The sequence below is a fragment of the Agrobacterium sp. S7/73 genome (assembly GCF_019355535.1).
Classification (GTDB): domain Bacteria; phylum Pseudomonadota; class Alphaproteobacteria; order Rhizobiales; family Rhizobiaceae; genus Agrobacterium; species Agrobacterium tumefaciens.
This window is the reverse complement of sequence record NZ_CP072138.1, coordinates 339,233-396,903: the sequence shown is the minus strand read 5'-3', so window position 1 is coordinate 396,903 and position 57,671 is coordinate 339,233. Positions and strand designations below refer to the sequence as shown.

Below are 57,671 nucleotides of genomic sequence, written 5' to 3'. Positions count from 1 at the left end.
GGACGTTATCCCCATCGCAGGCTGTTCGAGCGCTGGTCCGGCCGTGACGAGGATGCGTGCACCCATGCTCTCGATCTGACCGACATGACATCGCTTTCCGGCCGTCCGGTAGAGGCTCTCTCCGGCGGCCAGCGGCAGCGCGCTTGGATAGCGATGACGCTCGCCCAGGAAACGGACATTCTTCTTTTGGATGAACCGACGACTTTCCTCGATCTCGCTCACCAGATCGAAATACTTGAACTGATCAGGCAGCTTGTTCGTGATAGAGGTCGCACGATCGTGGCGGTTCTCCACGATCTCAACCAGGCTGCCCGTTACGCCGATGAAATCGTTCTCATCAGGGATGGCAAGGTATTTGACTCGGGAAGCCCAAGCGCCGTCATTACGGACAGGAATGTTCTTGATGTCTTCGGAGTGAATGCCGTCATCATGCCGGATCCGCTTTCGGGAACGCCGATGTGTGTCCCGGTGCCGTCACGCAGTTGAGCGGGCCGCAAGATGTGGCGGCCCCGCAACATTCGTTAGGTTTTTCGTAATTTGCAATGCTGCTTCTCTCATCGCTACGCATTCGCACGCAAGCAAAAAGATGTAATGAATCCAGACATAAACATGATAAAAACTGTCTTCTTTTTAACAGGAAAGGGTTTCTTGTCGCCATAGACCGTAAATCATTGCACTTGCATCGCTTTTTCCTCGCCATTAGAAATTCCTCAGCGGCAACGATGGGAAAAAACTCCATTGCCGGATGATGACAAGGTTCGGACGAACGCCAAGGAGCTCCGGTTTGCGCTCCGTATCCGCCCTTTAGTTGTCGCATATTGCAACTTGCGGAGGATCAGGAAAGCGATGCGGATGTCGACGGCCAGCCTCAATGAGAGTAGCGGAACCGACCTGCTGAACAGGGCGATCGTTGAGCACTACAGCGACATCATCAAGGCGGTGGGTGGACGCAACCGTTCAGACGGAGCTGCGCGGGAAATTGTTCACGATCTCTACGTAAAGCTTGCACTGCAGCCGGATGCGCTCTCTGGCAAGCGATCGATAAAAGCCTTTCTGTGCCGCGCCGCTTCCAACATGCGGATCGACCGGATCAGACGCGAGCAATTCGAGTCCCGGCTTTTCTCCGGTTCGGACGAGGATGCAAGAGGGATGATCGCGACGGACAGCGCTCCCGATCAGGGGCTGGACGTCGAGGCGCGACTGGCGATACTGAAACAGGCCATTGCCGACCTGCCGGAAAAACGGAGGACGGCATTCGTGCTGCACAGGCTGCATCATTTCACGCCAGACCAGATCGCCTCCAAGTTGAAAATTTCGCGCAATATGGTCGACCGGCATCTCAGACGTGCGCTCAGCCATTGCCTCGACCGCCTTTTCGAAATGGAGTAAACATCCTAATCTAGGCAGTTCATTCGTCTACACATTGGAGAGCATAATTGGAGCGTTCCGTGCAACGTAGACGTCTGACGCGCGATCAGCGCAAGCGAAACAGAGATGCAGCCGACTGGGTCTTTCGCAACCGCGACCCCGAGCAGCCCGAGACGGAGCGGGCGGAGTTCCATCGCTGGATGGAGCTGGATCAGGAGAACTGTCGGGCCTACACAGCTGCAAAGCGCATTCTTGGCGAAGCGAGAACTGCGATCCGCTCCGATGCCGGGCTTAGTGATATGCCGGTTGAGACCTCACCGCGTGGGCGCAACGCGATCATCTCTTCAATCGTGGCAATCATTTCGGCCGGTGCACTCTTCATTGCCCTGGATGGCCCCATGCGCCTGAGCGCGGATGTCATGTCCAGCGCCGACGAAATGCCGGAAGTCACGCTGGAAGATGGCTCCCGGGTCCAATTGAACGCGCAGTCGGCAATCGCACTCGATTTCACCAGCGAACGAAGAACGGTTCGGCTCCTGCGCGGGCAGGCCTTCTTCCAGGTAGCCCCGGATGCCAACCGTCCGTTCTCCGTCAGCACCGAGGATACGCTGGTCACAGCTCTTGGCACGGCTTTCGATGTTCGCCAAAGCGCGACAGACACGCGCGTTGCCGTAACGGAACATTCCGTCATGGTAGAGTTCAAGACTGAGGGAGGCATCCCGGTGAAACTCGGGGAAGGTGAAGAAATGCTTCACCTGAACGAGACAGGCGAAAGCACGATCCGGAAAACGGATGCAGCTACGGCTCTCGCCTGGCGTCGGGGCCGGCTCACCGTAGACAACGTGCCGCTCTCCTACGTTATCGAGGAAATACAGCGGCATTTTCGAGGGCGCATCGTCATCGGGAACGAAGCGACCGCTCGACGTATCGTCAGCGGCACGCTCTCCGTTAGCGATACAGAGAGTGCACTAAACTTCCTGCGCACCGCCCTTAATATCCAAACATACGAGATTGGCCCCGTCATTGTAGTAACGTCCTGATCGTTAAATGTCTTGGGTAAAAGAACGCTAGGGCCGCGCCCTCCGCTGGCGCGCGCCATCCTTGCGGCGGCAGAGAAGAAGGGAATTCTCGTTCCGCCTGGGACTAGCTCCGCCCCGCCAACGGGCAAGGGTGCGCTCGGCGTCGTCGAAGGAAAGCGGATTGTGCTCGGCAATGCGCCCTTCCTGAAGGAGAACGGCGTCGATGCGTCCTCTCTTTCCGAGACGGCAGACGCGCTGCGTCATGACGGAGCGACGGTGATCTACATTGCTATTGACGGCCAGGTCGGCGGCATCTTCGCGATCCCCGATCCGATCAAGGCGACCACGGCCGAGGCGCTGAAGGCGCTGCATGAAGACGGCACCGGCATCGTCATACTGACCGGCGACAATAAGACGACGGCCGAGGCGGTCGCACGAAAGCTTGGTATCGACGAGATCGAGGCGGACGTGTTGCCAGACCAGAAGAGCGCCGTAGTCAATGGGCTTAAAGCGGAGGGCCGCGTGGTGGCAATGGCAGGAGACGGCGTCAACGACGCCCCGGCGCTTGCCGCCGCCGATGTCGGGATCGCATGGGTTCGGGTACGGACGTTGCGATCGAAACCGCAGGTGTCACACTGCTCAAGGGCGATCTGATGGGGATCGTGAAGGCGCGACGACTTTCTGAAGCGACAATGGCCAATATCCGTCAGAACCTGGTTTTTGCCTTCATCTACAATGCGGCCGGCATTCCGATCGCCGCCGGTGTACTGTATCCGACGTTCGGGTTGCTGCTGTCGCCGAGCGCCACGATGCAGAACAGCTGGCAGCGCTCGGCCAGATGCCCGCCTTCGATCGTCCAGTCGCTGGTTTTCGAGCGGCCGAGGCCCGGAAACGGGAAGCCGAACATCGGAGAGACATATTTGCACACGATCGCGACCGCCCACAGCACTATCCTCGCTTCATGCTCCACGAATGCGCCGGCGATCCAGAACAGGGCGGAGATCGAGTCCCAGCCGAGCATCCGCCGGTAGTTGGCTGCAAGCGGATGATCTGAACCCAGTTCCTGGACGATATAGGCCGTGCGATCGACCTGGATCGCGACATAGGCGAGAGCGAAAGCCAGCCCGCGCTCGCCGAAAGCGCCGGGGATGGCCGAGGCCATGAGAAGGCCCGCCAGCATGACGGTGAAGATCATGCCGCGAATGCGCGGCGTCTCCGGGTCGAACCAATTGGTGACCCAGCAGGTATATTGCCAGCCAAGCCATACCGCGAACCACAGGATCATTGTCTCGAAGACGCCCGTCAGATGGCATTGCCAAGTTGTTTGAGCGGCCGGTTGCAGTTATCATTCGGCATGAAGATGGCTTGCTCACTACCCCGGCTGAAGGGGTTTCGCTTTCCGCGTGAGATCGTCGCCTATGCGGTCTGGGCCTACCACCGCTTTGCCCTGAGCACGGCCGACGTGGAGGATCTGCTCGTCGAGCGCGGGGTGATCGTCAGCCGGGAAACTGTTCGGCTCTGGGTCAACCGCTTTGGTCGTCATTATGCCAATTGCATTCGTAGGGATCGACCAAAGGCTGGTGACAAGTGGCACATGGATGAGGCCGTCATTACGATTGGCGGCAGGAAGTTCTGGCTCTGGCGCGCCATCGATGCCAATGGCGATGTTCTCGATATCCTGGTTCAGGCTCGCCGCAACAGCAGGGCCGCCAGACGCTTCTTCTCCAGGCTGGTCAGGCAGTTTGGTCAGCCGCGCGTGGTCGTGACGGACAAACTGGGCAGCTACGTGGTTCCGATCCAGGTCATCGCTCCGGATGCCGATCACCGGGCGCACAAGGGGCTGAACAACCGAATTGAAAATTCCCACCGGCAGACCCGAAAACGCGAGAAGATCATGGGTCGGTTCAAGTCGACACGACAGGCACAGCGCTTCCTGTCGGCCCACGATCAAATCAACACGATCTTTCGTCCCCGCCGCTACACTCTGACCGCCATTTCATACCGCCATGCGCGGGCTGATGCATTCAGCCTGTGGGCGCAGTATGCCGCTGAAATGACAATCTGAAACTGGCGACACGGCGTCGATCGCACCCAACGCTAAACAACTTGGCAATGCCATCTCGCCTCCGCCCGAACGTCATTCTTCCAGACGATCCACCAAACGCTTCATCAGATCCATTCGTTCGTGAAAAATCGCTACGATGAGGGCGGGCGCATCCTCTCGAGGCAGACAAAAGACGTAGTGATGCTGGCATCGCGCCATCCTTAACGCCGGATAAAGCGCACTCATATCCTTGAACGAACCTGTGCCCTCGGCAAGGGTTGCGATACCTCGCTCCAAATCCGAGACGTAGCGGCGTACCTGCGCAGCACCCCATTGCGTACGTGTGTAGCGTATTACCGAACGTAGATCTGATTCCGCTTCCGCGGTAAGAATATAGGCAGTCAAGCACGACCCTCGGAAATCTCCTCGTCAAGGATCTCACCTACGGTTTTAGTCGACAGTCTTCCGGCAAGCCCCTCATTGACGCGCATGTTCATCAAAGTCTTCAACTCCTCCCAGGCTCGCTCTGCGTCTGCGTCACCGGGGAAGAGGCGCTCAAGCGCATACTGCTTGATTGTCTTGCCTTGCAATGCTGCCAGCGCCTTCAGGCTTTGATGTTGTTGATCCGTTATGTCGATCGTCAATCGGCTCATCTAACGCACTCCTAAACTGAGAAAACCCACATTAACACATATGTAGTTTTGTAGCCACCGCTGATGCTTGCCTGATGTCGCTTGGAGGGCTTTGCTATTTCGGAGACTCTGATCCCCCTACCTTCCTCCGCTTGAGCACAATCCCTACCGATCAATGGACGTGTGCGTTTTAAGCTCTTGAAGGGATGCGAACCTTCGACCATTGAGACATATCAGCTAGGTGCCTGAAAACATGGGAAATTGCGCTGCGCGCTGAGTGAGGCAGTCAGGCGGGTCGCGACGATGAAAAGTTTGCGCATTATCTCGCGGTCGCAAGTCGACCTACAACAGCCAAGCGGAAACGCCATCTCGTTGACCGCAATATTGCGTCCCCGGAAGATGCGGGGGGGCAGTGATCTGTATACTGCACCGAGACACGCAAGAACTACGCGATCGCATTTTTGCGATGGTCTAACCAGCCGCTATCGGATCATCGATATCTTGGCTCTGGAAATGGTCGATCAAAAAGCGGGCGGCCGGTCCTGGAGGTGTGTCCGTTCTATAAACAGCCTGAAGGCGGTAAGGACCGCCCTTGCAGTCAGGAAGATCAAGCTGCACCAGACGCCCTGCCTCAATATCGTCTCTTACCATAGGTTCGGGCATGTTGCCCCAACCAATGCCTTCTTTTAGCAGCATGTGCTTGGCGCCGAGGTCAGCGAGCCGCCAGGTATGGTTCCCGACAACAGCGAACTCGTGTCCTTGGGTAAGAGGCGATCTGTCGGTCAGGACCAACTGGATATGTCCTCGGGCCGCGCCCGGTGGATGAGATCCCCCAGCTAAGGGATGATCCGGTGAAGCGACGGGGATGAGTTTGACAAAGCCCACACCGATGCGCTCGAGGCCCGCAATCTCAACATCAAGGGGGCCACTGATGCCGATCGCTGCCGTACGGTTGAGAACAATCTGGGTGACGGCACCCAAAGCTTCGACATAAAGCCGAAGGGAAACGCTCGGGAATTCCTTCCGAAACGCCTTCAGCGCATCCATCACGCGTGCCGCCGGTAGCATGACGTCAAGTGCCAGGTGCACCTCCGGCTCTACACCACGAAGCATACTTTTTACCTTGGCCCGAAGATTGTCTATGCCATGGGCCACGCTCTTGGCCTCGGCAAGGACCGTTCTTCCTTCCAAAGTTAGCTGCGGCTTCTTCGTCGAAAGCCGATCGAAGAGCGTGACCCCCAACTGCGCTTCTAGGTTGGCGATTGTGTAGCTGATCACAGAAGTAGCACGGTTGAGCTTCCTGGAAGCAGCCGCGAAGCTGCCTGTCTCTACAACTGTAATGAACACTTTGAGCTGATCCAGGGTCGGTTGGCCGGGGTCTGACATTTCTAATTCCTCGAACGTTTTCGCCGAAATTATCTGAGTTTTCCGAAACGTCCAGTGGGCCTACCTTCAATCCATCGAATTCAACCGCCGGAGCTGACAATGTCCTATTTGTCGAACGCTGACATCGAGCAGGTTATCCTGCCCTCGACCCGTGATCTCGGAGGCTTCTCCGTTCGCCGGGCGCTGCCTGCGGCCATGCGCCAAATGGTCGGGCCATTCATATTCCTCGACAGTTTCGGACCCGTGCGGTTCGGTGCTGGTGAGGGAATTGATACCCGCCCTCACCCACATATCGGCCTTTCAACACTCACTTACCTTCTCGAAGGTGAGCTGCTGCATCGGGACAGCGAAAGCTACGTCCAGTCGATCAGCCCCGGGGAAGTCAATCTGATGGTCGCCGGTTCCGGCATTGTCCACTCGGAGAGGACGCCGGACCATATTCGCAAGGACGGGGGAAAACTCACGGGCCTGCAGAGCTGGATCGCTCTTCCCAAACAATCGGAAGAGACTGCACCGCTCTTTCAGCACCTCGGCGCCCATGAACTGCCGACGATCAATGGTGAGGGCATCGATATGAAGCTTCTCGCCGGCACGCTGCACGGACGGCGCTCACCTGCCAGCACCTTCTCTGACCTCTTTTCTGCAGAAATCCAGCTTCAGGCTGGAGCACGCTACAGGATCGACGGTGAGCATATCGAGCGAGCGATCTTCGTCGTCAGCGGTACGATCGAGATCATCGGGCAGGACGGAACCTACGGCCCGGATCGTCTTATCGTGTTCAAGCCCGGCGCGGAGATCGTGGTGAAGGCGAACGAGCCAGCCCGGTTTCTCGCCTTCGGAGGCGAGCCGCTTCCTGAAAAGCGGTTCATCCGCTGGAATTTCGTGGCCACGGACCAGGAGCGCATTCGCCATGCGGCAAACCTGTGGCGCGAACGGCAATTTCCCGGCGTGCCGGGTGACGACGAATTTACTCCCCTACCAGACAACTTCAACTGAAACCCAATCAAGGAGAAATACTATGACGACCTATGCAATCATCGGTTCTGGTGCGATCGGCTCGGCACTTGCTGAGCGCTTCCACGCTGCAGGAGTTGAAGCCGTTATCGCCAACACACGCGGTCCGGGCTCGCTTCAATCTTTTACCGACAAGTTCGGCAGCACGGTGAAGGCTGTCGAACTCGATCAGGCTCTTCAATCCGACGTTGTTATTCTGGCCGTGCCTTATGACGCTGTACCGGAAGTCGCCAGCAAAAATGCAGCCTGGGATGGCCGTACCATCGTCGACGCGACGAACGCTATTGACTTTCCTGCTTTCAAACCACGTGACCTTGGTGACCGGCTGTCTTCGGAAATCGTCTCCGATCTCTTCCCTGGCGCTCAGCTCGTGAAAGCGTTCAACACTCTCCCGGCCGCCGTATTGGCTGCCAATCCGGTAAAAGCGGGCGGAAAGCGCGTTCTCTTTCTGTCGGGTAATTTTCCAGAGGCCAGCAAGAAGGTAGCAGACCTGATCGCTCGTCTGGGCTTTGCGCCGTCTGACCTTGGCACCTTCAAAACCTCCGGTTCAATTCAACATTTTGGGCAGGCGCTGGTCGCGCTCAACCTGCTGAAGGACTGAGACGCCAAATCGATCGATAAAATCGAACGTAATGCGCCAAATTATACAGGTTCTATTGAATGATGAAAAAGCAGATGTTGTCTCCATCGAATTCAGCCATCCCAACGGAGCAAAGCAAATGACCAAGGTACTCGTCCTCTACTACTCGTCGTACGGCCACATCGAGACGATGGCAGGCTCGATCGCAGAAGGCGCGCGAAGCGCCGGCGCCGAAGTGACAATCAAGCGTGTCCCGGAAACTGTTCCGCTCGAAATCGCCGAAAAGGCTCACTTCAAGATCAACCAGGAAGCCCCCATCGCGACAGTGGCCGAACTGGCGGATTATGATGCAATCATCGTCGGCACCGGCACCCGCTTCGGCCGGATGTCGTCGCAGATCGCGGCGTTCCTCGATCAGGCCGGTGGCCTGTGGGCTCGTGGCGCTCTGAACGGCAAGGTGGGCGCAGCGTTCGCATCGACCGGCACCCAGCACGGCGGGCAGGAGACCACCCTGTTCTCGATCATCACCAACCTCATGCACTTTGGCATGATCATCGTCGGCCTCCCCTACAGCCATCAGGGACAGATGAGCAGTGAAGAAATTGTCGGCGGCGCCCCTTATGGGGCAACGACAGTTGCCGGTGGCGACGGGTCGCGCCAGCCTTCGCAGATCGATCTCGCCGGTGCCTTTCATCAGGGCGAGATCGTCGCCCGCACTGCAGCTGCTCTTGTCGCTGCGCGCAACTAAACCCGCCTGAATCAATCTTAAAATTCAGCTCCAACCAGACCAGCCGATTGCGATCGGCTGGCAAGGAGAAGTCATGTCCTCGCTTTTCTCAAACAAGGTCGTCGCGGTTACCGGTGCAGGCTCTGGGATCGGTCGGGCGATAGCACTTGAGCTCGCTCGCGACGGCGCGACAGTGCATCTGGCTGATCGCGATGCCGAGGGTCTCACCCAAACGGCAGAGCTCATCCGCGCCGAAGATGGCCGGGCGTTCACAACCGAGCTCGATGTCGCGAGCGAGCTTCAAGTTGTCGGATGGATCGAACAGATCGATGCCGCATCCGGTCGGCTCGACGCGGCCTTCAACAATGCCGGGATAACCGGCCCTGCAAAGCGGATTGAAGATTACCCATTGGAAGACTTTCAGCGGGTCATCGCAGTCAATCTCCAGAGTGTCTTTCTCGGGATGAAGTACCAGATCCCGCTGATCAGGCGCAGTGGTGGTGGATCTATCGTGAACACGGCTTCCGTCGCCGCTTTGACGGGACCGGGAGGCATGAGTGCCTATGCTGCTTCCAAGCACGGGGTGCAGGGCCTGACCCGGGTCGTCGCGATGGAGAATGCAGCGCACGGCATCCGCGTCAACGCGATCGCGCCTGGCTGGACTGAAACGCCCATGGTCGCAGCAAACAGCCGGCAGAACCCGGCTTTTGCGGCACTCGCCCAGAACGCCATTCCTGCCAAACGCGGCGGCAAGCCGGAGGAAATCGCGGCCGCGGCAATCTGGCTTGCCTCCGACGCCGCCTCCTATGTCACCGGACACATGCTGACCGTCGACGGCGGCATGACCATCGGTGGTTTTGAACTCTGACAGCGAACCTCGAAAGGAAAATCCCATGTCAGACCAACCTGAAGCATTGAAAGCAATCGTCCGCCGCAACGCGCTCGAGGTGCAGTCCGGCGGCAACTTCGAGCTTTTCGACGAGCTTTTCGCCGACGATTTTCTGGACCACACACCGCAGCCAGGCGGCACGCCAGATAAGCAAGGAGCCCGTCGTCTTTACCACGCGTTGCGCGAAGCCTTCCCGGACTTCCACGCCGAAATTCACTGGCAAGCGGTCGACGGCGACATCGTGACGACTTTCAAGACCTATCACGGCACGCATCAGGGCATCGTCCTTGGGATCGCGCCAACGGGCCGCCAGATCAAATTCGAAACCGTCGACGCCATGCGCATTCGCGACGGCAAGATCGCCGAACATTGGGGTGTTGCCAATCTCTACTTCCTTCTGCAGCAGCTAGACGCCCTGCCTCCTTCGGCGCCGAAAATCCCTGAAGTTTAAGGACGAATGTCATGACCAAAACTAACATCCTCGATGGCAAAGTCGTCATCGTAACCGGTGCATCAAGCGGCATTGGCCGTGCGATCGCCATCCGTGCTGCCGAACACGGCGCCAAAGCAGTTATCGTCTCTGACGTTGTCGAGGCACCCCGGGAAGGCGGCGAACCCACTGCTTTGGAGATCCGAAAGCTCGGAGCCCAGTCGATGTTCGTCAAAGCAGACGTCAGCCGCAAGGCTGACAACGACGCCTTGGTGGCAGCTGCTGAAGAATTCGGCGGCGTCGATGTCATGGTCGCAAATGCAGGTATTACAATGAAGACAGACGGCGCAGAGGTTCCCGAAGACGATTATCGGCGGCTGATGTCTGTCAATCTCGATGGGCCGCTGTTCGGCGCTCAGGCTGCTGCCCGCCAGATGAAGGCGCTGAACAAGCAGGGCAGCATTGTCCTCATGGCAAGTATGGGTGGCATCTCCGGGGCCGGCATCACGGTTGCTTATTCGACGAGCAAAGGCGGTGTTGTGCTGATGGCCAAATCATTGGCCGATGCTCTTGGCCCCGACGGTATCCGCGTCAATGCAGTCGCACCCGGCACCATCGACACAGAACTTCTTCGCACCAGCCCCGGCATCGCACAGGCCTCCGAGGGCTTTCGCCAGAGGACGCCGCTTCGCCGGCTTGGCAAACCGGCAGAAGTCGGAGATGCTGTCGCCTTCCTTGGCTCGGACCTGTCGAGCTATGTGTCAGGCACTGCGCTCCTGGTGGACGGCGGACTGCTCTCCGTTATCTGATTTCTCGACCCTCCAGTCGGACCCGCGCCCTCAAAAAGCGCGGGTTTTTCTTTACCTTCATCGTTCGATTTTTTCGACGATAATCGGCGACATTATCCAGCTTTTTCGTTCGATCGGATGATGGCAATTTCTCCTCAAGACGCAACCACGGTGGCTACGCCCCAAACTTAAGGAGAACGTCCATGTCTTATTCCGAAGCAATCGCCCAGCGCGTTGAAACTCTCTCCCATTCGGCCCTCATCAACGGCGTCACGCCTCTCACCGGCCGTGTCCTGCTGGCGGCAATCTTCCTTCTGTCCGGTATCAGTAAGATCTCTGATCCAGCTGGGACGATCGGCTATATCAATATGGTCGGCCTGCCCTTCCCGCCGCTGTCCTACGGTGCAGCGGTCGTGACTGAGCTCCTGGGCAGCATTGCCCTGATCCTCGGTTTCCAGACCCGCATCGTCGCTCTGATCCTTGCCCTGTTTAGCGTTGCCACGGCACTGACGTTCCACAACAACCTCAGCGACCTGAACCAGTTTATCCACTTCTTCAAGAACATCGCGATGGCCGGCGGCCTGCTCCAGGTCGTGGCGTTCGGCGCAGGCCGTTTCAGCCTCGACGCCCGCCGCTAAGCGAAGCATCCGATCAAAAGAAAAGCCCGGACGATGGTCCGGGCTTCTCGTGTTTTTACTTGCCCCATTCCGGGCCGCCATCGGTGCAGGTCTGGCCCCCATCGACAGGCAAGACAATTCCCGTGATCCAGGCCGCTTCATCACTGGCAAGAAAAGCAACCGCCGAGGCAATCTCTTCAGGTTGGCCTGCCCGTCGCAACGGGATCCGGTCCCACGCCTTTTCGAGAAGCGCGTCATCATCCATGATGGCATCCACCATCCCCGTAACAGTAAGTCCGGGCGCCACTGTATTGGCTCTGACACCGAACTTGCCGAGGTCACAGGCGGCTGAGCGGGTTAGGTTCGCAACCCCACCCTTTGCAGCATTATAGGCCGCATGGCTCCAGCCGCCACCAAGGGATGAGACGGAGCCGATGTTGACGATCGAACCCTTGGTCTCCTTCAGATGCGGGACCGCTGCACGGCTCATGTAGAAGACACCGGAGAGGTCAGAGGCAATGCACTCGTCCCAATCCTGATCGCTCGTCTCTTCGATGGTGCCGACGAGATTCATGCCGGCGGCATTGACGACAGTGTCGATCCGGCCGAAGCGCTCCACGGTCGCGGCAACAAGGGCGTCGCAGTCCGGCCGTGAAGAAACATTCGCGACAAAGGTGCCACCGCGGCCGGCCGGCATCTTGGAGGCACGTTCCGACAACCGCTTCTCCGTCCTGCCGGAGATCATCACGGACGCTCCTTCTTCAAGAAGCCGGTTGGCAATGGCGGCGCCGATACCGGAACCACCGCCCGTGACGATAGCTACCTTTCCATCAAATCGCTTTGACATGACACACTCCTTCATTCTCCGTGGCGAAGGCCGCGGCAGTGTTGGTTTCGTGTTTGGGTCTGACTGGATTGGTTCAGTTTGTCGGGAAGTCGGCGGAACGAGACAAAGCTTCCCAGGCGAAGACGTTTGCCTTGAGATCGTCAGCCTTCTTCAGTGCTGCGTCCACGGCATCATTGCCGAGCGGAAGATGGTGCGGAGGCTGGTCAGCCAGCACGGCTTCCCGGATCGCCTTTGCTGCGCGCGCGGGGTCACCGGCCTGCTTTCCGACCGATGCGTGGTAAGCACGACGTGCCTCGCCCGCTGTCGCCTCATAATCTTCAATGGACGCGGAGACCTCGTTCGACGATCCTGCCCACTCCGTCCGGAACGCGCTTGGCTCGACGGTCAAGACGTTGATCCCGAGTGGGGCGACTTCTTGTCGGAGCGTATCCGACAGGCCTTCCACGGCAAATTTGGTGGCGCAGTAGTAGCCCACGCCTGTGTAGCCGACCAGGCCGCCGATTGATGTCAGATTGACGATTGTACCACCGCGGCGGGCTCGCATATGCGGAAGCACAGAATGGATCGTATTGGCGACACCAAAGAAATTGACATCAAACAGGCGGCGGGCGTCGGCTTCGGCGGTTTCTTCAATAGCACCGAAGAAACCGATCCCGGCGTTATTGATCAGAACGTCGATGCGTCCGAAGTGCGCTTCTGCAGCGTCAACAACCTTTTGGCACTGATCCCGATCGATGACGTCGAGCGGGAGGATCAGGGCATCGCCCTTCTGCTCAAGATCCGCGATTTTGTCAGTCTTGCGAGCCGTCACCACGACCTTTTCACCGGCTTCCAGCAGGTGTTCTGCGATGTAGCGACCGAAGCCTGTAGAGCATCCGGTTACGAGCCAGACTTCAGGGTTTTGCGTGCTCATTTCATATACTCCTTTCTGTTTCAGGCCTGCGGGGACCGTTGCTGGTAGCCGCAGATTTCCACGTCTTCGACGCACAGGTCCGGGACCTTCGCCATGAAGGCCTCGACGTAAGGTGTGCTCATATGCAGTTTGAAGTCGGAGGCGTGCCGCCAGTCTTCGAGCACCATCCACACGTCGGGAACGTCACTGGACTGGTGGATCTCGTAACGGAGGCAGCCTTCCTCGTTTCGGGACGGAGCGACGAGCCGAAGCAGTTCGTCACCCAGATCTCCTGAGCGGCCCGGCTTAGCAGTGAAGTAGGCCACATTGGTGAGGTCAGCCATTTCAGGTCTCCTTGTTCAGTAAAGCCGATGCGGTTTATCAGACGCCGTTGATCGCAATGATCCGCGATCCGGCCGCCGCCTGACGTTGAGCCGCAAGCGGTGCATATTCCGGCGATGCGAAGAGCTCACGGATCGCGTGCCTGTCCGGAAATTCGATGATGAGCATATTGGTGGCCGTCCAGCCTTCCAGCTCTAGAGGGCTTTCATCGATGGCTATGAGCTTGCCGCCGGCTCTGGCGACGAGCGGCAATGCCTTAGACCTGTAATCTTCGATAGACTTCATGTCGTGGATGTCGAGATCGACGACGAGATAAGCAGTCATGGTTTTCTTCCTTTCGTAATGGGTTGCTGGTGTATTTTGGGCCCGGCGCCTCTCACGGGAGATGGCGCCATTTGACCATCCGATCTCGAAGATCGAGTGTGCCGCCGTCGACGGTGAACGTGCCGTCGCCGCGGTGATGCATCATTCGACGCTCTTTTCGGGTCTCATTGATCCATATCCTCGTCGCCTCGAGGATGAAGAGGTTGTAAGGATCCGAGAGCCTGGTATCGACGACCCGGCATTCTATGTTGGCCAGGCAGTCTGAGAGGAGCGGGGCTGATACGTCCTTGGCAGGTCGCGTTTTGAGACCATACCTCTGGAATTTATCCACCCGATCGCCTGAACAGTTGCCGACGTCGACAAGGGTTTCAGCAAGATCGAGACCGGGCACAGCGATGACACATTCTCCGGTTTTTCGGATAGCCTGATAGCTGTGATCCCAGGGCCCGATGACACAACCGATCAGCGGCGGGTCATGCTGGATCATCATATGGAAGCCCATTGTCATCACATTGGGCTTGCCGTTATCGCTCGTTGAGACCATGACGATCGGGCCAGGTTCCAGAACGCGATATGCTTGAGATGCGGGTAATTCCTTCATGACAATCTCCCTTGAGAGGTCCCTGCATCTAGGCAGGGACCCTTCAGGGCCGGTCTGTTACCAACCCTGTTCTACTGGCAGAACGAACAGCTCGGCGACGTCCACATGAGCCGGGGCTTGGGCGGCGAAGACGATGGTGTCGCCGATATCCTCGCCCTGGAGGAAGGTCATCTGGCTCGCCAGCTCGTCCATCTGCTTGCGGTAGCCCGGATCGGTGATGTGGTCGTAGAGCTCGGTGGCAACGGCGCCCGGCTGGATGCAGGTCACGCGGATGCCGTGTTTCTGGCCGACTTCCATACGCAGGCCATCCGAGAAAGCCGTTACCGCATGTTTCGTGGCGCAGTAGACCGACAGACCCTTGAAGACCTTGCGACCAGCGATTGAGGACATGTTGAAGACATGGCCCGAATGCTGCTTGATCATCTGTGGCAAAACGGCGGCCGTCGTGTTGAGCAGGCCCTTGACGTTCACGTCCACCATCCGTTGCCACTCGTCAACCTTGAACTGATCGATATCGGAAAGCGGCATAAGACCGGCATTGTTGACGAGGATGTCGATCGAACCATAGGCATCGATCAGCTTCTTCACGCCCGCATCGATCGAGGTCGTGTCAACCACGTCCATCTTGATGACAAGGGCTTCGCCACCCTTGGCTTCGATCTGTTTCTTGAGATCTTCGAGCTTGTCGGTGCGCCGTGCAGCGATACCGACCTTGGCACCGGCTTCAGCAAGCTTTGCAGCGGTCGCAGCGCCAATTCCACTCGATGCGCCGGTGACCAGTGCGATCTTTCCGTTGAGGTTGGTCATTGTCTTCACTCCTTGTCTGAAGCCCACCACCGCGGTGGGCGTTTCGTTTTGACAAGGAGGAATTTAAGCCGATCGTCGGCGCCCTTCTCACGGGCTCTTGCTCGACCTGTCGCGATCTTGCTCGAAACTGTGAGAGGTTAAAAACCAGCCTCGGCGATAGTGACTGGGGCGGCAGGCCATTTTCGCAACGGGCTAGCTGGACCAACTGAAAGTCTTCGTCGATTTCGACGTAAACAAGAATGTGGCCGCAGCCACGCGCGCTATTGCGTTTGCTGAGCCGATCAAAATATCTGGAAGGAGCCCCATCATCCGTTTCCCGAAATTTAGGCATGTTTAGGGAGACGAGACACACTACAGGTGAGGCCACGCGTCCGGAGCTGATAATGCTGATGCGAGCGTGCCAACGGCGCTCAATGGAGCGGAAACTCTCTTTCAGCCGACGGCGTGATGGGGATTATCAAGCGTGTAAAGCATTTGCGCGCCTTCTACGCCCTTGAGTGCGAACCGGCCTACGCATGAGAGACGCTGACGATCACGCCCCTCTATACAGTCTGCAAAGTTGGAAGAAGTAAGCAGGTTTACATCCAATGACCGACACATCGAGACGATGCGGCTTACCTCGTTTACGGCGGGACCTATCACGGTGAAATCGAGTCGATCCTCGCTTCCGATATTCCCGTAAAAAACATCACCGATGTGTAGTCCGAGACAGACTTCCGTAGTGGGGCGGCCTTCCGATGTTCTCCTGCTATTAAGGGTTTCAAGCCGCAGGCGAAGAAGCTTTTCGGCTTTCAACGCGGCGTCACAGGCATCGATTTGTCGATCCCCTCTGAAAATTGCCAGGACGCCATCACCGATTAATTTCAGCACCGTCCCGCCAGCCTCATGGACGGCCGAGATCACCGCGTCGCTGTAATCATTCAGGAGAGGAATGATCTCTTCAGGCGCTACTGTAGCAGAAATTCTTGTATAATTTGCTAGGTCCGAGAACCACAGGGCTGCGGATATACGTTCTGCCGAACCACGGTTGATTTTACCTTCAAAGACTTTCCGTGCCGCGTCGTGCCCGAGATAGACCTCGGCAATCGTCCTCGCAATCCGCGCAAGCGCAGTGCTTTTGATTGCCAAAGCCAGAACCGGCAGAAGCTTGCGAAGGTTCTGAAGATCGAGATCAGAAAAGCCGGCGGAATCACGTGTGGCGAAGTGCGAGAAAAAGCAGTCCATCTCGCCGATGGTTCCCTGTTTTTCAAACCTATGGATAAAGGCAACGAAGTCAGTGTGACCAGAACGACGCATATCATCCAGCGTTGCGAAGTCGGCCGGATCGCCTAGTCCGATACGACGTCGGATTTCAGAATCCTCTCCTGCCCACAGATCATAGAAAGCTGAGCGTTTCCAATTTTCCAACGCGTCTCCGGAACTACTGGGACCGTACTCGAATTCTGTTTCCACCACTTGCTGACTATCCCATCGAAAGGCGCGCCCCTCGTGGACCGGGTGAAGCGTGTCAATAAGAGCAAGACTGCGGTCAAGTGGTAAACCGGCGTCGCGACATGCTGCACAAAAGCCACCGAGCAACACGGACTCGCTTGCTCCTCGAAGCCCTTGGTGAGCTACCCAGGCGGAAATCCTCTCTATGTCTTCGTCAGTCATGCCTCTGGAAACTTTCGCGAGCCGTTGTGCCTCACTGTGCGCACTAAAGTTAACGAAAACAAGGCGCTTTGGCTTTCGGCCGCCCCAATCGACCAAAGCCGTCGTTCATCCCGTATTTTGCTTTTCCGGATCCGATCATTCGAACCGCGAACGCTATTGCGATTTTGCTCGGGCTGGCCGAACTTTATCCTCGCCGGTAGTGACTTGGCGGCAGGCCGGTTTCTCGACGGAACACCTGAGCGAAATGGCTAGGGCTGGAATAGCCGACGGACATGCCGATTTCGATAATGCTGGTATCCGTCTCCTGCAGAAGCAGCCGGGCCTTTTCCACGCGCTGGCGAATGAAGTAGCGCGACGGTGAAAGGCCGGTGGCTTTCTTGAACAGGCGGCTGAAATGAAATTCGCTCATCCCCACTGTCTCGGCGAGTTGGGCCAGATGGAACGGTTCGGCCAGATGCTCTTCCAGATGCGCGACCGCACGTCGAAGCTTGAACCCGGGAAGCGCGTTCTGCCTGTCCTCGGCAACTTCACCAGATGCATAGTTCCGGATCAGATGAACAGCGAGGCTTTGCGTAAGGCCCTGGATGAACAGCTGGCTTCCCATTCCTTCTGCCGTCAGTTCCTGATGAACCAGCGCGAGGAGGTGAGACAGTTGCTTGTCCTTGCCGCCGGAAACGTCGCTTAGTACCGGTGGAGCCACGCAACCCAGCACATCGTAGGCAACAAGCTCGAACAGCGGTACGGAAAGATAAAGATGCATTACCTGGAAAGGTGCATCACCGATCGCGCGCCAGCGCATTTCATAGGGTGTGGGAGAGCGGGTCAGGAAAAAATCACCGACCGTAACCGTATTGGCGACCCAGTCCCCGTCAAGATCACGTTCCTCAACCACCGCTTCTCCTGAAATCACCCAGACGATCAGGGGTTCGGCAACAGCGGGAACAAGAAAGGGCTCCTGCTTGTTGAGACGAGAATAGACCTGCACGAACATGTCGCTCCACGCGGGACTATCGCCACTAACGAGCGTGCGACCGGCTATATACTGCTCAAGCCCGAGCGGGGACGTCCGCTCGGGCCTAGCAATAACCTTTCCCATTTCGGGCATGAATGCCCCTCGATAAGTGGGTTTTCCAGTCACGGCCGGGGCAGAGCGTATATCGTTTTGACGGGATTGTTCTACGGTTTCCAATGCGGTCCCTCCCTAAAAACGGGGCTAGCTGTTTAAGGTTGCCAAAGACTTCAACGGGACTTTTGTCGGCTCACATGTCGCACACAACCATCCCCTCCAATGATACAATGCAGCATTTGGTTTCGTCAGACAGGAATATAAAGATGGTCTCATCCGACACTTTGAGGCAAAAAAACCCCCGTTAACGACGAACGTGACTGCTTCACCGTCGAACATGTTTCGCTTGAGCAAACATCGCGGACTACGATCGCGGCGATGATGTAACGGAGCGAAAAACGCATCACGCCGGCAATGGACATGTGCCGTCGTGATCGCGTCTCGTTTACGTCCTGCGATAGAGAACCATGCCGGCATGGTACAGGACATCATCGACAAAGTCGCCGTCGGCCGTAAAACCGGTATCGTCCCAGTACTCGATGTGATCCCAGGACACCTCGTATCGTCCTTGATATGCACTTTCGCGTCGGCCACGCGCCTCGTCGTAGCGGCCATTCGGGAGCAACTGGTGGCGGATGCGGCGGTCTGCGGTCTCCCACATGCCAACATAAGGGTGCAAAGGCGTTGCGGTCGTCATTGTGCCGCCTCCGTCTTGCCCAGGAAAGACTGAATGGTTTCGGGCTCAACGACCCAAGCGTAGTTCAGTTCATGGCGGATTTTCCATTTGCCAGCGGTGCATTCCCACCCTAGCTGCGAGCGCCCATCAAAAGCGATCACCTTGCCGTCGAGACGATCGATGCGGCCGACGAAACCAAGCGTCGTCGAAGCGACCGTGTCGCCGACGATCGCATCATGACCGCCGGTCAGGCCGTGGCGAACAGATCGGGCAGCGTTCTGCAACTCCTCCCAGTTGGCGCCATAGCGAGCCGAGTTGTCAAAGAGCTGTGTGCTGCCTGGGGCGAAATTGTCGTAGAAAACCCCTTTGGTGTCTTCCAGGTTGTAATACCGGTTCAGCTTCTCTGCGAATACGAATTTGCCGTCGCCTTCATGGCGTTCCCAACCCTTCATGATCCAATCGGCATGAAGCGCAAGCGGAGCGTCGGCGCCTTCCCGAGGGCAGGAGCTGTCCTGTGCAGCGACGGGTCCGGCGCAGATCCCAAGTGCCAGAGCTGCTGCGAGTGTGATCTTGTTGTTTGTCATTGGAATCTCTCCTTCGATGATCGGTTGTGCTTGTTTGTCAGCTGCCGGTTTGACCGGTCGGCTATGGGCAAAAGGTAGACAAATTCGATTGTCGCTTGTATACCCTCGTCGCTAACTGTTTTGGTTAGCAGGATGCGACAATGACAATCGATCTAAACTTGGTGCCGATGTTTCTGGCCGTCGCCGAGGAGGGGAATTTCAGGGCGGCCGCAGATCGCCTTGGCGTGACACGCTCGGCGGTTAGCCAGGCGATCAGACGGCTCGAGGATATTTGCGGCATCGCGCTTGTCAGCCGCACGACGCGCAGTGTGCGGCTGACAGAGGCGGGCAATCGCTTCCGTGAAAAGCTGTCTCAGCCAATGGCCGATGTGAAATCGGCATTCGAGGATGTCGCAGGCGACGCAAGGCCTAGCGGCTTGCTGCGGATCGCGGTTACGTCGATTGCGGAACAATTTCTGTCAGGGCCGCTGATCGCGTCCTTCGCGCAAGCACATCCGGGCGTCACGATCGATGTCACGGTGACCGACGACGTCTTCGACATCGTAGCAGCCGGCTACGATGCGGGGGTTCGGTTAGGTGATGTGATAGAGCAGGATATGGTTGCAGTGCCACTCACAAAAGAAGAGAGAGAAGTGGTAGTCGCGACTCCGGGATATTTCGATGTTCATGGAACGCCCCGCCACCCCCGGGACCTCGTACATCATCGCTGTATCGGCTGGCGTCCGTCTCCAAGTGCTGCGCCGTATCGATGGGAGTTCGAGGAAGATGGCATACCTTTCGACGTTGGGGTCGAGCCGCAAATCACCACCAACGATCTGCATCTGATGGTTCGTACCGCGCTCGCAGGCGGCGGTATTACGTTCGCATTGGAGGAGACGTTCCGCCGATACATCGATCGCGGCGAGTTGATCACGGCGTTGAACGCCTATTTGCCCCCCTTTCCCGGGTTCTTCCTTTATTTTCCCAATCGCCGCAATATGGCGCCCAAGCTGCGTGCGCTCATAGAGCATGTCCGCGCACATAGATCGACACAGCCCTAGCTTTCCGCGGCGAAAACTGGCTGGGTGCGCCGTGTCTCGCACCCATAGATGGTTCTGCTTTCCCGTCCGCTCGACCTGAACCACGTACGGTGGATACGGGCCGGTCGGACTTGTAGAGAACAACCTTTGGCGCTGCGGAAGACGAGGCTATTTCGAGCCTCGTCAGGCCATCGCTTAACCGGACGGTCAATCTTAATCCTAGGAATAGTTGACCGGGAGCCAGTCATAATTGGTGCTATCTGTACGCACGTGGCCGACCCCGGGAAACGCAATATGGGCGCCCGCCACCAGATATTTACCGTCCACCGCCTGTTTGAATGCAAGGTCGCGGGCAGCAACGGCGGCTTTCTGATCGATATCGAATTCTATGGCGATGCCGGGCTCATCGAACTGCAGGATATCGCCATGGGTGATGTCGCCCCAGAAGACGATCTTCTGGCCTTCGCTTTCCAGCGTGATGGCGCTGTGACCCGGCGTATGTCCCGCATAAAGAATCGAGCCCAGACCCGGGACGGGTGCTTGGTTATCTCCGAAGGTTTCAAATTTTCCAGCTCGCACGTAAGGCGTCACGCACTGGTCTGCCTCGCCAAAATGCTGCTTGACGATGCCGGTCGCCGTTTTGGCGTTTTCCGGGCTCAGCCAGAATTTCGCCTCCCGCTCATTGACCCGTAATGTGGCGTTAGGGAAAGTGCGTTTGCCTTCGCTCATCAACCCACCGGAATGATCGGTATGAATATGGGTGAGGATGACATCGTCAATGTCACCTACCTTGTATCCGGAAGCCTCGATGTTGGACACGAGCTTGCCGAGCGATGGGCCCAAATAGGTACCGGTGCCTGCGTCGATCAGCACCAGTCTTTCGCCGGTGTTGACCAGGAATGCGTTGACGGAAGTTGGTACGATTTCCGGCAGAAAAGCATCATTCAGAGCGCCCTGCGCGTGTTCTTCGCTAGTGTTGGTGTAGAGCTTGGCAAGCGGCAGGGCAACTGTGCCGTCCGACAGGGCTGTGACCTCTACGGAGCCGATCTTCAGCCGGTAGAAACCCGGTGCCTGAACAGCGGCAAAAGGTGCCTTGGCGAAGACGATTGATGGCGCGACAAAGGGCGCTGCGACGAAGCCAGTCAGAGCGTTTTTGAGAATGGAACGACGAGATGGCATGGGTTTGCTCCTTACGTTGTGGTGCGGAACGGCTTGCAAGTTCCTGCCCATCAGCTAAGGATGCGCTAGTCAACAATCAAATCGATACAACTCATGCAGGTCATCGATCATTTCAATCTTCGTTCCTTCGACCTCAATCTTCTCGTCGCCTTCGATGCGATGATGGAAGAGATGAGTGTAACGCGTGCAGCACAACGATTGAAAATCCAGCAGCCCGCCATGAGCCATAACATCGCCACCCTGCGCACGCTGTTTCAGGATGAGCTGTTCATCCGTGTCGGGCAGGTGATGAAGCCGACGGCGCGGGCGCTAAATTTGTCTGGCCCGGTGCGGCAGGCTCTGCGACAGGCGCAAGCGGCGATGTTGATGGCGGATGCCTTCGATCCGGCGACCGAACGTCGAACATTCCGGCTGGGGCTTTCCAGCGAGGTGGAACTGTTGCTGCTGCCCGATCTGACAGCGCGGTTGCGGGATATCGCCCCGGGTATTCGTATTCTGGCCCGAGGTGGCGATGCGGCAGAAGTCGATGGGATGATGGATGCGGGCGTCATCGATCTGTCTGTAGGGTGCAGTTACCTGCCGGACTCACGGCACCATTGCGAACCGCTTTATCAATCCAGCGTATTGTGCTGTTTCAATCCGCAATTGATAACGCTTACCAACCCGGTGAGCATGGATGCCTATTTGGCCGCACAACATGCGGTGATCTCGCAGACCGACAGCCTGCATGGCTGCGTCAAGGATGCGCTGGAGCATGCGGGGGCAGAACTGGACGTAGTGGCGGCGGCTCCGGATTTCATGTCGATATTGGCGACGGCGCGTTCATCTGCCGTGATTGCAACCGTATCGTCACGCATTGCACTTCGTTACGGACCGCTGCTGGGACTTGATGTAAGCCCTGTGCCGCTCGCGCTGTCTTTTCCACCCGTATCCATGGTGTGGCCGCTTCAGATGGACAGCGATCTCGGTTGCGCGTGGTTGCGGCAGCAGATCCGTGAAGCGATGCTAAGAACAAATGGGAGCAACGCCGCGGATGTTACGGTGTGACGGGCGTGGCGATCAGCATGTGTCTGAAGTCCTAACACCTTGAAAGGATATGAACCAGCGACCCTGCTGATCAATTTTCCTCGGTTGGGAGATTGTCTTACCAAAGCAATTTCTTGGCAAGATTTGAATGAGATCGACCAGCCTCTTCATCTCATCGCGCCAGCTAGCGTTACTGATTGAAGCGCCGTGCGGAGATTAAGCACGATAAAATCCGCATAATTGCGGAGATCAAACTTGCTATTCTCCGCATCCAATATCCCTCTTGTTCCCAATTTGGGAATGCGGTAGACAAAGATTATGCAGATCATCGCCAAGTCTACATTGAGACAATTCTGGAGCTTCACACTCACGCCGAGACGCCCCTAAAAACGTGGCACGCGATGGTCAGCAAAGCCGAATGGATGACGCCGGCCGATGTGAAGGCAACATTTGGCGCGACGGTAGATTTCGTTTCCGACAGTCGCATCATTTTCGACATATCGGGCAACAAATACCGGCTCATTGTCCACGTCGCCTACCCCTACAAACGAGTACTGATCAAGTTCATTGGCACTCACAAGGAATATGACCAGATTAACCCGGAGACAGTGTAATGGACAACATCCGCGCCATCAGAAACGATGATGACCTCGCATGGGCCATTGCAGAGGTCAGCCAGTATTTCGACAACCCGCCCGATCCTTTCAGTACCGATGGTATGCGCTTCGATGTCCTTTCCGATCTCATCGAAGCGTACGAAAACAAGCACTACCCCATCGATGCACCCGAGCCGATTGAACTTATCAAGGCCCACATGGAGCTGACAGGACGCAGCCAGAGTGACCTCGCGACGCTGTTCGCTTCTCGTTCTCGTGCATCCGAAGTGCTGAACAAAAAGCGTGCTCTGACTGTCGAAATGATTCACCGGCTGCACAAGGAATGGGGAATTCCTGCCGATTGCCTCGTTGAGCCTTATCATCTTGACGGTCCGGAACTGAAGTACGCCTGACGACTGCCAGCGTCATTCCAGAATTCCAGCTAACGCCCGGAGACCAGTCATGATGGCATTGCCAAGTTGTTTAGCGTTGGGTGCGATCGACGCCGTGTCGCCAGTTTCAGATTGTCATTTCAGCGGCATACTGCGCCCACAGGCTGAATGCATCAGCCCGCGCATGGCGGTATGAAATGGCGGTCAGAGTGTAGCGGCGGGGACGAAAGATCGTGTTGATTTGATCGTGGGCCGACAGGAAGCGCTGTGCCTGTCGTGTCGACTTGAACCGACCCATGATCTTCTCGCGTTTTCGGGTCTGCCGGTGGGAATTTTCAATTCGGTTGTTCAGCCCCTTGTGCGCCCGGTGATCGGCATCCGGAGCGATGGCCTGGTTCAGGCTCGCCGCAACAGCAGGGCCGCCAGACGCTTCTTCTCCAGGCTGGTCAGGCAGTTTGGTCAGCCGCGCGTGGTCGTGACGCTAACGCCTTCCGGCGAAGGAAGGGCGGCTCTCGAACAGGACTACGCCCGCATGCTGGAAGACGGTCTTCTTCTCGATAAGGCCGAGACATTCGAAGAACTCCTCGCTCGATGCGCGAAAATCCAAGACAAGGCCAATGCCGTTGGCTGAGAAAAGCGTCCATGATCGCGCGAAGCCAATTGAGATGACAATTCGCGCGATGGCCGACCCGTGATTTTCAATCGCTACACCACCTATCGGCCCGGCCTTTTCGTCCGTCTGCTTCCTTCCGGCAGGTGGAAGCTCCGGCTACCCTTCTGCTCTCGCCAGCCTTCGGTACCATTTGCTCAGTTTGCTGCTCGATACAGGGTAGCAATCGCCAATCTGCTCGTTCTCTGTTAAATAATTAAGATGAGGCAGTGCGGAGAACCGCACTGCCTTTCACAGGATTTAGAACGTCCGCTGAAGGCGAACAAAACCCGTAACCTGATCGCCAGCGCCGCTGTCGATACCTTCGTCGCCATCGACGTCTTGGTAGTTAACAGTAACCTTGGTAGCGAGGCCCTGCGTGATCTGGTAATCTACCGTCACACCAGCGCGCCATGCGTCGCGGTCACCAACGAAGTCGTTGTCAGCGCCGATATCCACCGTACCGAAGTACTGAGCGCCGGGGGTGATGGTCAGCTTGTCCGTTGCCTTGATGGCGTATTCAGCAGCAACCGTCCACTCGGACTCTTCGTAGTAAGAGTTCGCACCGGAAGCCCATGCGCCGGAAAGGCCGAACGTACCCGGCCCAATGTCAGCCGTAACGATTGCGCGGATTGCACCATTTTCATAATCAGTGTCGTAGCTGCCGAGCAGGTTTGCGGTAACTACGCCAAACTTGGCACCAATGATACCGCTGATACCGACATTGTTCGAATTTTCAAGGAAACCGCCCTTGGCAATGCCGAGGTTTGTTTCATCGTCACGCTCGGTTTCCAGCTCTTCCACCGAGATACCAGCATAGAAGGAGCCAGCATCGTAGGTGTAGCGCAGAGCGTTGCCGCGGGTTGAGTTCGAAGACAGGATATCGGTTTCGCCTGAGAGGTCATCATCCCACCACGTGAAGGTATAACCAACTCTCAAGCCGCTCAGTTCGATGAAAGCTTGATTAACCCTGACGCTGCGCTCGCTGTCATTGTCCGCATCGCCACGCAATTCAATGAAACCGCGCAGGGCGCCGAGCTCGGTGTCGGTACGAGTGTCAATATGGAACTGAGCGCGCGTGAAAGAATCCCAGTCAGACGTGCCGGATTCGTTACGACCGAAGTCGGTCTGGAAACGGATGTAACCGCCGAACTTCAGGCAGGTTTCGGTGCCAGGGATGTAGAAGAAGCCGGTGCCGAAAGCGTCGCAAACGCGAACGTATTCCAAGGGCTCAGGCTCGGCAGCGACGATAGCGTCAGCGGCCTGTGCGCCGGATACTGCTGCGAGAGCCGCAGCAGAGCCGATCAGTAGGCTCTTTATGTTCATAATGTTGTCCCTTCCATAGTTAAATCAATCATCACACGAACACCTGTAGATGCACCTCGCCAACTCACATACAATCCGACTGTTTGTAAATTAAAATGCGTCGCGATACGAAAAACAATCACGGGAACTGGGCTATGTGTTGCTCCAACGCCACGGCTTAGAACTTCACCAAGGTCGTTTACAAACAATCCGAACGTATGTATTTTGGCCAGACGCTTGTATCGTGAGCGGCAGTTGTGTGATCTCCAGTCAGCACTGCGGGGGCGCATGTTGTACTTTAAAGCAACGCGCCCCCATCTGACCGATAATTTTCATCCCAGCACTACTTTGGGAGATTAATTCTGCATTAACGATGATTTGGGGATCTTGAGCACTTTCATCGGGGTGCGCGAGATGGCGGAGTTGGATGTTGCGCTGGCGAACTGGCTTAAGCCATTCGTTGAGAAGCTTGGTCACAAGAAGCGGCGACAGATGTGCCCGGTCTACAATTCGGGGATGATAGGTCCGGGTGATCGCAAGAGTATCCGGTCGATGGCAGAACGCTTTGGGCCCGAACGCTACGGCCGCCTGCATCATTTCATTTCGGATGGCATTTGGAATGCCGGTCCTCTTGAGACGGAATTGGCTGTTCAGGCCGACAAGAACGTCGGGGCTCGAGACGCCTTTCTGATGATCGGTGACACAGGCCTGCCGAAGAAGGGCGACCATTCCGTTGGGGTCGCGCCGCAAGGTTTGCATGACCTTGGGTGGAAACCGTAGTGGCGCGCCAGGTCGATAAGGGCGCAATTGTAAACGATGGCGTCCGTCTGGCCTTCACCGAAGGCGGTTCTTCATCCGCTCGTAGAGCACTTCTCTTGGAGTGCCGCCAACAGCCTCGAAAACCGAGATAGGCAACACAGGACTGTCGGCACAGCCGCTCAATCGTTAGAGCGAACGCTACGCCCTCGAGGGCGTCGACCTCAGCTTGTCGACGATGGCCGATCAGGTCGTAGCATGTGCCATTACCAGTATCGAATGCTGGACGTCCCCGCTATCGGTTCTAGCAAACAGGGGGTGAAACCGATGCGGCCATGTCCAAACCGTTGACCGCATCGCCCACCCAACCGCCAGGGCTGCCTTGTCAGTCATGATACCTTGCAGACGGCGAGCGAAGCGCGCTCGTATGTCTGACGAAAGGGATCACTTTTCCGCAGAATGGCGACACAGAACATTCTGTGATCTTACGAAGTTTTCTTTTTTAGAGATACTCCCATCCCCACCACAGACAGACCGGCGATCATCAATGTGATAAGAAGAGTGTTATCAGGCCCCAAGTGCCCGCTAGTGACGGCCTCTGCGATACTCGCAACCGAAATAATCATTGAACAAATTCCCCCAGCCAAAAGCCACGCCCTACCCTCTGGAAAATGGGTTTGAATACCGATTACAATCAGTAGCACCGCAGATGCAACGAGACCGAGATAGAACATTGCCGTTCCGACAGGCACGTCGCTGGATAAACCCGTCTGTACCTGTATGCCCAGAAGAACCTGGACGATGCCGAAGAAGGTCCAGTCCAAGAATATGGCCGGCCGGCTCAATCTCAGCATAATGATGCAAATGATAAGCCCGCCAAACATCGAAGCCGTTCCCGGCATGTAGCCAGACAGTCCTGATGCCGATGAGAAAAAACCAAGAATCGCGAAGTCGACCGTGACAACTCCAAGCGCCATGATTCTCCTCCAGTCCCCATTGCCGTCAAAACGGTTCTGCCGCGCTCGGCGCATTCTTAATAGAAGTCGCCCCATTGGTCCAAAGTCCGGCGCCGTCGAGCGCGATGAAGAAGTTTTCGGGGAGGAACTCTTGGGCTCGTGGTCCTTGGGTTTTGCCATTTTTATTCTTCCCGTTTTTCCCAAAAATAAAAATTCCACAAACCAACTTTTACATACCATCCGTCCGTATGTCAAAGGTAATGCTCCTTCGGAGAGCGGAGACTATTGTCGGGTGTTCTTGGCGATTTGACACCGGGCCTCATATTCTAATAGGTAAGAGAACGCACCAAAAGGGAATGGCATGAAGCGGACAAAAGAAGAGGCGGCTGAAACAAAACGGCAAATACTTCATGCAGCCGAAACGCTTTTTCTTGAGCGCGGATTTGAAAACGTCACTCTGGATGAAATCGCAACCGCCGTTGGCACGAGCCGGGGTGCAGTTCATTGGCATTTTTGCAACAAGCAGGGCCTGCTTTTCGCCCTTCGGGAAGAGTCACAACTTCCGTTGCGGGACCTTGCCGACGCCCTCGAAAACGAGGTTGAGGGCCAGCCGCTCGACATGCTCGGTGACGTGATCTCGGCGATCCTGCTTGACATGCACTCTGATGAGCGGCGACGCGGATTAACACGTTTGATGCTACATCTGGACATTTCTGTCGACTGTCCGGTAGCGAAAGAAGATCGAGATTCCTACAAGGCCATCGAAAGAATCTTCATCAAAGCCAACAAGATAAAGCGACTGACCCCGCCTTGGACGCCAAAAACTGCTGCGTCTGCGGTTACGGCTGTCGTCCTTGGGGTAGTCGAAGAATGGGCCTTGGAGCGAAGTGAATTTCCCCTTGTTCCTTATGGCCAGGATCTTGTCAAAATCGCTATAAAAGGTTTCCAGGCCTAGCCAAACGTGGTCCATTTTTATCGAGATACACAAAGCTGCGATCGAGGACCCGGTTGTAGGAGCGCTCCAGTTTTCGAGCACGCAGCGTCCTGAAACGGCCAGCTTCATATCCAACCCGGCACTCAAGCTGAGTGTCCATTCCAATGTGTTGGACGATCAGGCGCGTCGGACCGACCCACCCCCCACGGCGCTCCACCGTCGGTGGAAGCCGAACGAGGCGTTCTCGACGTCCCCCATGTTGCCTTGAGAAAAAACACTTGCAACAGACTCAAATCCGCTGTTTACATTTATACGGTATGTTTATTTAATTCGAGTTTTCATGCAAAATTGGTGGGTGAGCCTGGAGTGTGTGCGTTCAACATCCGACCAAAATCATTGCGGAGCTTTGCCAGCTACCACTGGCTCTGCGCTTGAGAATGCGTGTAACTCGAGCGAAAAAGGTTCCAAATGAAGTTCAAACACGCGAAAAACTTTGGACAGCGGCTGGTTTTTGCCGCTCCTCTCACCCTGGTTCCCTTGCTTGCGATAGCACAGCAATCTCCGCTCCCGGCGGTGACAGTGACCGTTGTTAAAACAACCGATTATACGCTCACGACCCGTCTTCCCGGCCGCATCAAAGCCTCGACCGAAGCAGAGGTACGCCCGCAGGTATCCGGCATCATACGCGAACGCCTTTTTGAGGAAGGCGTTTTGGTGAAAAAGGGCCAGGCCCTCTACAAGATCGATGACGATAACTATGTCAGCGCGACAGAATCGGCACGAGCGGCGCTGGCCGAAGCGCAAGCAAACTTCGATCTGGCCGTCATCGACGCCAGACGAGCTGCCGAACTTTTCGCAAACCGGAGTGGCACGGCTTCCAATCGAGACAGTACCGCAGCTCAGCAGAGTAGAGCAGACGCTGCGCTTCAGCGTGCCCGCGCACAACTAACGACCGCCGAACTGGATCTCAACAGAACGACGATCAGGGCGCCGATCGACGGAATCATCGGCTTTTCGGAGACTACCCCTGGCGCATTGGTCGCGGCACAACAAGCAACGGCTCTGGCAACGATCAGGACCATTGACCCCGTCAACGTCGACGTCACGCAATCTGCGACGGATTTGCTCAGGTGGAAATCGAAAGGTGGAGCCAACGGACTTGAGAAGTCCGCCACGGCTTCTTTGATCCTGCCCGACGGCTCCCGCTATCCGCTGAAGGGAAATCTAACCGCGGCCGAACCGAGAGTGGAGCCCACCACAGGCATGGTAACGCTCCGTATTAGCTTTGAGAACCCAGACCGACTTTTGCTTCCAGGTCTTTATGTCGAAGTGGAGCTGCCTCAGGCGAAAGCTGACGGTGCGATCCTCGTCCCGCAAAGCTCGGTCATGAGAAACACCAAGGGAGAACCTTATGCGTGGGTGGTGAAAGACTCGAAAGTTGAACAGAGAGCGCTTTCAATCTTCACTGCTGACGGCAATCAGCTCGTCATAACGGATGGTCTGGCAGCAGGTGACGCAGTGGTTACGTCTGGCTTCCAGAAGGCAACCCCGGGCGCAGAGGTTACCGTTGTTGACGACAGCGCCAAAACAGCCGCGCAAGCCAACGAAAGCAAGTAGTCATGGCACATTTCTTCATCGACCGCCCGGTCTTTGCGTGGGTAATCGCTATCATCATCATGGGTCTTGGTACGCTTTCCGTTCTGGGCCTGCCTGTCTCGCAATACCCGACCATTGCCGGACCATCGATTGTCATAGGCGCCACCTATCCAGGCGCCTCTGCTGAGACAGTAGCTGATACGGTCGTCCAGATCATTGAAAAGGAAATGACAGGACTCGACGGGCTGCGATACATCGATTCTTCGACAACTTCGACTGGCCGTGCCGAAATCACTTTGACATTCCATCTCGGCACAGATCCGGACATTGCCCAGGTGCAGGTCCAGAACAAACTCAGCCAGGCCGAGGCAAACTTGCCGGATGATGTCACGCGACAAGGCGTGACCGTAGAGAAATCTGCTACAGGCTTTCTGTTGGTGGTGGGGCTTGTATCCAGTGACAACACGCGCAGTGCAATTGATCTGGCAGACTATCTGAACTCCTACATGGTCGAGCCGATATCGCGGCTGACAGGTGTGGGGCGCGTACAGGTGTTTGGCTCCGAATATGCGATGCGTATTTGGCTGGATCCTCAAAAGCTCAAATATTACGACCTTTCACCATCGACCGTCGTCTCGGCGATAACGGCGCAAAATGCGCAGATCTCTGCCGGATCCTTCGGTGCTATGCCCTCGCCTGCAGGACAGCAACTCAATGCGACGGTGACCGCACAGTCACTGCTGAAAACACCCGAAGATTTTGAGAGGGTTGTGTTACGCGCCGACACGGATGGTGGCCTTGTCCTTCTGCGCGACGTCGCACGTGCAGAATTGGGTTCAGAAAACTACGAGATTGCCAGCACCTATAACGGTAAGCCTGCCTCCGGGATGGCGGTCCAGTTGGCATCTGGCGCAAACGCTCTGGAAACAGCTGAACTGGTCAAGGCGCGTGTTGAGCAACTGGCTCAATCGATGCCTGAGGGTGTGGAATATGTCATTCCTTATGACACCACACCCTTTGTGGAATTGTCGATCGAGGCTGTCATTGATACTTTGCTTGAGGCTATCGTCCTCGTCGTCCTTGTGATCCTGCTCTTCCTGCATAACTTTCGTGCAACCTTGATACCTGCTCTGGCCGTTCCAGTCGTGCTACTCGGCACATTTGGTATCATGGCTGCATTCGGTTTTTCCATCAACACATTGACGATGCTTGCGATGGTTCTGGCAATCGGTCTTCTGGTTGACGATGCGATCGTCGTTGTCGAGAATGTCGAGCGCCTGATGCAGGAAGAACATCTCAGTCCAAAAGAAGCGACGAAAAAGTCGATGAGCGAAATCACGGGCGCTCTCGTTGGAATTGCGATGGTCGTCTCCGCCGTTTTCGTCCCGATGGCCTTCTTCGGCGGATCGACCGGCGAAATGTACAAGCAGTTCTCCGTAACAATTGTTTCGGCGATGACTCTGTCGGTTATCGTCGCTCTTGTCTTCACACCCGCCCTTTGTGCTACCCTTTTGAAGCCGCATAGCACTCACAAGAAAACGGGGATCACTGCTCGATTTACCGATGGTTTCGAACGCAACTTCACACGGCTGACAAATGGCTATGGCGGCATTGTGAAAATCGCGACCAAGCGCCCTATCAGAATGTTGGTGATCTACGGACTCATGGTGACAGGTATGGTCGTACTGTACCAGCGAACGCCTACATCCTTTTTGCCAAGCGAAGACCAGGGCACGCTCTTTACCATCGTTCAGACTCCACCCGGCACCACAAGTGAAAATACTGAGAAAGTTTTGGCCAAAGTGTCGGACTACTACAGGACCGCCGAGGCCAAGAACGTCGCCTCTGTCTTCTCGGTTCAGGGCTTCTCATTTGCCGGTCAAGGTCAGAACATGGGCATGATGTTCGTCAGTCTGAAGGACTGGAAAGAGCGCGCCGGGACCGAGAACTCCGCCCAGGCTATTGCAGCGCGCGCTTTCGGGCCTTTGATGGGCGGCATAAACGAGGCGATTGTGGTTCCGATTGTGCCACCACCTGTCATGGAGCTTGGTAACTCCAATGGTTTCACCGCGTTCCTTCAGGCCGAATCGGGCCAGTCACACGAAGATCTGTTGACCGCCCGCAATCAGTTGCTTGGGCTAGCCGCACAAAGCAACAAGCTCACAGCGGTCCGCCCAAACGGTGTTGAAGATGCGTCCCAGTTTGAATTGAACATTGATTGGAGCAAAGCCGGCGCTGTCGGTGTCACGGCTGCTGACGTGGGTTCATTTCTCGCAACCGTGTGGTCTGGCACCTACGTCAACGATTTCCTTTACGCAGGGCGAGTGAAACGCGTTTACGTTCAAGGAGAACCCCATGCCAGAACCGGGCCGGACGATCTCGCACTTTGGCGTGTGCAGAATGCTAACGGCAATTTTGTCGATTTCTCAACTTTCGCGTCTCAGAACTGGGTGTTCGGCCCTCAGCAGGTCAGTCGGTACAATGCATTGCCCGCGATGGAAATCGAAGGCTCGGCCGCTGACGGCTTTTCGTCCGGCGAGGCGATGGCAGAGATGGAACGTCTGGCAGCCCAACTTCCGCCAGGCTTCACCTTGCAATGGACTGGACAATCGCTCGAAGAAAAAGAGGCTGGCGCTGGCGCATTGCCATTGTACGGGCTAGCACTCGCGACGATGTTTCTGTGCCTTGCAGCGCTTTACGAAAGCTGGACGATCCCGATCGCTGTCTTGCTTGCAATGCCGGTGGGAGTTCTCGGAGCACTCCTCGGCGCTCTGATAGGCGATCAGACAAACGGCGTGTACTTCCAGGTCGGACTTTTAACGGTCGTCGGTCTGACAGGCAAAAACGGCATCATGATTGTTGAATTTGCTCGTGAGCGAATGGCACACACTGGAGGCACCGCAGTTGAAGCCGTTTTGGAGGCCGCAAAGCTACGTTTTCGTCCCATTTTGATGACGTCTCTGGCGTTCGGTCTCGGGGTTGTACCTCTTATCATCTCGAGTGGCGCAGGGGCTGGTGCCAGACATGCAATAGGATACGCAACGTTCTTTGGAACCGTGACAGGCACGATCCTAGCCGTGATTTTTGTTCCGGTGTTTTTCGTGGTCGTGAACAAGATTTTCAACCGCGCAAGCAAGACAGCCACTACATAGCCAGCCCTGTGGAACGTGCCTGTGGATCGCCCAGAAAGCGCAACTTCCGCTTTCTGGGCGATCGCTTTAGCTAGTCATTTTTTTAGTAAGTCACCGATACCGATACCGATGCTGACTACTGATGTCTCCGTTGATTGCCAAATCCAAGCCTCGTCCAGAACAACTGGGCGCAAGTGATATTGTCTCGACACCACCCGGAACGTCATCGTCGCTTGGAGCAAATGACATCCGCAAGCAAAGCTATCCAGCCGGATGCTCGACTCCGCTTAACCTGCATTATCATCACTCTCACCATCGGTATAAATGCTGATCTTGCGAACAGTTAGGTGATTGCGATGTAAGTTTCCGCGTGAATTTCGCGGAGTCTTCTACCTCCACCGATCCGCTGAATTTTTGTAGCTGAGTTGAAATTTGGCAACTCACTTTACCAATCAGATCCGAAGACGACTACGCATATGGCAACTTTCCGCCACCTTGAGCGGATACGAACCTGCGACACGTATGTGGTTGACATTAAGCAACTGAATATAAGTGGTAATGTCCTTTATCATATACAGAGATCGGTCGGCAGGCCGCTCCATTTTTGTCGATCTCGCCAACCAGCAGAGGCGTCGAAGCCTCGCCGGCGCCAAGTACGATCGCCTGGAATGATGAGGCATTGGCGATGCTCTCATATTTGACCTTGGTTTCGGCGGTCACCTCGACACCGCCGGTCGAGAAGTCAAGTGCAGCTTCGGCGTCGTGTTCGCTCACATGCTCGCTTGTCCGCATCTGAACGATCATGATCCGGCCGAAGTCGACGCTGCGCACAAATCCGGGTGGCTCGGTATTAGCCATGTTGGCCTTTGACAGGGTGACATTCGCGTCGAAGACATCGCCGGCTTCCTGCGGATCCTGCGCGACCACCGTGTAGTAGATCTGGCGGAATACCCGGTAGACAATGGTCTCGCTGTCAGTTGAAGACCATTTCAGGTTGGCGGTGGCACTGTTCTTACCCCATTGGGCGCCGAAACCCAGCGATATGCCGATCTGTTCCTGGGTGTATGATTTATGAGAGCTTGAGAAGGCGCGCATTGGCGGGAAGTAGCCGCCGGTGTCCTTCAGCCAGCTGTTAACGGTCTTCTCGATGGCGATCGACACGGATGTGTAGTCTGGCTTTTCAACCCGGACTTCACTTCGCTCTTCCAGGCCAGGCAATTCCACCCGCAGGGTCAGGGGTGACCGGGCAAAACGATAGGGCGTGGGGCGCCCTTCCGCCAGGGTCTGGTCCTGTTTGATCACCGCGCCTGGAAATATCACCCCGGCCGCGGGGTTCAACAGCGCGCTGGATTCGATCTTCTGATCAAGGTTGATCTCACGCTTGCTGCAGATGATCACCGAGCCGGACGCGCGTTCGCGGTTGGGAAACTTGGGCTGGGACGTTGGCTGCAAATCCAGCGCCAGCAGTCTGTCCAGATCATAGTCGAGGCTGTTGATATAGTCTGAATTTTTGGACATGGCATCCTCCGTTGATGGGCAACGGGGGGATGTTGCTTTCGTCGCGTCGTCTGCGGCAGTGCAACCCCGTATCAATTGAGGGCAGCGCGTATCAATCTGGGTCCGATTCCGCCAAGGCCGACCTGGCGTGGCGCAGGGGGCTGCGGCGAAACTCGCCGGGCGTCATGCCAAAGCGCTTGGCAAACTGGCGGTTGAAGGTTCGCAGGTCGATGAAGCCATTGCTCAACGCCAGGGTGGCGATCGGCGTCCGGCTCGGCGCAGTCTGCAACAGTTTGCCGATGCGCTCCACCCGCGCCATGCGGATGGCGCCGGCCACCGTGAGGTCGCGGTCGGCGAAACAACGATAAAGCGTGGCGCGCGAGCAATGAATACCATGCGCCACCGCGTCAGCATCCAACGTCATGTCGTTCAGATGCGCGTCGATATAGCGGGTCGCCGCCACGAACAACGCGCGGCGCGCCATCGGCGCATCGCAAGCACCGTGTTCCTGATAGACCGAACGCAACGCGCCCAGGGTCAGGTCGGCGACGCTGCCGAACACCATGCCTTTTTCCGTTGCCGACATCTGGTCGATATATTCGGCCAGCAATTGCAATTGAGCTCTGAGGAAAGGGGCCAGTCGTGATTTATGCAGCGCTTCGACAATCCGCTCTTCCGCCGGCACGTCGCCATTGAAGGCCTCCACCAGTGCGTTGCGGCGCAAGGTCAGGGCAATGGCCACATGGCTGGAGCGCCAGGCCACACGCGAGGGTCTGGTCGGATCGTAGACGAAAAATTCATTGGGGCCGGCGGTCAGGACCACGCCGGTCGATGTTGTATGCTGGCGTTGGCCTGTCAGTGGAGTGCACCCCATTTCACCGGACAAGTCGGCTAGATTGATTTAGCCCTGATGAACTGCCGAGGGGAAGCCATCTTGAGCGCGGAATGGGGATGGATTTCGTTGTAGTCCTCAATCCATCCGTCGATGAGCCGGAGCGCTGTTTGGGCGTCCGGTAGAGCTGATATCCGAATATAGTCCCGCTTCAACGTTTTGACGAAGGCTTCCGACATGCCGTTCGACTGCGGGCTGGCGACCGGCGTGAAGCAGGGCGTTAGATTGAGTGCTTGCGCAAACAGCCTCGTGTCCCGCGCCGTATAGGCTGAACCATTGTCAGACAGATGCTCGATAGCATTCGGGGCTCGGGTTGCATGGAAGCGTTTCTCGACCGCCTCCAGCATCATGTCGCGGACGTCCGAGCCGGATATTCCGGCATTGGCGAGCGCCGTCCAAGCGATGATCTCCCGGTCGAAGGCGTCGATGATGAAGGCGAGACGAATGACCTCGCCATTCCAGCAGGCGAACTCCAGGCCGTCCGAGCACCAGCGCAGGTTGGAGCGCATGACCATGACCTTGCCATCGTGGAGGCGGCCCTTGCGAACGGCTGTGTGCTTCTCCAGTAGCATGGCGTGGTTACCCATGATGCGATGGACCCGTTTGGCGTTGACGACAGGCTGATCGGCGGCTCGCCTTTCGCGATTGAGGAGCGCGGCGATCCGCCGATAGCCATAGGTTGGCCTTTGATCCACCAGCCTGCGGATGGCGGGCAGAAGCTCTGCATCCTCGGCCTTGTTGTATGGCCCACGCGGCTTTGATCTGCCTTTCAGCCGCTCGATGAGGTTGGAACGGGAGACGCCCAGCGTGTCTGCGACGGCCTTCATCGCGAACCGTCCTTCGGCAACAAGATCGGCCGCGATATCCGTTTTTTTGAGTCCGCTTTGGAAAGGGCTTCGCGGAGGATTTCGACCTCCATCGTCTTGCGACCGAGCATGCGCTCCAACTCCCGGACGCGATCCTCCAGTTTCTTCACTTCCGAATTTCCGACAACCGGCTCGTCAGAATCCACGGCTGCAGCACCTCCCTCGCTCAAGAGCCTGCGCCACCGATAAAGCAAATTGGGCGCGACGCCATGACGGCGAGCGGTCGAAGATACCGTCTCGCCGGGTTCGAAACTCTGCTCAATGATTGTCAGCTTTTGCTCGGTTGTCCACCGCCTGCGGCGAACATCACCCGTCAGCAATTCAACGTGTCGATAGTCGTTAGACATAAGCCTATACCCAAGCCTGTGCTTGAGCCTTTCTGCTTATGCCGACTGTCCGGTCGAAATGGGGGGCAGTTCAGTCAGAATCAAGCCGATGGCGATGTCATCATGCGCGCTCGACAGCGCGCCCGTTGACGGTCGGCTACCCGAAATGGCCTCTGAGCGATAACGGAACAACGTGCCTGTCGGTGTCACCGTGCCCGTGGCGTCGGCCTGGAAATCCAGGCGTTGCGTATCGTTGGGCGCATCCGGCTCGAAATCGTAGAACGCGACATTCGTCCAGGCATCGTACCGCTGGTGCGGCGCCACCTCCTGGCTGGTCATTGACAACTGGACGCTTTTGCGCAGCGCACCGGCATCTGGTGTCCATTTACCTTCCGCTGGTGACCACAACCAGATTTCTGGAGCCCAAGCTCGCTGTTTGCCAGAAGGGTCCGATGCGTTATCCGCCATGATCTGTTGCGAAGCGCCGCCCTGATAGGGGCTCTAACAGCCGCGGAGCAACTGCTATCTCTGGGTCGTCATCAAGCATGGACATCCATTTCCCCCGGGCGCTACGCGATCGTCTTCCGTTCGGTGCTCAAGCTTCTGTAATGGCATTCAGAATCATAAACCCCACAACACATGGGAGCATGAATTTCGCCAGCGATGGTCAACACAGGGTTAACCAGGACAATTACCTTGCTGACTGCACAGTGGACTGTGGTTTCGGAATGGACCGGGGGTAAGGCTATGCGATCCTGCTCTTGATAGGAATCGAACTGCCGACCCATTTTTTTGTGGAACCGTGAGCATATGACCGATCATACCATTGTCTTGCCGCGCCCGCCGCCAAGGTCCAACGAGACGACCACCCGCTTGCCCTCCAAAGAAACCCCGGGATCAGTCCAAACAATCAAGGCTTTCTTTTTCTTCTGTTGCCTGACTATCAATCCTCGCGCATAGCCCTGTTGATCTGGTCGGCGAGCGGTTTGGTGAGATAGGACAGAGCAGTTCGTTCGCTCGTCTTGATATACGCTTCGACCGGCATGCCTGCGAGGAGACTGAGATTGCCCAGCTTAGACAGTTCCTCCGGCTCGATCTGGATACGGGTTGTATACCAGCTCTCGCCCGTTTGTGGATTATGAGCCAAGTCGGCAGCGACCGTTTTTACCTGACCAACAATTTCCGGAGTTGTACGCTGGTTAAAAGCCGAAAAACGCAGGATTGCCTGTTGGCCAATATGCACCTGGTCGATGTCGGCGGGCTGTATGCGGGCTTCGACGACGAGACGGTCATTCACCGGCACTATCTGCATGATGGTTTCACCTGCCCCGATAACGCCACCGATGGTATGGACCGCCAGTTCATGAACTATGCCATCCTGCGGCGACCGGACGTCGACGCGTTTCAACTGGTCTTCGGCTGTGACCTTTTGTTCTGTTAGTTCGGCAAGTTTATTGTCGACGTCGCGTAGTTCAGTTAGGACTTCCGCCAGGCGATCCTGATCAAGCTGAAGGATCTGAAGTTCTGTCTCTGTGACACGCGTAGCCGCCCTTGCAATCTCGGCCATCAACTGACCGCGTTCGCCATCCAGTTGAGCCCGCAGTCGCTCCAGTTCTGCAAGGCGGTTGAACTGGATCAGTTGCTGATCGGCAAGGTTTCTGACGCGGACGAGTTCCTGTCCAATCCACGACAATTCCTCTTCCTTTGCATTCTTGCGAACAACGAGCCCATCGTTTTCCCGATGTATCTGGTCGATACGCTGTCTGAGCTGAGCCTTCTGACCATCAAGCGTCTGTTTTCGGGCGGTAAAAAGAGCGACTTCAGCTTTGATATATTCGACGCTATCTGCTTCGGCCTTTTGGCCGAGGGGCTTCGTCGGAGCCGTGACTGCCGTCGCGCTCTCACGCTCGGCTGAAAGTCGCATTCGTCGGGCGCTCAACTGCTCGATCTGTTTCTCAACCATGGCCAGCCCGGCTCGCGTCACTGTATCGTCAAGCCGGATAAGCAGGTCACCGGCCTTGACGACAGCCCCATTGCGCACCCGGATATCGCCGACAATGCCGCCTTCCCGATGCTGAATGCGTTTGACGTTGCCGTCGACAACAACGGTCCCCGCACCCACCACTGCACCGGAGAGATTTGCAGTCGCGGCCCAGCCACCAACACCCAAGACCATCAAGGCAATGGTTCCCGCTCCCGCAATCGTATAAAGCCGGATAGAGTGGCTGGCAGCGCTTGGTTTCGAGGTGTTGGGATTCATGCTTTTTCCGATACAGCGCGCATTGTCGTTTTACGTAGCACCTCGTCACGCGGCCCGAACGCAACCATCGCGCCTTGAGCAAGAACGAGAACATTGTCTACGGCAGAAAGCGCATTCGGCCGGTGAGCGACAATCACCACAATGGCACCTCGATGACGGGCGACGACAATCGCATTCGTCAGCGCCATTTCGCCTTCCGCATCAAGGCTGGCGTTTGGTTCATCCAGAATGATCAGGAACGGCTCGCCAAACAACGCGCGGGCGAGCCCAATCCTCTGGCGCTGTCCGGCAGAAAGAGACGCGCCGCTATTGCCGATCCTTGTGTCGTATCCGTCCGGCATGGACAGAATGAGCTCGTGCACATCTGCCTGTTTCGCCGCCTCGATGACATCAGACGGGTTAGGCGATCCGGAAAACCGACTGATATTTTCCGCTATTGTTCCATCAAACAATTCCACACCCTGTGGCAGGTAACCGATCGATGGGCCAAGCGCTTCCGGATGCCACTGGTCAATCTCCGCCCCGTCCAGCCTGACGGATCCGCGTGCCGGTGGCCAGATGCCGACCAGAGCCCGGACAAGCGTGGATTTCCCAGAACCACTAGGGCCAATGATGCCCAGTCCCTGCCCCGCTGAAAGCGAGAAGGTGACGTCCCGGACAGTGGGGGATTGGTTGCCTGGAGCCACAACAGCAACACCGGATACAGACAGTGTTTTTGATGGCGCAGGAAGAGCCATTCTTTCCTGATCCGGGCCAATCCTGTCGAGGAGTTGACCAAGGCGCGCCTTTGCCTGCCGAAAGTTGATGAATCCACGCCATTGACCAATCGCCTGCTCAATTGGGGCAAGCGCTCTCGATGTCAGAATGGAAGACGCAATCATCGCTCCCGGTGATGCGAGCTGCTTGATGGCAAGCCACGCCCCCAGAGCGAGAACGGCAGATTGCAGTGCCAAGCGAAAAATCTTCGAGAAGGTTGAGAAGCTGCTCGTCGCATCACTCGCCTGCCGCTGTTCCTCAACATAGGCTGAGTTTGTCTCGTGCCATTTGCGAGCGTAGGCACTTTTCATGCCCATAGCATGCAACGCTTCTGCATTCCGCCGCCCAGCCTCAATGTAATCTGCGCGCGCCGAGGAGAGCGCGGCCACTCGCCGTGTCGGGTCACGCAGAACAGCGTCGCTACAAAGCGTCAGCACGATCAACAGGGTAGCTCCGGCAATTGCCAGCCAACCGAGATAGGCGTGAAAGAGAAACAATATGCCGATGTAAAGCGGCAACCATGGCATGTCGCAGATGGCCACCGGACCCGGTCCGCTCATGAACTGACGCATATGTTCGAGATCGCGAACAGGCTGTGCCGCCACCTCCTTTTTTGACATTCTCAGAGGAAGCAACATGACCGCATCGAAAGTCGGACCGCCGAGTTGTTCTTCGATCCTCTCGCCGATGCGCGAAAGAATTCTGGACCTTATCAGCTCAAGAATTCCCAAAAACAGGTAGAGGACGATGGCGAGCATCGACAAGGCGACAAGTGTTGGAACACTGCGGCTTGAGAGAACCCGATCGTAGACCTGCATCATGAACAGCGGGCCCGTCAGCATCAGAATATTAGTGAAAGCGCTGAGAAGAGCAACGGACCCAAACGCATTGCGCGTTGCTCGCAGGGCAGCGGCGACCGGAGGTCGCCGCGCTTCATAGTTTAACTGTTGTGGCAATTGTCAGATCCTATGCAACGAAACGCACGTCGTCCTGATGCAGGTCGGCAAGATTAACGTTTGCGAGCGTGATGCCATTGGTGCCGTCAATGTTGATAATGGTGTCATTACCAACCTGTGACGCTGCCGCAAGAACTGCCTCAAAGTCTGTCAAAACGCCACCGCGGAACTCAAGAACGTCATCAGTCCCCGCGCCGGCAACGAAATCGCCGATGGTGTCCCATCCGAAGTCAGGCTTGAACACAAAAGTATCGTTACCAGCACCACCTTCGAGATAGTCACCTGTGTTTTGGAAACCTTCGATCACATCGTTGCCGGCAGTCGCCGCCTGAGAAAGGATCGTCGAACGGACATCTTGTTTGCTATAAGTCCAGTCATCGAATACGAACTGTTCGATCCCTCTTGCGTCGTCTTCAAGTGTGCCTGTGATCAGTATCTGACCACCCGAGCCCTGGTTTCCAGGGACGCGAATTATCAAATCACTTTCCCGACGCTCGAAAAGAACGTCATCAAAATTGAACCCCTCTACGATTAGCTGATCGATAGAGTTGTTATCAGAATATTCGACAATAATATCGTTGCCGTCGTCTTGTGCGTAGGAGAACGTGTCTGATCCGTCCCCACCCCACAAAACATCGTTTCCTTTCCCTCCAACTATAGCGTCGTTGCCGACTCCACCTAAGATGATATCGTCGCCCTCGCCACCAGCGATAACATCATTTCCGCCGCCTCCTCGCAAATAGTTGTCAGCGGTATTGCCCGTAAGTGTATCGCCGAACTCGGACCCCGTAACATTTTCGATTGAAACATAAGTCTTTCCTTCCGCATCCCCTCCGACGCCTGTTCCCAAACTCAGGTTGACGTCGACTCCGGATTGAGAGTCGGAGTAATCGACCGCGTCAGCTCCTCTGCCTCCCGTAATGATTTCCGCCGCACCGTCAGAACCATTGCCGCTTTGAGCCTCACTTGCCGCGCTCGCGCGGAGAAGTTCGGGACCTCCGGCACGGGACCGAGAATAGCCATCGAGCGTGATACCAAAATCACCGTTATAGAAATCCTTAATGGCGACGACCGGGTGCAAAGGATAGCCAGCCATGACAAACAAATGAGGGATCGACAGTCCACTTCCGTCAGCAACATAGGTTAAAAAAACCAAACTTTCGCCGGATTTGAAAAAGTTGGGAGGATAAAACTCAGCCGAGGCGTACTGCCCCCCAACGGCGATTGCTTCAAACTGCTCGTTTGGCTCCCAGGACGGATGCCGCATCTGTATCAATATGTTTCCGGCACCGTCACCGTCGCCCTCATCAATCGTATCAATGATTGAAAGAAGTGACGCGTAATTGTCGCTATTGGAATCCTGGCCATAGGCCCAGTCCCACGTTTCCCCTTCGGTGATGGAAATCAGGTAGGTGTCGTTACCCATTCCACCTTTTAAGAGATCGCCCACGCCGTCGTTCCACTCGGTGTGATCCGATGTCAGGTCGAAACTTCCAAGTTGAGTGGGATTGGAAATAGTTCCGCCGGCGAGAACATCGGCGCCATTGCCGCCGATAACTCTGTCCCGATGCTGCTCACCAAAAAGAACATCGTTACCATCTCCCCCATCCACGATGTCAGTATCTATACCCCCGCCAATTATATCGGATCCGCCGCCTCCTATGAGAATTTCAGCGTCCATTCCTCCATACAATTCATCCCCGTCATGGGATAAACCAAAAATCGGTGTGTAGGTGGCTACATCGGCAGCACGGAGTCCGTAGAGGGAATAGATAAACTCATTAGTCGCTTGCAAACTCCCGGCTATACGGTCAATCCCATTGTTTCCGATAGCAATCGACATGGAGCTAGCCGCCAACGTTCCCATATAAAGGAAAGATATTGCTACGTCGGAAAACCCGGTAATCGAGCTTGAGCCAATCGTTGTTGCGGCGAACGCCGATGTTGAGCTTTGCAAAAACGCGGAAAACTCGTAGCCCGTAAAGTCCACGTTGATGATGTTGTTTTGATAAAAAGAATCATCGCCCAGGAATACGAAAAGCGGGTTTCCTGACCATCCACCTTTATCATTGTTAAAATACTCGGAGATGGTTACGTTGGCATCTTTTTCTCCGAGCGTATGGAGGTTGGGTGCGACGCCGTTGAGCAAAATATCCTCTGCAACGGCCCTGGCCACATTGTTGGATACTGTCTGCAGAGGCACAGTCGATGACTGTCCGAAGCGGATAAAATATTGGGAAATCGAATATTCTCTGATGAAATCGCTGTACAGCGTATCACCCTTGTTCACACCACTCGCACCGACAAGCCAAGAAAGCACCGAAGGATCCACACCTTCTTTTGGTTGACCTCCCGGCTCAGTTAGAACAGCTAGGATTGTTTGGTAAATTTCATAGAAGGGAGCAGCACCGGAATTGGCCGCGTTCAGAGCCAACTGGACAGCGCTGCGCTCAGAATTAGTCAGTAGATACGTCATAATCAAATGCCCCTGATGAGTTTTTGGCCGATAATAATTATGTTGTCGTCAATTATACTTTCGATTTTATCCAAAATACTCCTTTCCCCATCCGATCGAATACGTACATTTATCTCCAAATTATCGTTGATCGTGTAAACAAAATAGGCTCCGCTCAGCGGTGATTCACTTGGGAATACGGTTTTCTTTAGATTTATATTATAAACATTCGCTAACGACTTCCTGATCCAGCCGGATCTTTTCTCGTAATCACGCCTAAAATCATCATATATCTTTATAGATACTATCTCGACAACCACATTTCTGTGGAAGGAAAAGACGCTGTAGGCGCATAGTTCGGGGTTAAAGAGCCCAGCGGCGCACGCGTCGCTACCCCATATAGAGGCCTCCTCAAGACGATACCCTTCGGAAATCAATCCATTGAAGTCAGCAAGTTTTTGCAGTCGACCCCTTACGCCCGTGTCCAAATGAACGTGGGCGCGTTGATCACCTCGCGACAATGAAAATGTCCAAGCTCCTGTAAGAGGGAGCTTGTAGACGGTGCCGTTGGCGTCGAAATCCACATAGCTCTGGATTTGAGCCCAACTAGGCTCCTGTTGAAGAAAAACAAGTAGAAAGAGCGAGAAAGCAAATACACGTCTCAAAATCAAGCTCCACCTCCTGAGTAGAGTTCCTGTCAACGGGAGCACTCAATCGTGGGCTCCGGTGTCACGCAACGAACCGCACGTCATCCCGATGTAGGTCGGCAAGGTTGACGTTCGCGAGCGTAATGCCATTCGTGCCATCAACGTTGATTATGGTGTCGTTGCCAACCTGTGACGCTGCCGCCAGAACTGCTTCAAAATCTGCCAGGACACCACCGCGGAATTCGAGAACATCATCAGTTCCCTCACCGGCAACGAAATCACCGATCGTGTCCCAACCAAAGTTCGGCTTGAACACAAAAGTATCGCTACCAGCACCACCTTCGAGATAGTCGCCGGTATTCCGGAAGCCCTCGATGACATCATTATTCACCGTTGTCGCCTGCGATAACAAGACGCTTTGAACATCAGCTTTCGTGAAGGTGCCTTCAACCAGTGTAAAGAGCTCAACGCCACTGCCAGAATTTTCTCCCAGCGTATTCCTGACAGTAATTGATCCACCATCGTTGGCCCCGGCAGAACTATCCCAAACCCAGATTGTGAGATCATCGCCGTTTCGACTTAACCCGATGTCGTAGGTGGACAAGTTGGAGAAAGCTAAACGATCCCAATCCCCTCCAAACTGGTCCTCCAGAATCGTATCGTGCCCACCTCCGCGTCCATAGTTATAAAGATCGTTACCAGCCAGACCGCTGAAAGTGTTGTCCCCACTAACACTCTCGAATACATCATCATTCGCGGTACCGACGATGTTTGCTGGATCCAGAGAAGAGCTGTCTTCGATAGCCATGATTGCTGAACGCGCCATCACACTGCCATCCGCGAATTGAATTTGTTCAATCCCGCTGTAACCATCTGGTTCCGCCCATTGTCCCTCAACTGTGATCAAATGACCCGTTGAAGTCACATTGACTTCGAGCTTGGTTCCTTTTCGCAGGACTGTGACATCGGAACTGTTGAGGTCAGAAAGCAATAGGGTATCGACGTCACCAACATCGTTTGCCTCATCGTTGATTTGATCGTTTCCGTCACCTGACGAATAGACAAACGTATCTGATCCTACTCCGCCAGAGAGTATGTCATCACCCGCGCCTCCGTTGAGGAGGTCATTGCCGGCCCCAGTTCGTATTACATCGTTACCGCCATGACCGTGAATGACGTTCGCCGCCGTATTCCCCGTCAGCACATCTGCAAACTCGGAACCTGTGAGGTTTTCAAAATTAGAGATAATATCTCCCTGAGCATCGCCGCCAGCGGTTGCTCCAGTCTGCAGGTTTACAGATACACCACTACCCGAGGATATATATGTCACAGTGTCGATCCCGCTACCGCCATTAAGAACATCGGCCCCAGCAAGTCCTTCGATGAGATTTGCCCCGCTGTTCCCGGTGATGGTATTGTTCAACGCATTTCCAGCGCCATTGAGAGATGAGGACCCTGTCAACGTTAAATTCTCGAAATTCTCCAACAATCTGTAGGAGATTGAAGATGACACGGAATCGATACCCTCACCTGTAATCTCGATGACCTGGTCGCCAACGTTGTCTATGACGTAATTGTCGTCACCGGCACTGCCAGCCATCGAATCTGCTCCGGCACCGCCATTCAATACGTCGTTCCCGGCACCGCCAAGAAGAACATCGTTTCCGCCGCCGCCAGCAAAAGTGTCATTTCCATCGAAGCCCGACAATATGTTATCAGCACTATTACCGGTGACAGTATTCGAAAGTTCATTGCCTGAACCGTTGATTGCCCCCGCACCTGTAAGTGTGAGGTTTTCGACATTTTGCGCGAGAGTGAATGAAATAGACGCCGATATTGAATCAGTTCCTTCATTCAATGCTTCGATAACTACATCTCCGGCGTCATCAACAACGTAGCTGTCGTTGCCTATCCCACCAAACATCGTATCAGCACCGGCTCCTCCATCGAGGAGATCGTTCCCTGCTCCACCACGAAGCAAATCATCACCTAGCAAACCGTAGAGCGAGTCATTACCGTCTTCGCCTGAAAGGTCATTAGATGCGTCGTTGCCTCTAAGGGTGTTAGCAAGAGTGTTCCCCGTACCGTTGAGGGCCAGAGAGCCTAGAAGCGTGAGATTTTCTACATTATCGCTCAGAGTATGGGAGACGTACGCTTGGACCAGGTCCGTCCCTTCGGCGGCACTTTCCCTCACCACGTCGGCGATATTATCAACGATGTAGGTATCATCGCCCGCACCGCCGCGCAGCACGTCCACACCGGAGCCTCCGTCAAGTGTGTCATGACCTGCGCCGCCTTCAAGAAGGTCATCACCACCAAGGCCGTATAGGACATTTGCGGCCGTATTCCCTGTGATGGTGTCAGCGAACTCAGAACCGGTAACGTTCTCAATATTGCTGAGTACGTCGCCTTCAGCATGTCCACCGCTTGCAGTGCCAGCGAGCAGATTGACGCTAACCGCAGCATCGGACTCTGCGTAGGTTACCGTGTCTGTTCCGGCACCGCCATCAATAATGTCGCCACCACCCAAGCCGGCGAGTGTATTATTGCCCGTGTTGCCGACGATAGTGTTAGCTAGCCCATTTCCAGTCCCGTTAAGAGCAGAAGAGCCCGTTAATGTAAGCTTCTCGACTTCGGAAGCGAGCGTGAAGCTGACAGACGATTGAACGGTATCAATGCCCTCTCCGGCGAGTTCGACAACGAGGTCGCCGATGTCATCCACGGTATAGAGGTCGTTTCCTGTTCCGCCCTCAAGAATATCGGCGCCAGCACCCCCATTGAGCGTGTCATCTCCTCCCAAGCCGCGCAGGCGATCGAGGCCTGCACCAGCGGTGATGGTATCGTTGGTCTCAGTACCGTAGAAAGCCGCAATTGTGCGCAGCAATGCGTCGAGGGACCAGTCGGTACCACCGAGCGAACTGCCGTCACCAAACACTATCCGTTCCACCCCACCCTCGAGATCAAATTGATTGTCGAGTGTTACAGTTGTGCCCGTCGAGAGGATACGGATGGCAACATCGGTGAGGTCTGATGTCAGACGCTCGATTCGAATATCCGCTTGATTCAAACCAATCAAGTGCAACGTATCAACGTCTGTGCCGGTCGCCCTCTCATTTACGACATCACTGCCATAGCCTTCCGAATAAACATATGTGTCATGTCCGACCCCGCCCGAAAGCGTATCGTTTCCGGCCCCACCGTCGATGGTGTCATCCGCGTCGGACCCGGTTATAGTGTCGGCACCAATGGTACCGCGGAACCACGCCCTGGAACTGATCATAGCCAAATCCCACGTTGCGTCCGAAAATTCGAGGCGCTCGATCCCCCAATTGGCTGACGTCGAGTAGAACTGGTTCCTTACTGTAAGGATTTCGCTTGTTGCGTTGATCTTGATCGTAAGATCTTGCCCAACCCTTGAGAGCACAACGTCATTGCTCGACAGATAAGTTAGATCGAGAACGTCGACGTCAGCGGATGAGCTGGAATCATCGTTGATGAAGTCGCTGCCATCACCCGCACGATGAATGTATCGATCGTTCCCCGCTTTCCCCACCAGAGTGTCAGATCCCTTACCACCGGCAAGAACATTGGAACCCGTCGTTCCGGTTAGGGTATCATTGAAGGCAGAGCCTGTAACATTCTCGAAACCGGAAACCGTATCCGTCCCGGCACCACCTGTCGCCTGAGCACTCGTGGAGCCAAGATTTATTGTAATCCCGGCGCCAGCATTTGAATATGAGAGCAGATCTTCACCTGCACCCCCGACGAGGACATTCGTCCCGCTACTACCTTCTATAATATCATCGAACGAAGAGCCCGTGACGTTCTCGATATTGACAAGAGTATCCCCTTCGGCATCTCCCCCTGCCACAACACCCGTGGTCAGCAACACGCTCACGCCGGATGCCGAAGCGACATAACTTGCCGTATCGATACCGAGGCCTCCGTCGAGCATGTCGGCACCTGCCAACCCCGCAAGAACGTTGTTGCCAGAATTGCCCACTAAAACGTTTGCTTGAGCGTTTCCGGTCAGATTGATTGAGGAAGATCCAACAAGTTCGCCGTTTTCCACGTTGGCGGCCAATGTGTGACTCGCCGAGGCTCGGACGAGATCGGTTCCCTCACCAGCTTCCTCAATGATTTCGTCGCCGGCCGTATCGACTATGTAGATGTCGTTACCGGCGCCTCCGATAAGCGTATCGGCACCACCTTGCCCATCAAGTGTGTCATTGCCTGCGAGACCGCGCAGGATGTTGGAGTAGTTGTTGCCTGTCAGCACATTTGCGACACTGTTTCCAGTAGCGGATATGCTGTTGGAGCCAGTCAGAACCAGTTTCTCGACATTGTCTGCCAAGACATAGTTGACGCTGGATTGGACCGTATCCTGGCCGCCATTCATTGCTTCTACGACGACATCCGAAACATGGTTGACTGTGTAAACGTCGTCCCCCGCAAGGCCGATCATCGTGTCAGCTTTCAGGCTGCCTGAAATGGCGTCCGTGCCGGTAGTGCCCTCGTAGGCTGCCCGACGGTCGATCTCCGCCCGCCGCCACAACACTCCGTCCGAAAAGAGGATTTCTCCGATCCCATATTGATAGTTCGCATTCGAAGAATCGAAATGATCTTGGATCGTTATGAACTCTCCGGTCGGATTTATGCGTATGCGCAGATCATTGCCATATACAAGCAATGACACATCCGCGGATGTCACGTCGGTGAATTTCAGGAGATCGGCGTAGTCACGGTCGACGCTATCAATAATCGTGTCGTTCCCATCTCCCTTTTTCCACAAATAGACGTCTCCGCCTTGATACCCACCCGTGAGAGTATCTCCTCCCAGACCGCCCCTTAGTTCTTCGCTAACGTAATTTTCACCCTCAATTGTATCATCGCCAGATGTGCCGGCCAGAAGGCGACTTGACGCCGGGCTGGCGACTGAATGCGAAATGATCTCATTTCTTGAGGCCCATTCGGTTCCATCAGCGAATTGGATGCGTTCGACTGTTTTGTCCGAGCCAAGGAAGAAGCCCTTGAGCAGGACATCAACCAGGTAGCCATCTGCGGTCCTAAAAATATACAGATCCTGCCCGTTGGCGGCGCGCTCGAAGCGACCATATTCCGTGACATCGTAATAGTCGTCCCAGCCACCAAAATCGAGAACGAGGACGTCGTTGTCAGAGGTACTGCCTTCGTCACTGATAGTGATCATGCCAAGATCACTATAGTACTTGTAGATATCATTACCCGACCCACCGATAAGAGTATCGTCGTTTCGGCCAAACAGAGTGTCATTGCCTCCAAGAGTACTGACAACCCCACCGCCGAAACCAATGACGTAATCATCTCCTGCGGATCGGTTATCCTCAAAATATCGTTGAACCAGTCCTGCGTAGCTCACGGTTGAACCGTCCGCCTCGAAATAAAGGCGATCGATGAAGTTACCGGTTCCCAGGAGGCGCAGTTGGTCGCCTGTCCCCTGAATGGAAAGAATTACAAATGTCTCCAGTCTGCCAGTTTCGCTGATCTCGAGGGCGCTGGAAAAGCGAATATCCTCAAGAGTGACCGATGGGCGGAAGCGCACATAGTTCTCGAATTCGAGCGGATAGTTCCAATAGCTCAGGCTCTTTTTGTCGTAGACAGTATCGATGCCGTATCCCCGACCGAAAACATAGACGTCACCGCCGCCCTCACCCCGAAGAATGTCATTGCCTGCACCGCCGTCGAGAACGTCGCTCTTTGGGTCGAAGCCGATAAGTTCATCGTCGCCTGCTGTCCCGGTGAGGAAATAGGCAAGGAGATCGTCGAAGGTCCAGGAGGTTCCGTCAGCAAACCTGATTTCATCAACAGGTCGAATGAAGTCCCGGGTTCCGTTCACGTCGATGCCGACGCCGCCGGTAATTGTTATGACTTCGTCGGTCGGTAGGATCTGAATATAGATATGGTCGTGCGTACCAGCATGGTAGAACGAATCCCGCACAACGCGAATATTTTCCGGTCCGACACCCAGGCCTAGTTCGAGGAAATCAATGCTCGAGCTAGAGTTTTCATTGATGCGATCATTACCGTCTCCAAGATTCCAGACGTAGGTATCATTCCCTTCGTTCCCATAAAGGAAATCGTCACCCTTGCCGCCCACCAGGCGTTCGTCTGCAGTCGTCCCGTTTAGGTCATCATCACCGTCAGTTCCTCGAAGAACGGCATCCGGGTTGACCAGGAGGTCCAGCTCCTGGCGGGTAAGAACAGTCCCATCCGCAAACTCAAACCGGTCGATACCGGCGGACAGGCCGTTTTCCATCGCATATTGGCCGAATATGCGGATACTGTCGGAAGTGCCGGCGATTTGAATGAGGAGACTGCCTGCCTCGCGGGCCGAGTTCCATTCATAAGGATTGCGCGCATCGCGTGTGAGAATTATGTTCGAAACGTTTATACCAGTTCCGAAACGGAGCGTGTCGAAACTGTATGTTTTTGATGAATCGATCGACTCGATAATTCGATCCTGCCCCGAGCCCAGACCAAAGAAGTAAGTATCACTCCCTTCGCCTCCATAGAGGTCGTCATTATCTACTCCGCCATCGAGATAATCATCGCCGCCCAAGCCCAAGATTCGATCATCACCAGCACCACCAAGTAAAACGTTGTTTCTGAAGTCACCTTCAATCAGATCGTTACCTGATGTCGATTGCATAAATCGCTGTGAGAGTTCCTGAGAAGTCCATTTGGACCCATCCGAAAACTCGACTGTTCCGACAACATACGACTGGAGACTTCCTGAAGTCGAGAAGTTTGACGCGAATTGCTCACGGACGGTGATACTGTCCCCTCCGCCAGAAACCGTGAGAGTTAAACTGGTCCTAGTGTAATCAGTAATGATTTTGAGACCATCGTTGGAGACTGCGAGCAGGCCATCTCGGCCAACCGTAACATTGGAAGGGCTGACGTTGGCGTTAAAACGAATAGTATCGTTCGGGTCAACATCATCGGTTGCGCCGTAAATTTCGTCGTGACCATCTCCCCGACCAAAGAGGTAAACATCCTCTCCGTCGCCACCGAAGAGAGTGTCGTTGCCTCTGCCGCCCGAAAGGACGTCTCGTCCGGCGCCGCCGTCGAGCCAATCATCGCCCTCTCCCCCATCGAGAACGTCATTGCCCTGCCCAGCCGTTAGCTTGTCGTTTCCTTGGTGGCCATAGATCTGGTCAGGGCCTAAGGTCCCTTGGAGGTCATCATCACCAGGCGTCCCGATCAGCGAAATTCCGGGGTACGCTCCACGAACTGTGAGGGTGACAAACTGAGAGACACTGGCTCCATCCGCGTCTGTGGCCTTGATTTCAAGCATATAGAGGCGGTTCCCCTCGGTGATATCGAGGAGTGGTGACCTTCCTTTTAATGTTGCGGTCACTGGATCAAAACTTAACCACTCGGGAAGAACGTCGTCACCCTCCAAGCGGATTGAATAAGTCAGGCCGGGACTGTCAACGTCTCCGAAGCTATCACCCGGAATCAAAATCTCGAAATTCGAAAAACTCTCTACAATGAAGTCGGGAATGGTATTCGTGACGATCGGTGCGTCATTGACCGATCGGATGACGAGATACATGCTTGCGTCTACCGATGCTCCTGACCTGTCCGTCGCCCTAACGACGACGGATAAAATGCCAACATCGGCATCATCTGGTACGCCATAGAACGAACTGGTTGCTGGATTGAACTGAAGCCACTCAGGCAAAGCCGAGCCATCGGCCTGGAAAGCCTCAAGTGTTAGCTGATCGCCTGCATCGATGTCGGCAAAGATACCCTGAGGAACCGCGTAGGCAAACGGAGCTCCCTCTGCCGTGTAGAAACTTTCGAGTTGTTCTACGACGTTCGGAGCGTCGTTCGTGTTGCCAACAACAAGCGACGTCGTCGTGCTAACGCTCGCGCCACCAACGTCAATAGCGGTGATCCTGATTTGAAACAAACCTACGTCGCCATTATTAGGTGCCCCGGTGAATCGACCAGTGACCGCATCCAGTTTAAGCCACGATGGGAGTTCAGTTCCGTCGGCCATTTCAGCCGTATACCTCAAACGGTCGCCCGGCGTGATGTCGTTGAAAGCGCCGGCAGGTATATCAAATACAAACTCGAGATCCTCGGTCGCGTTTAGCGACGCGATAGGTGAACCCAGCGTAGGATAGGTGTTATTCGTGCCGATCGCGATACCAAAACGGGTCGTGCTTGCCGTGATACCATCGGACGCAGTTACCGCAACATCAAGGATGCCCCCATCAACTGCAGTTGGCGTACCTGAAAAAACTCCAGTGGCGGGATTAAACGTGAGCCAACCCGGCAAAGCTCTTCCGTCAGCACGAGCGGCAGACAAAATGACTTGTTGAACGGGAATTCCCACCACCTCGTTATCGGGATCGATGAACGTACCATTCGGGAGCTGATACGAAAACGAGACGCCTGCCGTCGCCACTTGGTTAGCGGGAAGGATTCTTACCTCAGGCGCGTCATTTACGTTCAAAATCTCGATGTCGAAATTTTGGCCGCTACGGTCGCCGTACTTGTCAATCGCTGTGAGCGTGATTGTCAGCGTTCCTACGTCATCATTGTCGGGCTCTCCATAAAAGCGGCTGCCATCAAATTGAAGCCATGTGGGAAGTTGAGAACCATCGCTGAGGGTCGCCACAACACTTATGTGATCGCCCGCATCGGGATCACTGAACAAGCCGATTGGCAATACAAAAGAGAACGACGCATCCTGCTCAGCAGTCTTTTCCGTCAAAACTGAAGTCATTTCCGGCGCGCGATTGTTTGCTCCGGCCTCAATTTGCTCGGCAGTCCACTGTACTCCGTCTTTGAAGCGAATAGCACCAATGACCCCATTAGAGAAATGGTTCGTGACAATGATCTGATCGCTGGAATTGCGTATGGAAACGACCAAGTCGTTCGGATTGGTGCTATCTCTCGAGAGGTCGACATCTCGGGCGAAAATCCCGCTTCCAAACTCGATAACGTTGGCCCCATTTGGAGTCCCGAAATCATTTATCGTGTCAACACCATCACCTCGGCTGACTATATACACATCGGCACCGCCGCCGCCGTTAAGTGTATCGTTTCCATGACCACCCTCTACGCGGTCTTCAATCGCCGAACCAATGAGATTGTCGTTTCCCGTCGTCGTCGAATTTGCAAGCGCCTTTTGAATTAGCTGGTCTTTGCTCCAGATGGTTTTGTCGGCGAACTCGACCCATTCAATTCCATTTGCGCCGCTCAGATGACCGTCGAGAACCAATCTGTCGCCGTTACCGAAGTCGAGAATGATCGCGTCGCCATCTGTCTGGCTGCGAGAGACGTCAACATTGGTTGAATGTAGCCCACCACCCAGTTTAACAATATCGGTCCCGCTCGTTCCGACCTCAGTAATGACATCGTTGCCGTCACCGAGGTTGAAAAGGTAGGTATCCCCGCCTGCTCCTCCGGCAAGGTGATCGTTGCCTTTCCCACCCGACAATATCTCAGCAAAATCAGTACCTGCGATAACATCGTTGCCGTCTGTCTGCTGCGACTCAACCAGTTTTTGGGCAATTGTGTTTCGCGACCATACGGCTCCATCCTGGAACTGAACCGTATCGACACCAGACGTATCGGACGCAAACAGATCGATGAGTGTCACGCTGTCAGTCGTTGAATAGGCAAGCTTTACGCTATTTCCAACCCGCTCAACCGTAACGTCTTTGGCAAGAATACCTGCTCCAAATGTTAGCGTATCGGAGGAACCAGCACTATCGATGATTTCGTCGTGACCGTTCCCAAGATTGAGACTGTAGCGATCCTCTCCGCTATCACCGCGAAGTATGTCATTGCCCGCAGACCCAAGGAAAAGGTCGTTTTCTGTCGTGCCTTCTATGATTTCGTCACTGGCTCCTGATCGCGCGCTCAGCATCTGATTTCTTATCTCAGCCTTGCTCCAGACGGTACCATCTTCGAAACGGATGCTTTCGACGCCACCCGTGTAGTTCCAGGCATGGAACTGCCTTTCAATAACGATGCTGCCGGCATCATTTTTAAAAGAGATCGTGAGGTCTTCGTTCGTCTCTCCCGAGCGGGTGAGCACCACTTCATCCGATGTAATGCCCCCGGTGAGGACAAGCTCGTCGTTCCGGGCCAGCAGTAGTGTTCCGGCACCCGCCCAGTCGAGAATTCGGTCCGCACCATCGCCGCGATTGTAAACGAAGAGATCTCTTTCAAGAGAACCGACAAGCGTGTCGTTGCCCAGACCGCCGTAGACTACTCCTCCATCATCCGATTGAACTGTTTCACTAACGGACTCGGCACCCGTCGCTCGACTTAGAATATCAGACAATGTAAGCGTGACTGTCCCCGCGCGGATTTCCGCCAGGGAACCTGACGCGAGGAAATTCCTGATGGTGAGCTTATCGGTTGGAGAGTTGCCGAACTTGATCACGAGATTGGTGTCATCGAACGAAAATGTCAGCTCGCTTGCTGTGATGCCGCCGCTGAATTCGAGAATCTCAATATCACCAGCACCACGATCGGTAGCTGCGTCGATAATATCGCTCCCGTCGCCACGCACAAAATGATAGGTGTCGTTCCCGGCTCCACCGATTAGCAGATCATTGCCTGTATTGCCACGGAGGACATCGTTTCCTGTCCCTCCAAACAATTCGTCTGCACCTTGACCGCCCATAAGCGTGTCATCACCAGCCTCTCCGAATAGCCGATCTGAGTCCGCCCCGCCTTCAAGAGAATCGTTGCCGCTGCCGCCAAAGATCAGATCATTGTCATCTCCACCGAGAAGCTGATCGTTGCCGACGCCTCCGAAGAGAACATCATTTCCCTTATCGCCATTGATGACATCAGAACCAACTCCGCCGTCGACGAAATCATTCCCAGCTCCAGCCGAGACCGTATCATCGCCTTGATATGCATGGACACGATCGTTGCCAGCCGAACCGGTCAACAAGTCAGCGGACGAGGAATCCGTAATCAGGTTCGTCGCGCTAACCGTGGTATCGGCGATCGCGGATATGGTGTTCGAATCGAGAACCAAACCGTTCTTGAATTTGAAACTTTCAATCGCCCAGGAGAGATTCTCGAAATTCTCAATCGTCAGACGATCGGTGCTGTTCGTCACCTGCAGAACAAGGTTCCCACCATTTCTCGTTATGGTGAAATCGGACAGGTCATGGGCCAGGAATTCAAACCGGTCACCCTGGCTATTATCCAGAACGACAATATCCTGACCAAAGTTCTGGTCAAATCGATAGGTATCGACACCACCGCTGCCTTCCAACCGGTCATTGCCCAACCCTCCTGCAATGACATCGTTACCGCCCGACCCAAGAATAGAATTATCCCCAGGGGTCGACTGGCTTTGCAGGTATAGCTGAATGATTTCAGCGCGCGTCCATATCGCGCCTGCAGAGGTCGCGACCTTGCTGAGCTGATGGGTACTGTTCGTGAAGAAACCAGCCACTGTGACCGAGCCACCGCCGGCCCCGGCGATCTGGACTATCAAGTTTCCAGTAAAACCGCCTGCTGGATGCGGCTCCCTCAGGAATGTTACGTCACTCGGCAGAATATCTGGCCCAAGGACCAGAACGTCTGAACCGGCGTCTCCAAGCACAGATTGAATAACGTCATGACCACCGCCGCGCTCCCAGACAAATGTCTCGCCAGCCCCCCAGGCCTCGAGAATGTCATTACCGGCACCTCCGTGCAGAACGCCGGCGGAACTGGATCCGTAGATGTGATCGTTGCCCGAGGTCGTAGCCTGGCTATAATATCGTTCGAGAAGATCGGAATGGTTCCAGACTACCCCGTCGGAGAATTCAAAACGATCTACAGTGGCAAAATCGATGAAATTTGTAGGGTTGATCAGCTTGATCTGATCATCGGTTCCACGGACCCGAAGAATTATTGAATTGTAGTCGTGTCGAAGAACTTCTATTTCGCCTGACGCAATGTCCAGGAACTTGACAGTGTCCTTGCCGGTGTTGTTGTAATCTCGAAGTTCATCACGGCCGTCACCACGAGCGAAAATGTAGGTATCGTCACCATCGTTATCGACAAGGATGTCGTTACCGAATCCTCCCCGGATTTGATCTGCGCCGATTCCTCCGTCAATCCGATCGTCACCCGCACCTCCGAAAAGCAGATCATCACCTGCTCCACCAATAATGCGGTCCGCGCCCCCGCGCCCGTCGATCGTATCGTTACCGTCCTTTCCGTCGAGGATTTCCGCAATGTCGATGCCAACCAGTTCGTCAGAACCGTTTGTTCCCTCGATATGGGATTGTGCCGTCCCCCCCTGGCTGTCCGGCAGCACCGAAATATCCTGAGTGTCCGCAGAGTTTGGAGAGGACAGATCAGCGTCCACACCCTCAAACAACCACAGACCCTGCTGTTCCGTTGTCAGAGAAGACCAGCCCACGATCCGGATACTGTTATCTTGACCATAAGTTATCAGTAAGTCCTGGCCGCCGGTTCCATTATCCACAAGAGCACGTTGCATCGTGGTTGGATCAAGCCCGCCGAGAAAACGTACAATACTGCCTTCAGGTGAGGTATCGATGATAACGTCGTTACCGTCGCCTTGCTGAAAGACGTATGTATCCCGGCCCTCACCGCCCACGAGCGTATCGTTACCGCCTTGGCCATTAAATACATCGTCGCCGGCGCTGGCCGTAAGTACGTTTATTCCCTCATTGCCACTCCGGTATATACCGCCGTTAATTGAGTTACCTGAAGACGAACCTCCCGCCGATGCGGCGAGGCCCCGTAACCCTGGGCCAGGCGAGCTTCCACTCCCGCTCAGATTGATTTCTTGAGGCTTGAAGCCGAGACCAGCCAACTTCTCTCTAATAGTTTCAAGAGAAAGCGTGTCCCAATCATCCAACTGGCCATTTTTGTTGGTGCCGCTGTCCAGCGCATTGCGCCAGGAGAGATTTTCGATAGTTATACCGAAATCGCCTTGCCGCCATCCCTTCAATGCGATCTGGTATTCTTCTTCCTGCTCCAGATTCATTGTAATCGTAACGTCGGCGGTCGTTACACGGCCGCTAAGATCGTACTCCGCGTTTTCAAGTGTGTAGAGTTCGCCTTGCGTTCCGATAATGCGCTGGACATAAGGATCCAGCCAAGCTTCCTTCAGAATAAGTAAATCGCTGAGCATCATTGGCATCAGCGACATCATGACAGCTAGCCCGATTCCTCCAAATAAGGGTGAGCCAACTCCTGCATATCCGGAGAGAGCAGCAATATAACCTGTATATTGCTTCACATGTTCAGCCAGCCAGGCCTCTACCCGGTCGGTGGTGGAAATTCCGTAACTCTCGCCGTTCATCGTCGGAGGCGCAGCAGGAACCGCCAGAATGTCGACAAACGTGCTTACAGCACCACCAACCAGGTCGAATTTATCGAAATCAAAAGCTGCTCCACCTATGAGCTGCTTGCCATCGACAAGCAAAATCGGTGTGGATCGCTCTTGATCACCAAGGCCCTCGTCGATCTGAATAGTGTTTAAAGTTTTCCCCGCCGCTTCCCCATTCTCCCTTGTCGTGGAGAAATTGATGAACAAGAAACCTTGCTCCCATGGCTCAGGAAAACCCGGATTTGCTTCATCGATAAAATCGACGATGTTGTCGCCCGCCCCCATGTCGACGACAATCGGTGCGTATGCTGCCTCACCGCTGAGCACAAAGCGGTCGGCGTTGTCCGTCAGTTGAACTTTTTCGATCGCAATGAGCGTATCAACGCCGGTGGCTCCGCTCTTGATATCCTTGACCGAAATCTCAAGCGCGCCCACGCCACCGATTTCAGTCAGCTTGAGATCAGTGATTTCCACGCCTTCAATTTGCGGAACGGTTGTACCAACGTGATCATCCACCGTATACCGAACGGTATCGGTTTCTGCATTCCCGGCGAGCCATTGGTGAAAATCTCTCAAGGGATCTTCGCCCTGGTCTCCGCCAATATAAATGTCGCTCTCGTTTTGACGACCCGTTTCCCCATCGCGCTCGGAAACGGAATCAACGACTATGTCTGATCCCTCCCCACCAAACAGGATATCACTGCCGAGGCGACCACTCAGGATGTCGTCGCCGTCTGCTCCGGCAATCATATCATTTTGATGACTGCCATCGATCTGGTCGCTCCCGTCCCCAGAAACGAACAGGCTTGCATG

General features: G+C 55.3%; 42 protein-coding genes and 6 pseudogenes (2 of these 48 running past the window's edge). 21 read left to right on the top strand and 27 right to left on the bottom strand.

Annotated features, from left to right (window positions below; genetic code table 11):
* The 4 genes and pseudogenes from J5276_RS26560 to J5276_RS26545 all read left to right on the top strand — a co-directional run.
* A protein-coding gene (locus J5276_RS26560; protein ID WP_065658838.1) for an ABC transporter ATP-binding protein crosses the window boundary here: on the top strand, positions 1-486 show its 3' portion. The gene continues 309 nt to the left of window position 1, outside the view; the window shows 486 of its 795 coding nt (coding positions 310-795); its start codon lies off the left edge, out of view; it ends in the stop codon at positions 484-486.
* Positions 487-846: 360 nt separating this feature from the next.
* Positions 847-1,389, top strand: a complete 543-nt coding sequence (locus tag J5276_RS26555) for an RNA polymerase sigma factor (protein ID WP_112650630.1) — start codon at positions 847-849, stop codon at positions 1,387-1,389.
* Positions 1,390-1,448: 59 nt separating this feature from the next.
* The gene (locus tag J5276_RS26550; RefSeq protein WP_255610423.1) at positions 1,449-2,408 is read left to right on the top strand and encodes a FecR family protein; all 960 of its coding nucleotides are present in this window, start codon (positions 1,449-1,451) and stop codon (positions 2,406-2,408) included.
* A gap of 42 nt (positions 2,409-2,450) precedes the next feature.
* Positions 2,451-3,187 (top strand): annotated as a pseudogene (locus J5276_RS26545) (HAD-IC family P-type ATPase); the annotation flags it as partial.
* Here the strand turns inward: J5276_RS26545 and J5276_RS26540 are convergent.
* Positions 3,178-3,693 (bottom strand): annotated as a pseudogene (locus tag J5276_RS26540) (low temperature requirement protein A); the annotation flags it as partial. The pseudogenes J5276_RS26545 and J5276_RS26540 sit on opposite strands and share 10 nt — an antisense overlap.
* Before the next feature lie 48 nt (positions 3,694-3,741).
* Between J5276_RS26540 and J5276_RS26535 the strand changes: the two are divergent.
* Positions 3,742-4,452 carry an IS6 family transposase gene (locus J5276_RS26535; RefSeq protein WP_209159923.1) on the top strand — a complete coding sequence of 237 codons (711 nt, stop codon included), beginning with the start codon at positions 3,742-3,744 and terminating at the stop codon, positions 4,450-4,452.
* Between the two features lie 72 nt (positions 4,453-4,524).
* Here the strand turns inward: J5276_RS26535 and J5276_RS26530 are convergent, their stop codons facing one another.
* From J5276_RS26530 to J5276_RS26520, 3 genes are all read right to left on the bottom strand, one after another.
* Positions 4,525-4,836, bottom strand: coding sequence for a type II toxin-antitoxin system RelE/ParE family toxin (locus tag J5276_RS26530; RefSeq protein WP_112651813.1), 312 nt, complete (start codon positions 4,834-4,836; stop codon positions 4,525-4,527).
* Positions 4,833-5,084: an antitoxin gene (locus J5276_RS26525; protein ID WP_112495537.1), complete on the bottom strand. Its 252-nt coding sequence runs from the start codon at positions 5,082-5,084 to the stop codon at positions 4,833-4,835. Before J5276_RS26525 ends, J5276_RS26530 begins: the two co-directional genes overlap by 4 nt.
* Before the next feature lie 450 nt (positions 5,085-5,534).
* Positions 5,535-6,449, bottom strand: coding sequence for a LysR family transcriptional regulator (locus J5276_RS26520; protein WP_174066492.1), 915 nt, complete (start codon positions 6,447-6,449; stop codon positions 5,535-5,537).
* A gap of 99 nt (positions 6,450-6,548) precedes the next feature.
* On the opposite strand from J5276_RS26520, the gene J5276_RS26515 reads away from it, so the two are divergent.
* From J5276_RS26515 to J5276_RS26485, 7 genes are all read left to right on the top strand, one after another.
* Positions 6,549-7,445: a pirin family protein gene (locus J5276_RS26515; RefSeq protein WP_174066491.1), complete on the top strand. Its 897-nt coding sequence runs from the start codon at positions 6,549-6,551 to the stop codon at positions 7,443-7,445.
* A gap of 22 nt (positions 7,446-7,467) precedes the next feature.
* Positions 7,468-8,064 carry an NADPH-dependent F420 reductase gene (locus J5276_RS26510; RefSeq protein ID WP_236759715.1) on the top strand — a complete coding sequence of 199 codons (597 nt, stop codon included), beginning with the start codon at positions 7,468-7,470 and terminating at the stop codon, positions 8,062-8,064.
* A 118-nt stretch (positions 8,065-8,182) separates the two neighbouring features.
* On the top strand, positions 8,183-8,791 hold the full coding sequence (gene wrbA, locus J5276_RS26505) for an NAD(P)H:quinone oxidoreductase (RefSeq protein ID WP_209159912.1): 609 nt from the start codon (positions 8,183-8,185) through the stop codon (positions 8,789-8,791).
* Between the two features lie 73 nt (positions 8,792-8,864).
* A complete protein-coding gene (locus J5276_RS26500) occupies positions 8,865-9,638 on the top strand; it encodes an SDR family NAD(P)-dependent oxidoreductase (protein ID WP_174066489.1) in 774 nt (257 codons plus the stop codon).
* A gap of 25 nt (positions 9,639-9,663) precedes the next feature.
* Entirely contained in the window at positions 9,664-10,110 is a 447-nt protein-coding gene (locus J5276_RS26495; RefSeq protein WP_174066488.1) for an ester cyclase, read from the top strand.
* Between the two features lie 11 nt (positions 10,111-10,121).
* Complete coding sequence (locus J5276_RS26490) at positions 10,122-10,898, top strand: SDR family oxidoreductase (RefSeq protein WP_174066486.1); 777 nt, start codon at positions 10,122-10,124, stop codon at positions 10,896-10,898.
* Between the two features lie 182 nt (positions 10,899-11,080).
* Positions 11,081-11,515 (top strand): DoxX family protein, encoded by a 435-nt coding sequence (locus J5276_RS26485; RefSeq protein ID WP_112682971.1) that lies wholly within the window; start codon positions 11,081-11,083, stop codon positions 11,513-11,515.
* Positions 11,516-11,570: 55 nt separating this feature from the next.
* Here the strand turns inward: J5276_RS26485 and J5276_RS26480 are convergent, their stop codons facing one another.
* From J5276_RS26480 to J5276_RS26435, 10 genes are all read right to left on the bottom strand, one after another.
* Positions 11,571-12,341, bottom strand: coding sequence for an SDR family NAD(P)-dependent oxidoreductase (locus J5276_RS26480; RefSeq protein WP_174066484.1), 771 nt, complete (start codon positions 12,339-12,341; stop codon positions 11,571-11,573).
* A gap of 73 nt (positions 12,342-12,414) precedes the next feature.
* Positions 12,415-13,254 (bottom strand): oxidoreductase, encoded by an 840-nt coding sequence (locus tag J5276_RS26475; protein WP_112651739.1) that lies wholly within the window; start codon positions 13,252-13,254, stop codon positions 12,415-12,417.
* Positions 13,255-13,274: 20 nt separating this feature from the next.
* Entirely contained in the window at positions 13,275-13,577 is a 303-nt protein-coding gene (locus tag J5276_RS26470) for a putative quinol monooxygenase (RefSeq protein ID WP_112651737.1), read from the bottom strand.
* Between the two features lie 37 nt (positions 13,578-13,614).
* Positions 13,615-13,899, bottom strand: coding sequence for a DUF1330 domain-containing protein (locus J5276_RS26465; RefSeq protein WP_112651735.1), 285 nt, complete (start codon positions 13,897-13,899; stop codon positions 13,615-13,617).
* Positions 13,900-13,951: 52 nt separating this feature from the next.
* Positions 13,952-14,500, bottom strand: a complete 549-nt coding sequence (locus J5276_RS26460) for a flavin reductase family protein (RefSeq protein WP_003518746.1) — start codon at positions 14,498-14,500, stop codon at positions 13,952-13,954.
* Between the two features lie 57 nt (positions 14,501-14,557).
* A complete protein-coding gene (locus J5276_RS26455) occupies positions 14,558-15,307 on the bottom strand; it encodes an SDR family oxidoreductase (RefSeq protein ID WP_112651733.1) in 750 nt (249 codons plus the stop codon).
* Between the two features lie 432 nt (positions 15,308-15,739).
* Positions 15,740-16,960, bottom strand: a complete 1,221-nt coding sequence (locus J5276_RS26450; protein ID WP_112651817.1) for an adenylate/guanylate cyclase domain-containing protein — start codon at positions 16,958-16,960, stop codon at positions 15,740-15,742.
* Positions 16,961-17,144: 184 nt separating this feature from the next.
* Complete coding sequence (locus J5276_RS26445) at positions 17,145-18,065, bottom strand: helix-turn-helix domain-containing protein (RefSeq protein WP_174066483.1); 921 nt, start codon at positions 18,063-18,065, stop codon at positions 17,145-17,147.
* Positions 18,066-18,471: 406 nt separating this feature from the next.
* The gene (locus J5276_RS26440) at positions 18,472-18,723 is read right to left on the bottom strand and encodes an Atu4866 domain-containing protein (protein ID WP_174066481.1); all 252 of its coding nucleotides are present in this window, start codon (positions 18,721-18,723) and stop codon (positions 18,472-18,474) included.
* On the bottom strand, positions 18,720-19,286 hold the full coding sequence (locus tag J5276_RS26435; protein ID WP_076845630.1) for a hypothetical protein: 567 nt from the start codon (positions 19,284-19,286) through the stop codon (positions 18,720-18,722). Before J5276_RS26435 ends, J5276_RS26440 begins: the two co-directional genes overlap by 4 nt.
* Before the next feature lie 140 nt (positions 19,287-19,426).
* Here J5276_RS26435 and J5276_RS26430 point away from each other — a divergent pair, with 140 nt between their 5' ends.
* On the top strand, positions 19,427-20,326 hold the full coding sequence (locus J5276_RS26430) for a LysR family transcriptional regulator (RefSeq protein WP_003518758.1): 900 nt from the start codon (positions 19,427-19,429) through the stop codon (positions 20,324-20,326).
* 198 nt (positions 20,327-20,524) lie between these two features.
* On the opposite strand, the gene J5276_RS26425 is transcribed toward J5276_RS26430, so the two are convergent.
* Entirely contained in the window at positions 20,525-21,484 is a 960-nt protein-coding gene (locus tag J5276_RS26425; protein ID WP_112651729.1) for an MBL fold metallo-hydrolase, read from the bottom strand.
* 93 nt (positions 21,485-21,577) lie between these two features.
* On the opposite strand from J5276_RS26425, the gene J5276_RS26420 reads away from it, so the two are divergent.
* The 3 genes and pseudogenes from J5276_RS26420 to J5276_RS26410 all read left to right on the top strand — a co-directional run bounded on the left by J5276_RS26420 (position 21,578) and on the right by J5276_RS26410 (position 23,519).
* Positions 21,578-22,531: a LysR family transcriptional regulator gene (locus tag J5276_RS26420; protein ID WP_112651727.1), complete on the top strand. Its 954-nt coding sequence runs from the start codon at positions 21,578-21,580 to the stop codon at positions 22,529-22,531.
* A 297-nt stretch (positions 22,532-22,828) separates the two neighbouring features.
* Positions 22,829-23,124: pseudogene (locus tag J5276_RS26415) on the top strand (type II toxin-antitoxin system HigB family toxin).
* Complete coding sequence (locus J5276_RS26410) at positions 23,124-23,519, top strand: type II toxin-antitoxin system HigA family antitoxin (protein WP_065659406.1); 396 nt, start codon at positions 23,124-23,126, stop codon at positions 23,517-23,519. The pseudogene J5276_RS26415 and the gene J5276_RS26410 overlap by 1 nt, the downstream one beginning before the upstream one ends.
* 106 nt (positions 23,520-23,625) lie before the next feature.
* On the opposite strand, the pseudogene J5276_RS26405 reads toward J5276_RS26410, so the two are convergent.
* Positions 23,626-23,886, bottom strand: a pseudogene (locus tag J5276_RS26405) (DDE-type integrase/transposase/recombinase); the annotation flags it as partial.
* On the opposite strand from J5276_RS26405, the pseudogene J5276_RS30845 reads away from it, so the two are divergent.
* Positions 23,884-24,129, top strand: a pseudogene (locus tag J5276_RS30845) (hypothetical protein); the annotation flags it as partial. The pseudogenes J5276_RS26405 and J5276_RS30845 overlap by 3 nt on opposite strands.
* A gap of 279 nt (positions 24,130-24,408) precedes the next feature.
* Here the strand turns inward: J5276_RS30845 and J5276_RS26390 are convergent.
* Positions 24,409-25,473, bottom strand: a complete 1,065-nt coding sequence (locus J5276_RS26390; protein ID WP_112651982.1) for a porin — start codon at positions 25,471-25,473, stop codon at positions 24,409-24,411.
* Between the two features lie 393 nt (positions 25,474-25,866).
* On the opposite strand from J5276_RS26390, the pseudogene J5276_RS26385 reads away from it, so the two are divergent.
* Positions 25,867-26,220, top strand: a pseudogene (locus J5276_RS26385) (transposase); the annotation flags it as partial.
* A gap of 473 nt (positions 26,221-26,693) precedes the next feature.
* Here the strand turns inward: J5276_RS26385 and J5276_RS26375 are convergent.
* Positions 26,694-27,344 (bottom strand): hypothetical protein, encoded by a 651-nt coding sequence (locus tag J5276_RS26375; RefSeq protein WP_209159911.1) that lies wholly within the window; start codon positions 27,342-27,344, stop codon positions 26,694-26,696.
* A gap of 181 nt (positions 27,345-27,525) precedes the next feature.
* Between J5276_RS26375 and J5276_RS26370 the strand changes: the two genes are divergently transcribed.
* From J5276_RS26370 to J5276_RS26360, 3 genes are all read left to right on the top strand, one after another.
* Positions 27,526-28,119: a TetR family transcriptional regulator gene (locus J5276_RS26370; RefSeq protein ID WP_112651974.1), complete on the top strand. Its 594-nt coding sequence runs from the start codon at positions 27,526-27,528 to the stop codon at positions 28,117-28,119.
* A 447-nt stretch (positions 28,120-28,566) separates the two neighbouring features.
* Entirely contained in the window at positions 28,567-29,715 is a 1,149-nt protein-coding gene (locus J5276_RS26365; RefSeq protein WP_209159910.1) for an efflux RND transporter periplasmic adaptor subunit, read from the top strand.
* 2 nt (positions 29,716-29,717) lie between these two features.
* Positions 29,718-32,846 (top strand): efflux RND transporter permease subunit, encoded by a 3,129-nt coding sequence (locus J5276_RS26360; protein ID WP_209159909.1) that lies wholly within the window; start codon positions 29,718-29,720, stop codon positions 32,844-32,846.
* A 513-nt stretch (positions 32,847-33,359) separates the two neighbouring features.
* Here J5276_RS26360 and J5276_RS26355 read toward each other — a convergent pair.
* The 9 genes from J5276_RS26355 to J5276_RS30570 all read right to left on the bottom strand — a co-directional run.
* Positions 33,360-34,343, bottom strand: a complete 984-nt coding sequence (locus J5276_RS26355; protein WP_174066477.1) for a thiol-activated cytolysin family protein — start codon at positions 34,341-34,343, stop codon at positions 33,360-33,362.
* Between the two features lie 91 nt (positions 34,344-34,434).
* Positions 34,435-35,145: a helix-turn-helix domain-containing protein gene (locus J5276_RS26350; RefSeq protein WP_209159908.1), complete on the bottom strand. Its 711-nt coding sequence runs from the start codon at positions 35,143-35,145 to the stop codon at positions 34,435-34,437.
* Between the two features lie 68 nt (positions 35,146-35,213).
* A protein-coding gene (locus tag J5276_RS26345; RefSeq protein ID WP_112354636.1) for an IS3-like element IS426 family transposase occupies positions 35,214-36,427 on the bottom strand; the annotation gives its coding sequence in 2 pieces (ribosomal slippage) (positions 35,214-36,091 and positions 36,091-36,427; 1,215 coding nt in all).
* A 36-nt stretch (positions 36,428-36,463) separates the two neighbouring features.
* Positions 36,464-36,874 (bottom strand): hypothetical protein, encoded by a 411-nt coding sequence (locus tag J5276_RS26340; protein WP_209159905.1) that lies wholly within the window; start codon positions 36,872-36,874, stop codon positions 36,464-36,466.
* A gap of 475 nt (positions 36,875-37,349) precedes the next feature.
* Positions 37,350-38,666 carry an HlyD family type I secretion periplasmic adaptor subunit gene (locus J5276_RS26335; RefSeq protein ID WP_174066473.1) on the bottom strand — a complete coding sequence of 439 codons (1,317 nt, stop codon included), beginning with the start codon at positions 38,664-38,666 and terminating at the stop codon, positions 37,350-37,352.
* Positions 38,663-40,264, bottom strand: coding sequence for a type I secretion system permease/ATPase (locus J5276_RS26330; RefSeq protein WP_236759714.1), 1,602 nt, complete (start codon positions 40,262-40,264; stop codon positions 38,663-38,665). The genes J5276_RS26335 and J5276_RS26330 overlap by 4 nt, the downstream gene beginning before the upstream one ends.
* Positions 40,265-40,388: 124 nt before the next feature.
* On the bottom strand, positions 40,389-42,854 hold the full coding sequence (locus J5276_RS26325; protein ID WP_174066469.1) for a calcium-binding protein: 2,466 nt from the start codon (positions 42,852-42,854) through the stop codon (positions 40,389-40,391).
* A gap of 2 nt (positions 42,855-42,856) precedes the next feature.
* A complete protein-coding gene (locus J5276_RS26320) occupies positions 42,857-43,504 on the bottom strand; it encodes a hypothetical protein (RefSeq protein WP_174066468.1) in 648 nt (215 codons plus the stop codon).
* A 58-nt stretch (positions 43,505-43,562) separates the two neighbouring features.
* A protein-coding gene (locus tag J5276_RS30570; protein WP_247750006.1) for a calcium-binding protein crosses the window boundary here: on the bottom strand, positions 43,563-57,671 show its 3' portion. Its footprint extends 1,626 nt past the window's final position; 14,109 of the gene's 15,735 nt are visible here — the last part of the coding sequence; its start codon lies off the right edge, out of view; its stop codon occupies positions 43,563-43,565.

What these genes read in the sequence shown, in the direction of transcription:
- J5276_RS26555 (WP_112650630.1), top strand. Translation starts at nt 847, where the DNA reads ATGCGGATGTCGACGGCCAGCCTCAATGAGAGTAGCGGAACCGACCTG.
- J5276_RS26535 (WP_209159923.1), top strand. Translation starts at nt 3,742, where the DNA reads ATGAAGATGGCTTGCTCACTACCCCGGCTGAAGGGGTTTCGCTTTCCG.
- J5276_RS26525 (WP_112495537.1), bottom strand. Translation starts at nt 5,084, where the DNA reads ATGAGCCGATTGACGATCGACATAACGGATCAACAACATCAAAGCCTG.
- J5276_RS26520 (WP_174066492.1), bottom strand. Translation starts at nt 6,449, where the DNA reads ATGTCAGACCCCGGCCAACCGACCCTGGATCAGCTCAAAGTGTTCATT.
- J5276_RS26515 (WP_174066491.1), top strand. Translation starts at nt 6,549, where the DNA reads ATGTCCTATTTGTCGAACGCTGACATCGAGCAGGTTATCCTGCCCTCG.
- J5276_RS26510 (WP_236759715.1), top strand. Translation starts at nt 7,468, where the DNA reads ATGACGACCTATGCAATCATCGGTTCTGGTGCGATCGGCTCGGCACTT.
- wrbA (WP_209159912.1), top strand. Translation starts at nt 8,183, where the DNA reads ATGACCAAGGTACTCGTCCTCTACTACTCGTCGTACGGCCACATCGAG.
- J5276_RS26500 (WP_174066489.1), top strand. Translation starts at nt 8,865, where the DNA reads ATGTCCTCGCTTTTCTCAAACAAGGTCGTCGCGGTTACCGGTGCAGGC.
- J5276_RS26495 (WP_174066488.1), top strand. Translation starts at nt 9,664, where the DNA reads ATGTCAGACCAACCTGAAGCATTGAAAGCAATCGTCCGCCGCAACGCG.
- J5276_RS26490 (WP_174066486.1), top strand. Translation starts at nt 10,122, where the DNA reads ATGACCAAAACTAACATCCTCGATGGCAAAGTCGTCATCGTAACCGGT.
- J5276_RS26485 (WP_112682971.1), top strand. Translation starts at nt 11,081, where the DNA reads ATGTCTTATTCCGAAGCAATCGCCCAGCGCGTTGAAACTCTCTCCCAT.
- J5276_RS26480 (WP_174066484.1), bottom strand. Translation starts at nt 12,341, where the DNA reads ATGTCAAAGCGATTTGATGGAAAGGTAGCTATCGTCACGGGCGGTGGT.
- J5276_RS26475 (WP_112651739.1), bottom strand. Translation starts at nt 13,254, where the DNA reads ATGAGCACGCAAAACCCTGAAGTCTGGCTCGTAACCGGATGCTCTACA.
- J5276_RS26470 (WP_112651737.1), bottom strand. Translation starts at nt 13,577, where the DNA reads ATGGCTGACCTCACCAATGTGGCCTACTTCACTGCTAAGCCGGGCCGC.
- J5276_RS26465 (WP_112651735.1), bottom strand. Translation starts at nt 13,899, where the DNA reads ATGACTGCTTATCTCGTCGTCGATCTCGACATCCACGACATGAAGTCT.
- J5276_RS26460 (WP_003518746.1), bottom strand. Translation starts at nt 14,500, where the DNA reads ATGAAGGAATTACCCGCATCTCAAGCATATCGCGTTCTGGAACCTGGC.
- J5276_RS26455 (WP_112651733.1), bottom strand. Translation starts at nt 15,307, where the DNA reads ATGACCAACCTCAACGGAAAGATCGCACTGGTCACCGGCGCATCGAGT.
- J5276_RS26450 (WP_112651817.1), bottom strand. Translation starts at nt 16,960, where the DNA reads ATGACTGACGAAGACATAGAGAGGATTTCCGCCTGGGTAGCTCACCAA.
- J5276_RS26445 (WP_174066483.1), bottom strand. Translation starts at nt 18,065, where the DNA reads ATGCCCGAAATGGGAAAGGTTATTGCTAGGCCCGAGCGGACGTCCCCG.
- J5276_RS26440 (WP_174066481.1), bottom strand. Translation starts at nt 18,723, where the DNA reads ATGACGACCGCAACGCCTTTGCACCCTTATGTTGGCATGTGGGAGACC.
- J5276_RS26435 (WP_076845630.1), bottom strand. Translation starts at nt 19,286, where the DNA reads ATGACAAACAACAAGATCACACTCGCAGCAGCTCTGGCACTTGGGATC.
- J5276_RS26430 (WP_003518758.1), top strand. Translation starts at nt 19,427, where the DNA reads ATGACAATCGATCTAAACTTGGTGCCGATGTTTCTGGCCGTCGCCGAG.
- J5276_RS26425 (WP_112651729.1), bottom strand. Translation starts at nt 21,484, where the DNA reads ATGCCATCTCGTCGTTCCATTCTCAAAAACGCTCTGACTGGCTTCGTC.
- J5276_RS26420 (WP_112651727.1), top strand. Translation starts at nt 21,578, where the DNA reads ATGCAGGTCATCGATCATTTCAATCTTCGTTCCTTCGACCTCAATCTT.
- J5276_RS26410 (WP_065659406.1), top strand. Translation starts at nt 23,124, where the DNA reads ATGGACAACATCCGCGCCATCAGAAACGATGATGACCTCGCATGGGCC.
- J5276_RS26390 (WP_112651982.1), bottom strand. Translation starts at nt 25,473, where the DNA reads ATGAACATAAAGAGCCTACTGATCGGCTCTGCTGCGGCTCTCGCAGCA.
- J5276_RS26375 (WP_209159911.1), bottom strand. Translation starts at nt 27,344, where the DNA reads ATGGCAAAACCCAAGGACCACGAGCCCAAGAGTTCCTCCCCGAAAACT.
- J5276_RS26370 (WP_112651974.1), top strand. Translation starts at nt 27,526, where the DNA reads ATGAAGCGGACAAAAGAAGAGGCGGCTGAAACAAAACGGCAAATACTT.
- J5276_RS26365 (WP_209159910.1), top strand. Translation starts at nt 28,567, where the DNA reads ATGAAGTTCAAACACGCGAAAAACTTTGGACAGCGGCTGGTTTTTGCC.
- J5276_RS26360 (WP_209159909.1), top strand. Translation starts at nt 29,718, where the DNA reads ATGGCACATTTCTTCATCGACCGCCCGGTCTTTGCGTGGGTAATCGCT.
- J5276_RS26355 (WP_174066477.1), bottom strand. Translation starts at nt 34,343, where the DNA reads ATGTCCAAAAATTCAGACTATATCAACAGCCTCGACTATGATCTGGAC.
- J5276_RS26340 (WP_209159905.1), bottom strand. Translation starts at nt 36,874, where the DNA reads ATGGCGGATAACGCATCGGACCCTTCTGGCAAACAGCGAGCTTGGGCT.
- J5276_RS26335 (WP_174066473.1), bottom strand. Translation starts at nt 38,666, where the DNA reads ATGAATCCCAACACCTCGAAACCAAGCGCTGCCAGCCACTCTATCCGG.
- J5276_RS26330 (WP_236759714.1), bottom strand. Translation starts at nt 40,264, where the DNA reads ATGCTGACGGGCCCGCTGTTCATGATGCAGGTCTACGATCGGGTTCTC.
- J5276_RS26325 (WP_174066469.1), bottom strand. Translation starts at nt 42,854, where the DNA reads ATGACGTATCTACTGACTAATTCTGAGCGCAGCGCTGTCCAGTTGGCT.